The sequence below is a fragment of the Streptomyces roseus genome (genome assembly GCF_001044425.1).
GTDB lineage: Bacteria > Actinomycetota > Actinomycetes > Streptomycetales > Streptomycetaceae > Streptomyces > Streptomyces roseus.
The window spans coordinates 57,672-112,576 of sequence record NZ_LFML01000008.1; the positions used below are offsets into that span (position 1 = coordinate 57,672).

A 54,905-nucleotide genomic window follows, 5' to 3' on the forward strand; every position below is an offset into this window, starting at 1 on the left:
CCCAGCGCCAGCGCCGGCAGCGCCGAGACCCCCCACACCAGCACCAGCCGCCCCGCCGAAGCCCCTTCGGGCTGGAGCAGCAGCGCGGCGACGACGCACACGAGCCGCAGCGCGTCCGCGGCCAGCGCCCGCTCGGGGGTCCGCAGCGCCGAGAAGCAGTACCGCAGCCCGTCCTGGACGAGCACCAGCGGCAGTACGAGGCCCAGCGCGAGGAAGGCCCGGCCCCCGGTCCCGGGTACGACGAGGCCGACGGCGGCCAGCAGCACCCCGGCGGCTGCCGAGGCGGCCGCCGTGAAGGCCAGGCCCGAACGGCACACCGCGCCCAGCCGGTCCTCGTCCTTCTCCAGCACCACCGTCTGGCCGACGTAGGCCATGTTCAGCCCGAGGAGCACGCTGAACGTCACGTACACCATCGAGAAGTCGGCGAACCCGGACGCCGAGGACAGCCGGGCCGCCAGCACCAGCACCAGGATGTTGGTGGCGCTGGACGCGGCCTGGTCGAGGACCGAGGAGACGGCGGCGAGGCCGCGCCGGCTCATCTGCGGCCCATGCGCACCGTGCGCAGGGCCACCGTGTCCGTCCCGTCACCCGGAATGTGCTGCTCGGCCTCGGCCTGCCGGTGCGCCTGCTGCCCCTGCTGCCCCTGGCCCTGGTTCGGCTGCCGCGTGAGCGGCTGGGCCTGCGGCGCGGACGGCCGCGAGGCCGGCGCCGGGGCGGGGGACGAGGCCTTCGCCTTGCCGCCGCGCCCGCGCTTCTCACCCGGCAGCGGTGCGTGCAGCACCGCGCCGAGCACCGTGCCGCCGGCGCCGCTGATCAGCTCGCGGATCCGGGACAGGTCGCTGCGGTGGACGGCGCGCGGGTCGCAGACGACCAGGACGCCGTCGACGCGGTCGACGAGCGCGAGGGCGTCGGCGTACGAGAGGACGGGCGGCGCGAGCACGACGACCGTGGAGTTGGGGGAGTCGGCCTCGGAGATCAGGCGGGTGGCGCGCGGGGAGGTCAGCGCGCGGGCCACGTTGCGCACCGGCTCGCCCGGGATCAGGTGGAAGTCGCCCGACTCACCGGCGTCGACGACGAGCTGGCGCCCGTCGGGCCAGTCGGTGTCCCCGTGGGCCGCGCCGTCGCCGGAGGCGCCGCCCGGAGCCTGGCTCCAGCGCGGCCGTCCCACGCCGGTCGGCAGCTGGCTGGCCAGCACCGGCGTACGCAGGTCGGCCTCGATGAGCAGGACGTCCTTGCCGGTCTCCGCGAAGGACGCGGCGAGGTTCACGGCCGCCGCGGCGGCCGTCTCGCTGCTGCCGCGCGGGGCGACGACCAGCAGCCGGCGCCGGTCGGCGAAGCGGGAGTCGTAGGCGAGGCGGAAGGCCACCGAGCGGAACTCCTCGGCGAGCCGTGGGTCCTCCTCGCCGGCCGCGAGCAGCGGGCCGCCGCCGGTCTTGGGCCGCGGCAGGTAGCCGAGCACGGGGGCGCGCAGGGCCCGGGCGACATCGCCCTCGGAGCGCGGCGCGGGGTCGAAGACGAGCCGGACCCAGGCGGCGAGCAGCCCCAGGGCGAGGCCTACGGCCGCGCCGAGCGCCAGCGACATCACGAGGCCCGGACCGTCGGTGTCGGACGGCGGGGTCGCGGCGCTGGTGACCCGGCCCGGGCTCATGTCGAGGGCCTGGAGCTTGGCGATGTTGCCGTTGAGGGTGTTGACCTTGCTCTGCAGGTCGGTCTTCGAGGCGTACGCGGCGTCGCGGCCCGTGCCGGCCGGCATGGAGTTGATCTGCCTGACGAGCTCGTCCAGGTTCTTGGCGACCGGGTCGCGCTGGTCCTGGTAGCCCTTGACCATCTTGTCGCGGGTGACGTCGAGGGACTCCTGCCGCTTGAGCAGGTACGCCTCGGTCATCGCGTTGGCGCGGGTGGCGGCCTCCTTGGGGGAGGACGCGGTGTAGGTGAAGCGCAGCACCATCGTCTGCGGCGGGTTGGTCACCTGGAGGCCGCTGCGCAGGCCGGCGAAGTCCTTCGCGGTCACGCCGAGCTTCTTGGCGGCCTCGTTGGCTATGGAGGAGCTGAGCGCGACCTGCCGCTCCGAGCCGATGTTGATCGCCTTGTCGGGCGCCAGGCTCGGGTTGAACGGGTCGTCGGTGGGTGCGCGCAGCACGATGTCCGCGGTCGCGACGTACGTGTCGGACGTGGAGATGCCGAGGTAGACGCCGCCCAGCAGGCCGATGCCGACACCCGCCCCGAGGAGGCGGCGGTAGCGCAGGAGCTGTTTGAACTGGTCCCTGAGGAGGTCCGGTTCGTCCTCCGCCGGGACCGACGCAGGGCGGTTCGTCTCGATCACGGCTGCGGACCCCCAAGTGCTTCGTCTATCAGTGCGTCGATGCGGGCCAGGCCCGCGTCACGGCTCAGGTGGGCCGCCACGTGCCGGGGCCCGGCCGCCCCGAGCGCATCCGCGCCCTCGGGGTCCTCGGCGAGGGCCCGTACGGCCTTCAGCAGGGCGTGCGGGTCCTCCGGCGGTACGAGTACCCCCGCGCCCGAGCGTTCCACTTCCTGGGCCGTGCCGCCCTCCGCCGCGACGGACGCGATGACGGGCCGGCCGGCCTGGAAGTAGGAGGTCAGTTTGGACGGCACGCTCATGTCGAGCACGGCCGCGTGCTGTGTCACGGCGAGTACGTCCGCCGCCGCGAGGATATCCGGGAACTCTCCGTCGGCGGCAGGGGGGATGATGTCCAGATTCGGCACGTCTGCCGCGAGGTCGGCGAGGGCGGCGCGCTGACTGCCGTCGCCCATGAGGACGAAACGGACACCCGGATCCAGGCGGGCGGCGCCCACGAGCACTTCGAGGCCCTGCTTGAGGCCCATGTTCCCGGAGTGCAGGACGACCGGCTCGCCCGGCGCCCAGCCGAGGTGGCGCCGGGTCTGGCCGCGCGGCCGGGTGGGCTGCGGCACGTGGGACCAGTTGGGTACCAGGCGGATCCTGCTCGGGTCCACGCCCATGCCCACGACCCGGTCCACGAAGGTCTCGTGGATGACGCCGACCAGCGTGGCCCGCTTGAGGGCGTACGCCTCCGCGCGCCCGGCGACGGCGGCCGCCTTGTCGCCGCCGCTGATGCCGCTCTGCGCGGCGGCGGCGCCCATCAGGTCCTGGACGACCGGGATGAAGGGGACCTTCCAGCGCGCGGCGAGCCGGGCGGCGAGCACCCCGCCGGCCAGGCTGGGCATCTGGGCCATGACCGCGTCGGGGCGCGGCATCCGGGGCGGGGCCACGGCGCCGTGCAGCAGAATCGATCCTTCAAAAAGGGCCCGTTTGACGGCGGTCTGGCGGGGCGGCACGGTGTGCGCACGCCGGTGCACGGTCACACCCGCGCGCCGTTCCGTGCGCCGGAGCGCCCCCTTGTACTCCGGCTCCAGCGACCACGACGGGTAGTGCGGCATGCCGGCGAGCACATGCGTGTCGTGGCCGAGATCCGCCCAGTGCTCCGCGATCTGGGTGGCGTACGGCCCAATCCCCGCGTGCTCGGGAGCGTAGTTGGTGGAAACCAGCAGCAGGCGCCGGTGACCGGATCTCGACACTGAACGTCCCCTTCTCCCCAGGATGATGCGCACGTCACCCTATTCGTTCACCGACAGAGTGGGGAACGTGCACGCTATTGTCTGCTAATCCGCCACACCGGGGGGTGTGGTCGCTGGGGGGTAACTCATGACGGAGCGCGACATGTCCGACCTTGGCGCACCTGCGCACAGTCCGTACCGAGTCGGGTATGCCCCGGGTGCGTACGATCTGTTCCATATCGGACATCTCAATATCCTTCGGCACGCCCGGAGTCAGTGCGATTACCTGGTCGCCGGGGTGGTCTCCGACGAGATGGCGGAACTGGCCAAGGGCCGCCGCCCGATGATCCCGCTCGTCGAACGCCTGGAAATCGTCCGCAGCGTCCGGTACGTGGACGCGGCGTTCGTCGAGACGGTCCCGGACAAGGTGGAGACCTGGAGGCAGGTCCGCTTCGACGTGATCTTCAAGGGCGACGATTGGAGGGGCACGCCCAAGGGCGACAGGCTGGAGAAGGACTTCGCCGCCGTCGGCGTCGACGTCGTCTACTTCCCCTACACGGTGCACACCTCCAGCACCCAGCTGCGCCGGGCCCTCGACGCCTTGTCCGAGCCCCTGGACGCGCGAGCCGAAGCGCTCAGCGCGGAACGGCGCTGAGCTCGCGGAACCACTTGGCGAGGAACGCGACCAGGAACAGCGCGGCGACCGCGCCGAGCCCCGCGTACGCCCAGCGGAACAGTCCCCCGCCCCCGAGGACGAGGAAGACCAGGCAGAACACGCCGTAGTCGACGGGCAGCAGCGCCACCGCGCGTACGGTCGACGGCGCGGCGGCGGGGCTCCCCGGCGCCGGCTTGGCCTTGAGCTTCTCGGTCAGCAGCCCGCCGAAGAAGGTCACGACCGAGGCGAACTGGAAGCCCAGCGGCACCAGCAACCAGCCGTGCCCGCCCGTCCCGTACGCCTCGGGGAAGCGGTAGAACGCGATCAGCACGCAGGTGTGCAGGGCGGTCAGCTTGGCGCAGTCCACCACGTGGTCCAGCCACTCGCCCGCCGCGCTGCCGCCCCCGCGCAGCCGGGCCAGCTGCCCGTCGGCCGAGTCGAAGGCGAAGCCGACGGCGAGCGCGGCCCACACCGCCACGCCCAGCCCCCACGAGGGGGCCGCCAGCGCCACGGCGGCCACGGCGGCGAAGCTGAAGGCGGCGCTGACCAGTGTCACCTGGTTCGGGGTCAGCCCGAGCGCGTACGACACGGCGGCCAGGTACCGCCCCGCGGGCCGGTTGACGAACCGCGAATAGAGCGACACCCCCTTCGCCGACTTCTGCGCCCCGCGCAGCTCCCGCAGCGCGGTCCCGACCTTCGCCATGCGTACCCCTGATTCCTGCTGCGGCGGCACACGTGTACGGGTGCACGTGTGTACGAGGGCACATCATCGCAGGGCGGGCCAGGCTTCCCGCTCCGGTTGCCCGCGGACGTCCGGGAGCAGCGCGGCGGACAGGTTCGCGGCCGCCGCGCCGCCCGGGCTCTCCTCGGCGATCGGCGGCCTCGGGGCGAGCGCCTCAGCCGGCCACCCGCAGCAGCAGCACCGAGCGGGCCGGCACCGTCAGCCTCTCCCCGCCCCGGTGCCTGGTGCCGGGGGGCGCCGCCTGGTCCTCCCGCGCGGTGTCCAGTACCAGCTCGTACCCCGCCGCCCACGGCGCGCCCGGCAGCACCCACTCCACCGGCCGGTCCCCGGCGTGCAGCAGCGCCAGGAAGCTGTCGTCGTCGACCTGCCGCCCGCGCTCGTCCCGGCCCGGAATGTCCCGCCCCGACAGGTACATGCCGAGCGCGGCGGCGGGGGCGTACCAGTCCCGCTCCGTCATCTCCTTGCCCGCCGGGGTGAACCAGGCCAGGTCCCGCAGCCCGTCCGCGCCCCGCGGGCGCCCGGAGAAGAAGGCCCGCCGGCGCAGCACCGGATGCGCCTGGCGCAGTGCCACCAGCCGCGCGGCCAGCGCGAACAGCTCCTGCCAGACCGGATCCTCCAGCAGCGACCAGTCCACCCAGCCCGTCTCGTTGTCCTGGCAGTACGCGTTGTTGTTGCCGCCCTGCGTGCGCCCGAACTCGTCCCCGGCCACCAGCATCGGCACCCCGGTCGACAGCAGCAGCGTGGTCAGCAGATTGCGCAGCTGCCGCCGCCTCAGCGCCCCGACCCGGGCGTCCGCGCCCTCCGGCGGATCCCCCTCCACCCCGCAGTTCCACGAGCGGTTGTCGTTGGTCCCGTCGCGGCCCGCCTCCCCGTTGGCCTCGTTGTGCTTGCGCTCGTACGACACCAGGTCGCGCAGGGTGAACCCGTCGTGCGCCGTCACGAAGTTCACCGAGGCGTACGGCCGCCGCCCGCCCCACGCGTACAGGTCGCTGGAGCCCGAGAGCCGGTACCCGAGATCCCGCACGTCCGGCAGCGCGCCCCGCCAGAAGTCCCGCACGGCATCGCGGTAGCGGTCGTTCCACTCCGTCCACAGCGGCGGGAACGCCCCCACCTGGTAGCCGCCCGAGCCCACGTCCCAGGGCTCGGCGATCAGCTTGACCCGCCGCAGCACCGGGTCCTGGGCGATCACCGCGAGGAACGGCGACAGCATGTCCACGTCGTGCATCGAGCGGGCCAGGGCCGCCGCCAGGTCGAAGCGGAAGCCGTCCACCCCCATCTCGGTCACCCAGTACCGCAGCGAGTCCGTGATCAGCCGCAGCACGTGCGGGCGCCCGGCGTGCAGGGTGTTCCCGCAGCCCGTGTAGTCGGCGTAGCGGCGCTGGTCGGACTGGAGCCGGTAGTAGCCCCGGTTGTCGATCCCGCGCAGCGACAGCGTCGGGCCCAGCTCGCCCGCCTCCGCCGTGTGGTTGTAGACCACGTCGAGGATGACCTCGATCCCGGCCGCGTGCAGCGCCCGCACCATCCGCTTGAACTCGCCGACCTGCTGCCCGCCCGTACCGCTGGAGGAGTACCCGGCGTGCGGGGCGAAGTAGCCGACCGAGTTGTACCCCCAGTAGTTGCGCAGGCCCCGGCGCAGCAGGTGGTCCTCGTGCGCGAACTGGTGCACCGGCAGCAGTTCGACCGCCGTCACGCCCAGCTTCACCAGGTGCTCCACCGCGGCCGGGTGGGCCAGCCCCGCGTACGTGCCGCGCAACTCCTCGGGAACCCCCGGATGGCGCATCGTGAACCCGCGCACGTGCAGCTCGTAGATCACCGAATCGGCCCACGGGGTCTTGGGCCGGACGTCGTCCGCCCAGTCGTCGTCATCGTGGACGACGACCCCCTTCGGCACGTGCGGCGCCGAGTCGCGGTCGTCGCGCACGGTGTCCGCGATGTACTGCTGCGGCCAGTCGCGGACGTGCCCGTACACCTCCGGCGGCAGGGTGAAGTCCCCGTCGACGGCCCGCGCGTACGGGTCCAGCAGCAGCTTGGCCGGATTGAACCGGGCCCCGGTCCAGGGGTCCCAGCGGCCGTGCACCCGGAACCCGTACCGCTGCCCGGGCCGCACCCCGGGCAGGAATCCGTGCCAGATCTCGTGCGTCAGTTCGGTCAGCGCGCACCGGGTCTCGGCGCCCTCCGCGTCGAACAGGCAGACCTCCACGGCCTCCGCGCCCTGCGCCCACAGCGCGAAGTTGGTACCGGCCCTCCCGTCCGGCCCGGTGCGGTACCGGGCCCCCAGCGGGTGCGAGGACCCCGGCCACACCGGCGGCCCCGGGCGCGTGACGCTCCGCAAGGCCGGTTCCCGGCCCAGGATCACCGGCCCGGACCACTGCCCTTTGACGTGCGGGGCGGGCGTCTCCACTGAGGTCACTGACTCCATGGCGGCGGTATCCACCGCCTCTTGCTCGGCTGCGCTCGACACTGCCCGCCTCCACGGCTCCTGGGTACCGTCGGGGGAAGGCAGTGCGGCCCCGGCGTCCCTGCTGGGGCCCGCCCCCGTGTGGTCCTTCCCACTGTTCTGCCCGAAGAGATCTGCCCGGAACGTGGCCCGCGCTCACGTTTCCCCCGGAGGGGGCCGGTCGTTGGAGGGATCGTGACACTTCTGACGAGGCGGGCGGCGGTCGGCTTGGCCGCCGTGGCGGCATGGGCGGGCCTGCTGGGCGGCCTGACCGGATGCACCGCGAGCGGCGGTTCCCCCGTCGAGATCCAGCTCCCCGGCAAGCCCCGGTCGCCCGACGAGGCCATCCGCATCACCCCCGAGGACAACGCCAAGGGGGTGCCGGCCGAGGGCCCGCTGAGCGTCAGAGTGCCCGAGGGCCGGCTCGAACGGGTCGTGGTCACCAAGGTCGAGGACGCCCAGGAGGAGCGCGTGCCGGGCTCCATCGCCCCCGACGGGCTCAGCTGGAGCCCCGGCACCGAGGGCGGCAAGCTCGCGCTCGCCGCCAAGTACACCGTGGACGCCGTCGCGCTCGACGGCCACAACCGGCGCCAGGCCCGGCACACCACCTTCACCACCTACGTCCCCGAGGAGCGGTTCATCGGCTACTTCAAGCCCGAGAACCGCTCCACCGTGGGCACCGGCATGATCATCTCGTTCAACTTCAACCGGTCGATCGCCAACCGCGCCGACGTGGAGCGGGCCATCACCATCACCTCCAAGCCCCCGGTCCAGGTCGTCGGCCACTGGTTCGGCAAGGAGCGCCTCGACTTCCGGCCCAGGGCGTACTGGAAGCCGGGCACCGAGGTCACCGTCACCATGAACCTGCGGGACGTGCAGGGCGCACCCGGCTCGTACGGCATCCAGGACAAGTCCGTCACCTTCACGGTCGGCCGCTCCCAGATCTCCCTCGTGGACGCCGAGGCGCACACGATGGAGGTCCGCCGCGACGGCAAGCTGGTCCAGACCCTCCCGATCACCGCCGGAGCCCCCAAGAACACCACCTACAACGGGAAGATGGTGGTGCTGGAGATGTTCGACGTGACCCGGATGAACGGCCAGACCGTCGGGTTCGGCGGCGAGTACGACATCCCCGACGTCCCGCACGCCATGCGGCTCACCACTTCGGGGACCTTCCTGCACGGGAACTACTGGGCCAGCCCCGACACCTTCGGATCCTCCAACACCAGCCACGGCTGCGTGGGGCTGCGCGACGACAAGGGCGGGGGCTCGGACACCCCGGCCGGCTGGTTCTTCGACCGGACCCTGGTGGGGGACGTGATCGAGGTCGTGAACTCGCAGGACAAGACGGTCGCCCCGAACAACGGGCTCGGCGGCTGGAACATGTCCTGGGCGGACTGGGTCGCGGGCTCGTCCCTCACCTGACGCGGCCCCCGTGCACCCGGACGACGCACCAGTCGAGTGATCGTCACACCGGAATGCCGTAGTCCGAGTGTGTCCCTCCGTCCGCCGGGCCGCACCCTGCGCTCAGCTTGCTCCAGCCGAGCGGCGCGGCAGCGCAGCAGCGCCAGGAGACGGACGGAGCGTCATGTCAGCAAGGAACTGGACCCTCGGGCTCGCGGTCGGGGCCGTACTGGCCGCAGGGGCCGCCCCGGCCGCCGCGGCTGCCCCCGGCGGGCAGGGGCCCGCCCGGGAACACGTGTCGGCACGGGCCGCCCTGCGCGCCCCGCTGCCTGACGGCCTCGGTCCCTGCGTCCCGGGCCGGTGCCCCGACCCCTTCCCGCAGGTCGACGTCGGCACCGTACCCAAGGGCTACGACGACGGGGTCAACATCTTCGTCGGCGGGGACTTCCGGGTCCGGGAACGCGCCGCCGAGGCGGAGGGCAAGGTCGTGGTCCTCGGCAGCTTCGACCAGGACAAGGACCCCCAGGCCGGCCAGGCCTACAACATCGGCATCGTCGGCGCCGGCTCCCTCGTGCCGCCCCCGCCCGGCTCGGACTTCCTCGCCACCGGAGGCGACGTCCACATCGCCGCCGGCGAGCGGCTCATCTCCGACGGCGGCGTGGTCCGGTACGCCGGCACCGCACCCGGCCCCGGCCGGGTCACCGGACCACTGGCGCACGACACGGCCGCCGTGGCCAAGTACGCGGGCCTGCGCGACCGGCTGACCGCCGCCAGCAAGTGCTACGCACGCGTCGACGGACAGCCCCGCAGGGCCACCGGGACGGCCGTCAACGCCGGCGGGACCACGGTCTTCACCGGCGACAACGTCTCCGCGCTCCAGGTCTTCAACGTCGACTTCGACCTCGTGTCCGGCGGCGGGGGCGGGGGCGCGGGCGGGGCGGTCGGCATCCGCTTCGACCGGATCCCGGCGAACGCCACCGTGCTCGTCAACGTCCTCGGCACCGACCGCACCATCAGCACCTACAGCGGCACCATCGTGGACGCGCAGAGCCCCTGGAACGCCCTGCGGACCCGGCTGCTGTGGAACTTCCCGGACGCCACGGCCCTGAACCTCCGGGGCAGCGGCCAGTTCCAGGGCTCCGTCCTCGTCGGCGAGCAGGCCTCGCGGACCACGGTCACCCTGCCCGGCATGAACGGCCGCTTCTTCACCACCGGCACGCTCACCCACACCAGCGTCGAAGGCCTCGGCGGCGGGCAGGAGTTCCACTCCTACCCCTTCGTCGGCGATCTGCCCGACTGCTCGGTGACCCCGCCCGTCCCCGTCACCGGATCGGTCTCCGTCCTCAAGCGGGACGAGGCGGGCCGGCCGCTGGCCGGGGCGCGCTTCGAGCTGTGGCGCGAGACCAACGGCCGCAGGGGCGCCCAGTTCACGGGCGAGGACGCCGACACCAAGGTCGCCGACTGCGTCACCCCCGACACGGGGATCTGCGCCCGGGAGTCGGAGCTCGGCACGTACTACTGGCGTGAGACGGCCGCGCCCGACGGGTACGTGCTGCCCGAGCAGCGGGTCTTCACGCTGACGCTGACCGCCGAGAACGCCGCGGCCGGGGTCCGGTACGTGGTGGACAACGTGAGGGTGCCCCCGACGCCCACCGGCAGGGTCGCCGTCCGCAAGGTCGACGCCGCCGACCTGAGGACCCCCCTCGCCGGAGCCGTCTTCGAGCTGTGGCGCGAGAGCAACGGGGTCCCCGGCCTCCAGACGGACGGCAACGAACCGGACACCCTCGAAGAGGGCGGCTGCGTCACCGGGGCCGACGGTCGGTGCGAGCTGGTCGTGGAGGCCGGCACCTACCACTGGCGTGAGATCGCCGCCCCCGCCGGCTACGAGCTGCCCGCGCAGCCGGTGGCCACGGTCGTCCTCACGGCGGCGAACGCCGCGGCCGGGGTCACGGTCACCTTCGCCGACGCCAGGCAGGGCGAGGAGTTCAGCGGCTCGCTGGAGGTCCTGAAGAAGGACGCCAAGACCAAGCGGCCCCTGCGCGGCGCGGTGTTCGAGGTCTGGAAGGAGACCAACGGGACCCCGGGCCTGCAGACGGTCGGCATCAACGCCGACGTCATGGTCAAGCCGGGCTGCGCCACCGACGGCGCGGGCGTCTGCACCTTCGCGCCCCTGGAGGCCGGCTCCTACTACCTGAGGGAGACCGACGTCCCCGAGGGGTACGTGCTGCCGGAGAACCGGGTGACGGGCCCGCTGCGGCTCGACGAGCAGACCCCCGGCCACAGGCTGGTCGTGACGGTGGACAACCGGCGCGACGACCACGGCAAGGGCAAGGGCAAGGGCGGCAAGGAGGGCAAGGGCGGCGGTCGCGGCTGATCCCCCCCGCGGGTGCGCCGGTGGGGTGAGCCGCTCACCCCACCGGCGCACCCGCGCAGGCCGCCCGGGGCCGGGCCGGGTTAGCTGGGCTGCGGCGGCCCGGCCGGCGGGCCCGAGGAGGCCCGTATGACCGCAGGCGATCCCATCGGGCCGGTGCGCGCAGCCGCCGCGTACCGGGCCGCGGCCGTACTGGCCGCCGTACTCCTGCTCGCCGCCCCGGCCCACGCGGCCGCGGCCCCGGCGGCCCCCGAACCCGCCTGCACCGCCGGCACCGGGCCCTACCAGCGCGAGCTGGAGGCCCACCTCGGGCGCACCGTCGACGGGACGCAGTCGGCGGCCGACTGCGCCGCCGTCCGCGCCTTCCAGAGGGCCAACGGCATCACTCCCGCCGACGGTTACCCCGGCCTCGCCACCTACCGCACCATGGTGGCGGTGGCCGCCCGCGACCGCCCCAACGCCGCCGGCGGCTGCCCGGTCCGCAGCGAGCGGGTGACCTGCGTGGACCTCGACCGCCAGCTCCTGTGGGTGCAGCGCGGCAGCACCGTCGTCTTCCCGCCGGTGCCCGTCCGCACCGGCCGCGACGACCAGGAGACCCGCCCCGGCCGGCACGAGATCTACTGGCGCAGCAAGGACCACGTGTCCACGCTGTACGACGACGCCCCCATGCCGTACGCCCAGTTCTTCGACGGGGGCCAGGCCCTGCACGGCCGCCCCGGCGACCTCTACGCCCACGGCGGCTCGGCCGGCTGCGTCAACCTCTCCGTCCCGGACGCCGAACGGCTGTGGAACCTGCTGGACGAGGGCGACGCCGTCTACGTCTGGGGCACCAAACCGGGTACGGAGGACTGAGCCCGCCCCGCTCCGCGGGAGTTCCCCCCTCTTGGGACGGAACGGTGACAAGACCGTTTCTCTTCGTGATCCCCCCGTGTGATTACCTGTCGACATGCGCGCGACAGTCCGCGCGCGGGGGACATGGGGAGAAGAAGAGTGAACCTGCAGCCGATACGCGGCCGCGCCCGCCGCACCGGCCTGCCGGCCCTCCTGCTCGGAGCGGCGCTGCTGCTCACCAGCGCGTGCAGCGCGGGCGGCAACACGGGTGGGGGAGGCGGCGACAAGGGCGGCGGTGGCGGAGGCAAGAGCGGTACCGAGGCGTCCAAGGCCGTCGTCAGCGTCAAGCCGGACGACGGCGCCAAGGAGGTCGCCACGAGCGGCATCCTGAAGATATCCACCACCGGCGGCAAGCTCACCACGGTGACCGTCGCCGACACCAAGGGCAACGCCGTCGAGGGCAAGCTCGCCGCGGACGCCGCGAGCTGGGAGCCCGCCCGCAACCTGGCCGCCGCCACCGAGTACAAGGTGCACGCCGTCGCCAAGGACGAGGCCGGCCGGGAGTCCGCCAAGGACACCACGTTCACGACCCTGACCCCGACCAACACCTTCGTCGGCCACTACACGCCCGAGGACGGCGAGACCGTCGGCGTGGGCATGCCGGTGTCGTTCAACTTCACCCGCGGCATCACCAACACCGAGGCCGTCGAGAAGGCCATCACCGTGACGGCCGAGCCCTCCGTGCCGGTCGAGGGCCACTGGTTCGGCAACGACCGCCTCGACTTCCGCCCCGAGAAGTACTGGGCCGCGGGTACCAAGGTCACCGTGAAGATCGCCCTCGACGGGGTCGAAGGCCGCCCCGGCGTCTACGGAAAGCAGACCCGTACGGTCACGTTCACCATCGGCCGCTCGCAGGTCTCCACGGTCGACGCCAGTGAGCACACGATGCAGGTCGTCCGTGACGGCCAGGTGCTCAAGAACCTCCCGATCACCGCGGGCGCCCCGTCGACGACCACCTACAACGGACAGATGGTCATCAGCGAGAAGTACAAGGTGACCCGGATGAACGGCGCGACCGTCGGCTTCGGCGGCGAGTACGACATCTCGGACGTCCCGCACGCCATGCGCCTGTCGCAGTCGGGCACCTTCGTCCACGGCAACTACTGGGCCTCCTCCGACACGTTCGGCTCCGAGAACGTCAGCCACGGCTGCGTCGGCCTCAAGGACGTCCGCGGCGCGGGCGACGGCAACCAGCCCGCCGCGTGGTTCTTCGACGAGTCGCTGGTCGGCGACGTCGTCATCGTGAAGAACTCCAAGGACAAGCAGATCGCCCCGGACAACGGCCTCAACGGCTGGAACATGGACTGGGCGGAGTGGGTCAAGTAGTCCTCCGCCCTGCGTAGTCGAGTGGCCCGGTGCTGTGACCCACGGCACCGGGCCACTTCGCGTTAACCGCCGCTAACCTTTCGCGTATGACCCTCTCTCTCGAAGTCTCCGAAGGCGTCGGCACCCTCCGCCTGGACCGGCCGCCCATGAACGCCCTGGACATCGCCACCCAGGACCGGCTGCGCGAGCTCGCGGTGGAGGCCACCGACCGGGCCGACGTGCGCGCGGTGATCATCTACGGCGGCGAGAAGGTGTTCGCGGCGGGCGCGGACATCAAGGAGATGCAGACGATGGACCACGCGGCGATGATCGCCCGGTCCCGCGCCCTCCAGGACGCGTTCACCGCCGTGGCCCGGATCCCCAAGCCCGTCGTCGCAGCCGTCACCGGCTACGCCCTCGGTGGCGGCTGCGAGCTCGCGCTGTGCGCCGACTACCGGATCGCCGCCGACAACGCGAAGCTGGGCCAGCCCGAGATCCTGCTGGGCCTGATCCCGGGCGCCGGCGGCACCCAGCGGCTCTCCCGGCTGATCGGCCCCTCCAAGGCCAAGGACCTCATCTTCACCGGACGCATGGTCAAGGCGGACGAGGCGCTCACCCTCGGGCTGGTGGACCGGGTCGTGCCCGCCGCCGAGGTGTACGAGCAGGCGCACGCCTGGGCCGCCAAGCTGGCCCAGGGCCCGGCGATCGCGCTGCGCGCCGCCAAGGAGTGCGTGGACGCGGGCCTGGAGGCGGACATCGACACCGGCCTGACCATCGAACGCAACTGGTTCGCGGGCCTGTTCGCCACCGAAGATCGCGAGCGCGGCATGCGCAGCTTCGTCGAGGAGGGCCCGGGCAAGGCGAAGTTCGTCTAGGCGGGCGGTGGTTGGTCCTCCATAGGGGTGGATTAGCCAGGCCTTAAGGCAACCTTAAGAACCGGTGGAGATCCACTCCTGGTGATCTTCCGGAAGCGGTCGGTCACCGCAGATCAGGGTGGTCCCACGAGCGACCGCTTGCCTCGCGCATATGACGGAACACCCCTTGGAATCAACGACTCCGGGGGGTGTTTTCCCAAGGAACGCCCCGGAGGGGCACATCGGCCGTCCATGATGGGTTCATGGCGGGCCTGGAGGGTGTGGAACAGCCGCGGCAGCGCAGCAGCGCTTCCGCCGTACGGCTGACGGCGGCTCTTGAGGACGAACAGGGTCTCAAGGCGCTGGAGTTGTACGGCAATCCGGCTGAGGCGGAAGTGACCCTGCCGTCGCTGCCGGAGTCGGCGAGCAGTGCGCGCCGTCTCGCCCGCTACGTGGTGATCCGCTTCTGGGGGTTCTCCCCGCAGGTGTCCGAGCACACCGTCCTGCTGGTCTCCGAACTCGTCGGCAACGCGGTGCGCCATACCGGCGCCCGGTCGTTCGGCCTGCGGATGCACCGGCGGCGCGGCTGGATCCGGGTCGACGTGCGCGACCCCTCGCGCGGACTGCCCTGCCTGATGCCCGTCCACGAGATGGACACCACCGGGCGGGGACTCTTCCTCGTCGACAAGCTCTCCGACCGCTGGGGCGCCGACCTGCTGCCCCGCGGCAAGATCACCTGGTTCGAGATGAGGGTGGCCGACCGCTGACCGCACCCGCGCGGGGCCGTCCCTCCCGCCTCCCGCCTCCCGCCTCCCGCAAAAGCCTGAAGCCCCCGGTCGCCGTGGTGGGGCGTCGTGGGGGCTTCATGGGTGCGCCGAGGATCGAAGGGGGTGTGATCCTCGGCGTGGCGACTTCGCTCGGGTCAATGGGGAAGCCGTGATTCCGACTATGGCAGACGGGCGAGCAAACGCCAAAAGTCCCAACCTGGACATAAGTGTGCAAATACTCAGAGTTTCGGTCTAAATCCTAGGTGAGGTGGGCCACTCACCTCGTAATCGATGAATAACTATCCACCGCTCTGTGTGATTCGTTGATCGAATACCGGACGCCCCCTCATTCGGACGCACCCCCGCGAAGGTCCCGAAATGGGTCAATCGTTATCTTCTGCGGCCTCCGCCCCTTAAATGGGCAGGTGCTCTGCTACCCGGACCGCCGATCCGCCCTCCGCTCCGGGGCCGCGGCCGCCGTCGCCGCCCTCACCGCCGCCTGCGGCACGGGCGCCCGTACGCCCGCCGGCCCGCCCGCCGAGGCCGCCACGGCCACGCCCGCCCCGGTCCGGGCCGCGGCCACCCCGCGCCGGTTCCCCGGCCAGCCCGACGAGATCGCCCACGGCCCGCGCGACCGCTCCCGGGTCGCCCTCACCTTCCACGGCAACGGGGACCCCGCCATCGCCCGGGCCGTGCTGGCCGAGGCCGAAAGGGCGGGCGCGCGGGTCACCGTACTGGCGATCGGCAGCTGGCTCGACGCCCATCCGGACATGGCCCGCCGGGTCCTCGACGGCGGCCACGAACTCGGCAATCACACCCAGCGCCACCTCGCGATCAACGACATGCCCGAGGCGGAGGCCTACGCCGAGATCACCGGCTGCGCCCAGCGCCTCAAGCGGCTCACCGGCTCCATCGGCACCTGGTTCCGGCCCTCCCAGACCCAGTACGCCACCCCGCTCGTCAAGGAGCTGGCCCGTCGGGCGGGCTACCCGCACGTCCTCTCGTACGACGTGGACTCCCTCGACTTCACCTCGCCCGGCGCCGCGGCCGTCATCCGCACCGTCACCGGCACGATCCACAGCGGATCGGTGGTGAGCCTGCACTTCGGCTACGCGGACACGGTCGACGCGATGCCGCCCCTCCTCGAAGAACTCGCGCGCCGCAAGCTGCGCGCGGTGACCACCACGGAGCTGCTGACCTCATGACGACCACCCGCCTTCCCCGGAAGGCCACCGTGCTGCTGGCCGGTCTGGTCCTCGCCGCCCTGGCCGGCTGCGGAGCGGCCGACAAGAAGCCCGCCGAGGCGCTCGGCTCCGCGGCGGCCGCCCGGCAGCCGGTCAAGGCCGTCCCGGCCGTACCGCCCGGCCTGGCCGGGATGCCGCCGCTCCTCGATCCGAACGACGTCTACGCGGCCGACCGGCCGAACAACCTCTCCCCGCTGGTGAAGGACTTCCCGTCGCGCGTCTACGTGCCGAACACCACCTCCAACACGGTGTCCGTCATCGACCCCAAGACGTACAAGGTCATCGACACCATCCCGGTCGGGATCCAGCCCCAGCACGTCGTCCCGTCCTGGGACATGAAGACCCTGTGGGTCAACAACAACCGCGGCCACACCCTCACCCCCATCAACCCGGCCACCGGTCAGGCGGGCGAGCCGGTCGAGGTGCACGACCCGTACAACCTGTACTTCACGCCGAACGGCAAGTACGCGGTCGTGATGGCCTCCATGGACCGCGAGCTGGTCTTCCGCGACCCGCACACGATGAACCGGGTCAAGACGGTCCCGGTGACCTGCTTCGGGGTCAACCACGCGGACTTCTCCGCGGACGGCCGCTACTTCATCGTGAGCTGCGAGTTCTCCGGTGAACTCCTCAAGGTCGACACCGAGAAGATGGAGGTCGTCGGCCAGCAGAAGCTGCCGTTCGAGGGGGCGATGCCGCAGGACGTGAAGATCTCCCCGGACGGGAAGACCTTCTACGTCGCCGACATGATGGCGCACGGGATGTGGGTGCTCAGCGGGGACAAGTTCGACGTCCCCAAGCTGCTGCCCACCGGGAAGGGCACCCACGGCCTCTACGTGAGCCGCGACTCCCGGGAGATGTACATCTCCAACCGGGGCGAGGGCAGCATCTCCGTCTTCGACTTCAAGCAGAACAAGCTCACGAAGAAGTGGGCGCTGCCGGACGGCGGCAGCCCGGACATGGGCGGCGTCTCCGCGGACGGCAAGGTGCTGTGGCTGTCGGGCCGCTACAACTCGGAGGTGTACGCGATCGACACCACGACCGGCGAGCAGCTCGCCAAGATCCGGGTGGGCGGCGGCCCGCACGGCCTGGCCGTCTACCCCCAGCCGGGCCGCTACTCGCTCGGCCACACGGGGATCTTCCGCTAGAGGCGGTCCCGAGGATCCGACAGAGGCGGTCCCGAGGATCCTGTCCCCGGGAGCCGCCCGCCGCGGGCCGGGCGCCCCCGGGGTGGGGCGGGCCGGGACTGCCGCTACCCTTGGCCGGTCAACAAGCACCGAGAAGGGGTGGATCCCAGTGGCTGACATCGAGAGCGCGCGGGCGACGTTCGGCAAGTTCGACGCGGACGGTGACGGCTTCGTCACGGCGGACGAGTACAGCGCGGCCATGAAGGCGATGGGCGACGCGTTCGTCACCGGCGCCGTCGCGGACGCCGTGATCGCCGCCAAGGACGCGAACGGCGACGGCCGTATGAGCTTCGACGAGTTCTGGTCCGCCCTGAACAAGTAAGCAGCTTCGCGAAGCCCCCGACCGCCCCCTGCCGGGCGGTCGGGGGCTTCGCCGCGTTCCCGGGGCAGGTCAGGTCATGTCCTCGACCTCGGCCAGGGCCTCCTCCAGCCAGCGCAGCCAGAACGTCTCCAGGCCGACGCCGCCGTGCAGGACGAGCCGGCGCAGCCGGTCCTCGTCGGAGTCCCGCCCCGGCGGGAAGTCCTTCTCCTCGATGGCCTCGTAGACCGCGAGCTGGCGGCGGTGCAGATCCAGATGGCGGCGCAGCTCCGCGGCCAGCCCGTTCGGGCCCACGACGGCGGCGGCCCGGATCCGCAGCAGCAGCGGGTCCCGGATGGCCTTCGGGTCCTGGCTCTCGCCGACCCACCGCGCGAGCTCCGCGCTGCCGGCGTCCAGCACCTCGTACTGCTTCTTCTGCCCCCGTACGGGGACCTCGCTGGGCAGTTCCCGGATCAGCCCGGCCTCTTCCAGCCGGCCGAGCTCACGGTAGATCTGCTGGTGCGTCGCGGACCAGAAGTACCCGATCGACTTGTCGAACCGCCGCGTCAGCTCCAGCCCCGACGAGGGCTTCTCCAGCAGGGCGGTCAGGATGGCGTGCGGCAGCGACATGCGGCCATCCTAGGGACGCGCGATCCGCTCCGCGCCCGGCCGGCGGACCCTACTGCCAGGCTGCCAGGGCCTCCGGGGTCTTCGGGCCCGGCGCCAGCGGGTCCAGCAGGGCGTGGGCGCGCAGCAGGGACGTCACCGCCGGGGACCAGGCCTGGCGCAGACCCGCCGCGGACAGCAGCCGGGGGTCCGACAGCAGGGCGTGCGCCGGGCCGGTGCGGATGCCCGAGGGCGTCAGGACCGCCGCCTCGTCGGCCCAGCGGACCGCCAGGTCCACGTCGTGCGTGGCCATCACCACCGTGGTGCCGGCCGCGCGCAGGCCCGCGAGGACGTCCAGCAGCCGCTCCTGCCCGTCCGGGTCCAGACCCGCCGTCGGCTCGTCCAGGATCAGCACCCGCGGGGCCATCGCCACCGCCCCGGCGATCGCGGCGCGCTTGCGCTGCCCGTACGAGAGCAGGTGCGTCGGGCGGTCCCGCAGCGCGGTGATGTCCAGCGCGGCGAGCGCCGAGTCCACCCGGGCGCGCACCTCGCCCGCCGGCAGGCCGAGGTTCATCGGGCCGAACGACACGTCCTGCTCCACCGAGGCCGCGAACAGCTGGTCGTCCGGGTCCTGGACCACCAGCTGCACCGCCGTGCGCAGGCGGGTCAGCCCCGCCCGGTCGTACGAGACCGCCGTCCCGTCCAGGCGCAGCGAGCCCGAGCCGGGCCGCAGGCCCCCGCTCAGCAGCCGCATCAGCGTGGTCTTGCCGCTGCCGTTGCGGCCCAGCAGGACCAGCGCCCGGCCCTCGGCGATGGCGAAGTCCACGCCGGCCAGGACCGACGGGCCGTCCTCGTACGCGTAGCCGGCGCCGGCCAGTTCCACCAACGGGTTCACAGGTAGAGCCCCTTCAGGGTGAGGGTCAGGGTGATCAGGACCGCGAGCAGGGCACCCGACGCCGCCAGGAACCGCCACGACAGGGCCGTCTCGGGTACGAGCACCCGCAGCGCGCCGTCGTACCCGCGCCCGGCCAGCCCGTCCTGGAGCCGCGCCGCGCGGTCGAAGGCCCGCACGAAGGAGGTCGCGGCGAGCCCGGCCAGCGAACGCCACACCGCGGCCCGGCCGGCGTGGCCCAGCCGGGCCGCCTGGGCGCGCCGCACCTGGGTCATCGAGTCCAGCAGCAGGAAGCCGATGCGGTACATGACGAGGGCCACGTCCACCACCGGCGCCGGGACCCCGGCCCGGACCAGCCGGGGCAGGACGTCCGACACGGGCGTGGTGAAGGCGAACAGCAGCACGCCCAGGGAGGCAGCCGAGGTCCGCAGCAGCAGCTCGGCGGCGTGCCGGGGGCCCTCGGGCGCGAGCGAGACGAACCCGGTCGGGCCGCCGACGGCGACCAGCAGCGGCAGCGCGCCGGTGAAGCAGAAGCCCAGCGGTATGCGGAAGGCCCGCCACAGCTGCCGCCCGGCCACGCCGGCCGGGCCGAGCAGCACGGCGAGCGTGGCGGCGGCGACCAGCGGCCCGCCGGGCCAGGGCGGCAGGCACACGGCGGTGACCGTCAGCCCGAGCCCCAACAGGGCCTTCTCCAGCGGATGCCGGCGCCGCCACCGGCTCCCGTGCGCCGCCACGTCGATCGGCAGCACCGCCTACGACTCCGCGGCGGCGGTGTCCGCAGCGGCCGCGGCCTGCGCGGCCTCCGCGGCCGCGGCGCCCTGACGGCGGCCCTTGCGGACGCCGAAGTAGTAGGCCAGCACGCCCGCGCCCAGGGCTGCCTGGAGGGCGAACAGAGCCGACTCCACCTCCCCGGAGGGGGGTTCGTACAGCGGCGAGAACCAGGGCTCGTAGTCCGGCTTGAGCTCGGTGATCGCCGTCTCGGCCTGCGCGTCGGCGCCCGCGAACGGCTCCTCCTTGCCCTCGCCCATCCCCAGCGCGATCGGCAGTACGGCCAGCGCCGCCACCAGGAGCAGCAGCAGGCCGTTGATCTTCGTGTTCCGGCTCATGCTCATCACAGGGCCGCCTCCTGCCCGCTGCGGCCGGTGAGCTTCGCGACGCCCAGCCGGACCAGGTCGGACCTGCTCGACTGCATCAGCAGCCGCATCACGAGCACCGTCAGCAGCCCCTCGCTCACCGCGAGCGGGATCTGGGTCACCGCGAAGATGCCCCCGAACTTCACGAGCGCGCCCGCGAACCCGGTGCCCGGGTCCGGGAAGGCCAGCGCCAGCTGCACGGAGGTCACGCAGTACGTGACCAGGTCGGCGAAGAACGCGCCGAAGAAGACGGTCACCATGAGCGGCACGTCGAAGCGCTTCAGCAGCAGGTACACCCCGTACCCCGCCCACGGTCCGGCGATCGCCATCGAGAACACGTTCGCGCCGAGGGTGGTCAGCCCGCCGTGCGCCAGGAGCAGCGCCTGGAAGAGCAGGGTGATCGTGCCGAGCACGGCCATGATCGGCGGCCGGAAGAGGATCGCCCCGAGCCCGGTGCCCGTGGGGTGCGAACAACTGCCCGTCACCGACGGGATCTTCAGGGCGGACAGGACGAACGTGAACGCTCCGGACGCCCCGAGCAGCAGCGTGCTCTCCGGGTTCGCCTTCACCTCGCGGGTGAGGGCGCGTACACCGTGGACGACGAAGGGAGCGGACGCGGCGCCCCAGGCGACCGCGTGCAAAGGGGGCAGGAACCCCTCGGCTATATGCATGAGTGGGGAGACCTCTCCAGCACCTCGTGGATGGACAACGCGCCCCGGCCGGTCTCCTGGCTCACGGGTGCTGGTGCCCCGGCTCCGCCTTCCCGGGCGGTGCGGAACCCTCCGCGCCGCCCAGTGGCTTCCCGAAGGAATGGAACCGGACTTCCCGTTCACAGTGGCGAGGGCCGCACCGGTTTTCCACCGGTTTCCCGTACACCAAGGCCCGTTGACCCTAGTCGCAGGGACGGACCTGCACCAACCCGGACCGAACGCGGCGCCGAACGGTACGCGCCGGCGCCCGCGCGGCCGTGCGCCGCGGCGGGATGCGGCCCGATCCGCAGACCGAGAGGTGACTCACCGGGGCAGCAGGGTGCTCAGCTCGGCGTCGAGGTCGTAGTACCGCCGCTCCTCGCTCCGGGGCACCAGGGCGACCAGGCGCCGGCACAGCGCCCGTACGTCCTTCGCCCGGGCGGACACCACGCAGCTCTCGGCGCCGTTGGTGAAGGCGAGGAAGACCCGCGGTTCCCCGCCCTGCCAGCGCGGCCACACCTGGATGTCCCCCTCGCCCGTCACGCAGGTCTGCCCGTCGAGCAGGAGGTCCCGGGAGAACACCCAGCGGGCCAGGTGCGTCCCGCCGCCCCGGAAGTCGACCGCCAGCTCGTAGGGCCGCTCGCGGCGGTACGTGAAGGCCCCGTCCACCCGTACGGGCTCGGAGGAGGCCTCCAGCCGGAGCGGGAGGACGCGGTATTCGATTCCGTCCATGCGCGGCGTCTCTCTGTCGTGTCGGCCGGGGGCCCTCTCGTGCAAGGTAGTCCACCTCCCGGCTACCCCCGCGGGCCGAAAGTCCTCACCCCGGGGGCCGCTGGACCTCTTGTGTCACAGGAAAGGGGGGTGGGCGCGGGGTCCGGAAAAGGGGGTGGAAACGCGGAGGGGCCCGTCCTCCGGGGGAGGGCAGGCCGCCGGGTCACCGGTCCGTCACGGGACGGGGCGGAGCAGGGACGAGACGTTGGACTGACATCGGCCCGCGAATTCACCACGTCGTGGAACGCCGGAGGGGCCCGGCGCACCGCGCCGGGCCCCTCCTTCGTCATGCGCGGCGGATCAGCACTCGATGACGTTGACCGCGAGGCCGCCGCGGGCGGTCTCCTTGTACTTGACCTTCATGTCGGCGCCGGTCTCCTTCATGGTCTTGATGACCTTGTCGAGGGAGACCTTGTGGGAGCCGTCGCCGCGCAGGGCCATCCTGGCCGCGGTGACGGCCTTGACCGCCGCCATGCCGTTGCGCTCGATGCACGGGATCTGGACCAGGCCGCCGACCGGGTCGCAGGTGAGCCCCAGGTTGTGCTCCATGCCGATCTCGGCCGCGTTCTCCACCTGCTCCGGGGTGCAGCCCAGGACCTCGGCGAGGGCGCCCGCCGCCATGGAGCAGGCCGAGCCGACCTCGCCCTGGCAGCCGACCTCGGCGCCGGAGATCGAGGCGTTCTCCTTGAAGAGCAGGCCGATCGCGCCGGCCGCCAGCAGGAAGCGGACCACGCCCTCCTCGTCGGCGCCGGGCACGAAGTTCATGTAGTAGTGCAGGACGGCGGGGATGATGCCCGCGGCGCCGTTCGTCGGAGCGGTGACCACCCGGCCGCCGGCCGCGTTCTCCTCGTTCACGGCCATCGCGTACAGGGTGATCCACTCCATCGACAGCGCCTGCGGGTCGCCCTCGGAGCGGAGCTTGCGGGCGGTGTTGGCGGCCCGGCGGCGGACCTTCAGGCCGCCCGGCAGGATGCCCTCGCGCGACATGCCGCGCGCGACGCACGCCTGCATGACCCGCCAGATCTCCAGCAGGCCCTCGCGGATCTCCTCCTCCGTGCGCCAGGCCTTCTCGTTCTCCAGCATCATCGCGGAGATCGACAGGCCGCTCTCGCGGGCCATCCGCAGCATCTCGTCGCCGCTGCGGAAGGGGTACTTCAGCACCGTGTCGTCGAGCTTGATCCGGTCCTCGCCGACCGCGTCCTCGTCGACGACGAAGCCGCCGCCGACCGAGTAGTACGTCTTCTCCAGCAGCGGGGCGCCGGCGGCGTCGTACGCGAAGAGCGTCATGCCGTTCGCGTGGTACGGCAGGGAGCGGCGGCGGTGCAGGATCAGCTGGCTCGGCTCGTCGAAGGCGATCTCGTGAGCGCTCCCTATCTCGGTGCCGAGCAGGCGCAGGCGGCCGCTCGTGCGGATGCGCTCCACCTCGTCGTCGGCGCTCTCGACGTTCACCGAGCGCGGGGAGTGGCCCTCCAGGCCCAGCAGGACCGCCTTGGGCGTGCCGTGGCCGTGGCCGGTCGCGCCGAGGGAGCCGTACAGCTCCGCCCGGACCGCCGCCGTCTGGGCGAGTACGCCGTCCTTCTTCAGCCGGGTCACGAACATGCGGGCGGCCCGCATCGGGCCGACCGTGTGGGAGGAGGAGGGGCCGATGCCGATGGAGAAGAGGTCGAAGACGGAGATGGCCACGGTGGCGGACTCCCTTGTCTGCTCGTGGGGTGGGAGGGGGCAGGCGGGGTGATTGTTCGGATTTTGTCCGACAGACGAGCTTAACGCGGTGAAGTGAACGGCCGGTCTGCCGGAGCGGGTGCGCGAGGTTGCGGTGGGGCGTGGATCGGGTCACGTTCCCGCCGCGGGGCGGTGCGGAGGCGGTTTCCCCGGCGTTTTCCGGGCTCCGCCGTCTCCAGGATCGGGCCGGACCCCGGCAGCCCGGCGGAGCGGGCCTGGACGGACGAGAAGGGCCCGGCCCCCGTCTACGACAAGGGCCGGGCCCATCGGGTCGGCCGGGAACGCCCGGGACCCGTCCTAGAGCGTCGGGTACAGCGGGAACTTCGCGGCGAGCGCGGAGACGCGCGCCTTCAGGTCCTCGCTGTCGTACGCGGGCTTGAGCGCCTGCGCGATGATCTCGGCGACCTCGGTGAAGGCCTCGGCGTCGAAACCGCGGGTGGCCAGCGCCGGCGTGCCGATCCGCAGACCCGAGGTGACCATCGGCGGCCGCGGGTCGTTCGGGATCGCGTTGCGGTTGACCGTGATGCCGACCTCGTGGAGGCGGTCCTCGGCCTGCTGGCCGTCCAGCTCCGAGTTGCGCAGGTCGACCAGGACCAGGTGGACGTCGGTGCCACCGGTGAGGACGTCCACGCCCACGGCCTTGACGTCGTCCTGGACCAGGCGGGCGGCGAGGATCTTCGCACCCTCCAGGGTGCGCTCCTGGCGCTCCTTGAACTCGGGCGAGGCCGCCACCTTGAAGGAGACCGCCTTGGCCGCGATCACGTGCTCCAGCGGACCGCCCTGCTGGCCCGGGAAGACCGCGGAGTTGATCTTCTTGGCCAGCTCCTGTGTCGACAGGATGACACCGCCGCGCGGACCGCCGAGGGTCTTGTGCGTGGTGGTGGTGACGACGTGGGCGTGCGGAACCGGGTTCGGGTGCAGTCCCGCGGCCACCAGGCCGGCGAAGTGCGCCATGTCGACCATCAGGTACGCGCCGACCTCGTCCGCGATGCGGCGGAAGGCGGCGAAGTCCAGCTGGCGGGGGTAGGCGGACCAGCCGGCGACGATCAGCTGCGGCTTGGACTCCTTGGCGAGGCGCTCGACCTCGGCCATGTCCACCTGGCCGTCCTCGCCGACGTGGTACGGGACCACGTTGTAGAGCTTGCCGGAGAAGTTGATCTTCATGCCGTGGGTCAGGTGACCGCCGTGGGCCAGGTTCAGGCCCATGATCGTGTCGCCCGGCTTCAGCAGCGCGAACATCGCGGCGGCGTTCGCCTGCGCACCGGAGTGCGGCTGGACGTTCGCGGCCTCGGCGCCGAAGAGCTCCTTGATGCGGTCGATCGCGATCTGCTCGACCACGTCGACGTGCTCGCAACCGCCGTAGTAGCGGCGGCCCGGGTAGCCCTCGGCGTACTTGTTGGTCAGGACCGAGCCCTGGGCCTCCATGACGGCGACCGGAGCGAAGTTCTCCGACGCGATCATTTCCAGGGTGGACTGCTGGCGGGCGAGCTCGGCGTCGACGGCGGCGGCGACGTCGGGGTCGAGCTCGTGGAGGGGGGTGTTCAGAACGGACATCAGGATCCCCTGGGGTCAGTTGCCGGCGGTGAGAGCGGTGTACTCGTCGGAGGAGAGCGCGTCCTTCGGCTCCTCCGAGAGGCGCACCTTGAACAGCCAGCCGCCCTCGAACGGAGCGGTGTTCACGAGCGCCGGGTCGTCCACGACGTCCTGGTTGGCCTCGACGACCTCGCCGGAGACGGGGGAGTACAGGTCGCTGACCGACTTGGTCGACTCCAGCTCGCCACAGGTCTCGCCCTCGGTGACGGTGTCGCCGACCGCGGGGAGCTGGGCGTAGACGACGTCACCGAGCGCGTTGGCCGCGAACTCCGTGATGCCGACCGTCGCGACGCCGTCCACGGCGTCCGACAGCCACTCGTGCTCCTTGGTGTAACGCAGCTGCTGGGGGTTGCTCATGACCTGATTCTCCTGGATGCGGGGGAGTGGATACGAACAGTGGTCTTGCGGAGTGAGACGGCCGGTACGGCGTACGGGCGCTACTTCTGCCGCTTGTAGAACGGCAGGGCCACGACCTCGTACGGCTCATGCGTACCGCGAATGTCCACGCCGACGCCGGAGGTGCCGGGCGCGGCGTGCGCCGCGTCCACGTACGCCATCGCGATCGGCTTGCCCAGCGTCGGGGACGGGGCGCCGGAGGTGACCTCGCCGATGACCTGGCCGTCGGCCACGACCGGGAAGCCCGCGCGCGGGACGCGGCGGCCCTCGGCGATCAGGCCGACCAGCTTGCGCGGCGCCTTCGAGGCGGAGCGCTCGGCGGCGGCCTCCAGAGCGGCGCGGCCGACGAAGTCGCCCTCCTTCTCGAACTTCACGACCCGGCCCAGCCCCGCGTCGAACGGGGTGAGGGAGGTGGTCAGCTCGTGCCCGTACAGCGGCATGCCCGCCTCCAGGCGCAGCGTGTCGCGGCAGGACAGGCCGGCCGGGACCAGGCCGGCACCCTCGCCGGCCTTGGTCAGGGCCTCCCACAGCCGGACGGCGTGCTCGGGGGCGACGAACAGCTCGAAGCCGTCCTCGCCGGTGTAGCCCGTACGCGCGATCATGGCGGGCACGCCCGCGACGGTGCCCGGCAGGCCCGCGTAGTACTTCAGCCCGTCGAGGTCGGCGTCGGTGAGGGAGGCGAGGATGCCGGGGGACTCCGGGCCCTGGACGGCGATCAGCGCGTACGCGTCGCGGTCGTCGCGGACCACCGTGTCGAAACCGGCGGCGCGCTCGGTCAGGGCGTCCAGGACCACCTGGGCGTTGGAGGCGTTCGCGACGACCATGTACTCGCTCTCGCCGAGGCGGTAGACGATCAGGTCGTCGAGGATCCCGCCGTCCTCCCGGCAGATGTGCGTGTAGCGGGCGCGGCCGACGCCGACGGTGGAGATGTTGCCCACCAGCGCGTAGTCCAGGGCCTTGACGGCCTCCGGGCCGATCAGCGTGATCTCGCCCATGTGGGAGAGGTCGAAGAGGCCGGCCTTGGTGCGGACGGCGTTGTGCTCGTCGCGCTCACTGGCGTACCGCAGGGGCATGTCCCAGCCCGCGAAGTCGGTCATGGTCGCGCCGAGCCGGCGGTGCAGCGCGTCGAGGGCGGTCAGGCGGGGGGCAGTGCTCATGGGTGTGGCTCCCGGGTCCCAGGGCATGACATGACGAGGACGTTCCTCCCCATCTGTCATCGGAACCTGAGAGGTTCGCCGAGAGTTCCCGGTCGGACCCGGGGAACGTCGACTTGCACCTTGGGTGGAGCGCACGCGGGTGCCGTCGCGGGGGACGGCGGCGCGGCTCGCTTTTCAGATCTGCCTCATCCACGCGGTACGGGGCCTGAGAGATTCAAGGGAGGTACTTGCTCCTTCGGCGCCCGGGCACCGCCTCACGGCGTGCCGGGACTCTCCCGCGCGGATTCAAGCGGCCGGTATGCAGTTGGTCCAGATGGCGCACATCATTGCACGCCGTCCGGTCGATCGGGCGTGCGGGCCCGAAAGAACGTACGGAAGCGGCGGGCCGGTGGTACCGGACCGGGGGTGACGGACAGGAGTGCGGAACCGGGGGTGACGGACCGGTGACGCAGCCGGGACGAGGCCGGGACGCACGACCGGAACCGGGGGTCCCGTATTACCGTCTCTTTACACTCAGTGGGGATGGGGCCCCTGCGGGCCCGGATGGGGGAGGCGATCACCGTGCGGAGATTCGGAGTGCTGGCGTTGACCGGGACGGGATCCGTGGACGGGGTGCCGGCGGCCCGGCGGGCACGCGCCAAGGGCGCTCCCGTACGCGACCTGCGCGGCCGGGGCGCGCACGGACCGCGGTGGCTCGGCTTCGCGGAAGGGGACATCGTCGTCGTGTCCGGTCTGCCGGGCGGCGGCAAGAGCACGCTGATCAAGCGGGCCGCGCAGGGCGGCGGCATCGACTCCCAGGACGTGCGCGAGCGCTGGGAGCGGCGGATGCCGGGGGCGCTGCCGTACACGGTGTACCGGCCGCTGGTCCGCCTCGCCCATTACTGGGGGCTCTGGCGGGCCCTGCGCTCCGGCGCCTCGGCGGTGGTCCACGACTGCGGGACGCAGACCTGGGTGCGCGGCCTGCTGGCGGCGGCCGCGCGGCGGCGGGGCCGGGCGCTGCACCTGCTCCTGCTGGACACCACCCCGGAGGAGGCGCTGGCCGGGCAGGAGGCGCGCGGGCGCGGGGTCTCGGCGTACGCCTTCGCCCGGCACCGGGGCGCGGTGGCCCGCCTGCTGCGCGACGCGGAGTCGGGCCGCCTCCCGGCCGGCTGCACCTCGGCGGTCCTGCTGGACCGCGGCTCGGCCGCGTCGGTGACCCGCATAGCCTTCCGCCCCGACCCTGCCTGATCCGAAGGGCACCTCCCGCCCCCTCGGCTCCCGCGCCCCGGCCCCCCGGTGTCCGGCGCCGCCCGAGCCGTTAACCTCGGGCGACGGTACGGGAGACAACCACAGCGGAGGCGTAGATGCAGGGCGGCGGCTGGCCGGACAACGAGCTGGAGCAGGTGCTCGGGGCGGCGCTCGGACAGGCGGACGCCGGGGCCCGGATCGTCGAGGTGCTCGGGCGCAGCCGGCTCTGGGTGCCGCTGCCCGGCGGTGTCCCCGCGGACACGTCCGCCGGGCTCACCCTGCCCACCATGGAGATCGACGGGGCGGCGTACGTCCCCGTCTACAGCTCCGAGGCCCAGTTCCGCGCCTGCGTCGGCCCCGCCATGGACTTCACCGTGGCCCCCGCCGTCGAGTTCGCCCGCGGCCTGCCCCCGCAGCTCGGCATCGCCGTGAACCCCGAGGGGGCCGTCGGCGTCCCGCTGCCCCCGCCCGCCGTCGCCGCGCTCTGCCGCACCGGCCGGACCCCCCTCGACGGCCCCGCCACCGGCGGCCGGGTCCGGCTCTACGAGCCCGACTGGCAGGAGGACCCGGTGGACTTCCTGACCGCCGCGGCCGAGGAGTTCCGTGCCGCCGGCGTGGTCGCCGCCGCCCACCGCTGCCTGGCCAGCGTCGAGGGCGGGGCGCCGGAGCTCTACATCGGTGTCCGGCTGCTGGGATGGGAGCCCGAGACGCGCAACGCCCCGATGGACGCCCTGGGCCGGGCCCTGGCCCGCGTCGCACCGCCCTGGCCCGTGCAGTTGATCCTCCTCGACGCCGCGCAGGACCCGGTGGTCGACTTCATCGCCGAGCGCGTACGCCCCTTCTACCTCGCGTAGCGCCGCTTAAGCTGGGTGCCGATACGGGTGGACGGGCGGACGAAGAGGGGTACCGGGTGAGTGCGTCAGGCACGGCCGCGGCCGGGCAGGTCGAGCACATGATGCGCCAGGTGACGCCCGGGCGCTTCGAGAGCTACGAGTCGCTTCTGCACGCCCTCGCCGAGGGTCGGCTGTGGATGCTGCTGTGGCAGGGGCAGCCGGGCTCCCCGGACGCCCAGTACGGCGGCATGGAGGTCGAGGGCCTCGGATACGCGCCCTGCGTGACCTCCCCCCAGGAGCTCGCCGCCAGCGGCTGGAGCCGGGGCTACGAGGTGGTCACCGGCCGGGACATCGCCCGCGCCCTCTACCCGGACCGCTGGGGCCTGTGGCTCAACCCGCACGCCCAGGGCGGCGGCCTCGGCATCCCCTGGGCCGACCTGCGCCGTATCGCCACCGGCCTCGACCGGATGCCGGCGGGCCCGCTGCGGCTGTCCGAGCCCGCCCTGGAGCTCCCGCAGTTCTACGGCCTGCTGACCCAGCACGCCCACCGCACCCCCGCCGTGCGCTCGCTGCGCCGCGCCTGGGTACAGCCGTCGCTGGGCTCCCCGTACCTCGCGGTCGGGCTCGACCTGTACGACGCCTCCGCGCCCGCGCTGGAATCCGTACGGGAGATGATGCGCCAGTCGGTCGGCGCGGTCCCCGAGGGGGTGCCCGTGTGCACGGTGGCGCTGGCGGACGAACACGACCCCGTCGCGATGTGGCTGCGCGCCCAGACGCGCCCCTTCTACGACCGCGAGGGCCAGGCTCCGGCGTACTGAGCGGGCCCCGGTCCACGGACCGGGACGACCGTATCGAGCCAATCCGAGGCCGCGGGGAGCGAGCGTTCCCCGCGGCCTTCGGCTTGTCCGGATTTCGCCGCCCTTGTGGGCCCAAAACGCATGGTCCTACCGCGAGTTGGGCGCCATGTCCGATTGTGTACCGAACGGACGGGCTTGCTCCGCTCAGGCGACAGCGAAGTCCGGATAACGGGAACCCGACCCTCACATCACGGTTGCGCATCCATTCATCTGCGGGTCTGGCGGCTGATCGCAGCGCCGATGAAGACTCCCCACCCAAGAGCCGGTCAAGCCTCGAAGGCCCGGTTCGGCAAATGAATTTCTTCTTGTCGCTTTGCACGGCACTTCCTGCAATTCCTGCACCTCACACGCGTCCTGCGCAGCACCACGCACTCCGAGCGCCACTCCGCACCAACGCCGCCACAGCGGCGGGCATGGGCCGGCAACCCGTCGGCCGAGAGGGGTCCCCACCACGATGACGGCACCACTGCATGACACGAGCGCGGAATCACCCGCACCCGTGTCCGTAGCCGACGTCCCAGCCAAGGCCATCGAAGGCCGCTCGCCCGGCCGCATCGCCTGGATGCGGCTCAAGCGCGACAAGGTCGCGCTGACCGGCGGCGTGGTCGTGATCTTCCTGATCCTGGTGGCGGTCTTCGCACCGCAGATCGTGAGCCTGCTGGGCCACCCGCCCAACGAGTTCCACGAGGACCTGATCGACCCGGACCTCGGCACACCGCTCGGCTCCTTCGGCGGCATGAGCTCCGACTTCCTGTTCGGCGTCGAACCCACCAACGGGCGCGACGTGTTCAGCCGGATCGTCTACGGCGCCCGCATCTCGCTGGTCGTCGCCTTCCTGTCGGCCTTCGTGTCGGTCACCATCGGCAGCCTCCTCGGCGCCCTCGCCGGGTTCATAGGCGGCTGGGTCGACGGCGTCATCAGCCGCATCATGGACCTGCTGCTCGCCTTCCCGCAGCTGCTGTTCACCATCGCCCTGGTCTCCGTCGTCCCCAACTCCCTCTGGGGGTTCTCGGGTTCGGGCGTCCGCATGGGCGTGCTGATCGTCGTGATCGGCTTCTTCGGCTGGCCGTACATCGGCCGTATCGTCCGCGGCCAGACCATCTCCCTGCGGGAGCGCGAGTACGTCGAGGCCGCACGCAGCCTCGGCGCCGGGCGCGGCTACATCCTCATCAAGGAGCTGCTGCCCAACCTGGTCGCGCCGATCCTCGTCTACTCGACGCTGCTCATCCCGACCAACATCCTGACGGAGGCGGCCCTCAGCTTCCTCGGCGCCGGCGTCAAGCCGCCCACCGCCTCCTGGGGAAAGATGCTCTCCGACGCCATCCCCATCTACCAGGACGACCCCGCGTACATGGTGGTCCCCGGTATCACGATCTTCATCACCGTCCTGGCGTTCAACCTCTTCGGGGACGGGCTGCGCGACGCACTCGACCCCAAGGGCAGCTGAACCGCTTCAACGATTCACCCACCAATGGAGGTTGGACCAACGTGATCCGCAGAAAGCAGGCATTCGCGATCACCGCCGTGATCGCCGCCCTGTCCCTGACCGCCGCTTGCGGTGGCAGTGACGGCAAGACGAAGACCGAGGGCAAGGGCGGCGCCGCCTTCAACGCCGCCACCACCGGCATGGTGAACCCCTCGGACGCCAAGGGCGGGGAGCTCAAGCTCTGGTCGCCGCAGGACGTCGACTACCTCGACCCGGCGCGTGCCTACTACGGCTTCGTGTGGGACATCCAGCGCCTCTACGTGCGCCAGCTGCTCGCGTACGACAGCAAGCCGGGCAAGGACGGCAGCAAGCTCGTCCCGGACCTCGCCGAGGCCCTGCCGGTCCTGAGCAACGAGGGCAAGACGTACACCCTCAAGATCAAGGACGGCGTCAAGTTCGAGGACGGCACGCCGATCACCTCGAAGGACTTCAAGTACGGCATCGAGCGCGTCTTCGCGCAGGACGTGCTGTCCGGCGGTCCCACCTACCTGATCGACATCCTCGACCAGGGCCAGAAGTACCCCGGCCCCTACAAGGACACCGACGCCAACAAGATGGGCCTGAAGTCCGTCGAGACGCCGGACGACAAGACGATCGTCTTCAACCTGGCGAGCGCCAACTCCGACTTCAGCTACCTGCTGGCGATGCCGTCCTCCTCGCCGGTCCCGCAGGCCAAGGACACGGGCGCCACGTACACCAACAAGCCCGTCTCCACCGGTCCGTACAAGGTCGAGAGCTTCACCGCGAGCAAGGGCGCGACTTTCGTCCGCAACGAGAACTGGGACCCGAAGACCGACACGATCCGCAAGGGTCTGCCGGACAAGGTCTCCTTCACGGTGACCACCAACCCGGACGACATGGACGCGCGTCTGCTGTCGGGCGACATCGACCTCGCCATCGACGGCACGGGCATGCAGCAGGCCGGCAAGAACAAGGTCCTCAAGGACGAGAAGCTGAAGGCCAACGCGGACAACCCGTTCACGGGCTACATCCGCTACTTCGCCTTCCCGACCACGGTCGCGCCGTTCGACAACATCGAGTGCCGCAAGGCCGTCATCTACGCGGCCGACCCGAAGTCCCTGCAGACCGCCCGCGGCGGCCCGACCAGCGGTGACCTCGGCGCGAACATGCTGCCGCCCGGCATCCCCGGTGCCGACAAGAGCTACGACCCGTTCAACCTGACCAAGGGCGAGCCGCAGGAGGCCAAGGCCAAGGAGGCCCTCAAGGCCTGCGGCAAGCCGGACGGGTTCGAGACCACCATCGCGGTGCGCAACAACCGCGCCCCCGAGGTGAAGACGGCCGAGTCGCTCCAGGCCTCGCTCGCCAAGGTCGGCATCAAGGTCACCATCGACCAGTACGACGGCAAGCTCTCCTCCTCCGTGATCGGTTCGCCCGAGAACGTGAAGAAGAAGAACTACGGCATCATCGTGATGGGCTGGGGCGCCGACTACAACTCCGGCTCGGGCTTCCTGCAGCCGCTCGTCGACGGGTCGTTCATCCAGCCCAACGGCAACAACAACTACACGATGATCAACGACCCGGAGATCAACCAGCTGTTCAAGACGGCAGCCGCCGCCGCGACTCCGGAAGCCGCAGCCCCGTTCTACACGGACATCAACAAGAAGGTCATGGAGAAGGCGCTCTACCTTCCCATCAACTTCGACAAGGCCTTCGTCTACCACAACCCGCGTCTGACGAACGTCTACTTCAACGACTCCATGGGCAAGATCGACCTGGCCACGGTCGGCATCGCCGCCAAGTAACAGCAGGCAAGTGCCTTCACCGCACATGCGCTAGTCCGAAGGGCAGGTGAAGGCCGCAGGCGGCGGCTGCCGTCCCCAAAAGGGACGGCAGCCGCCCGCCCCGGGCGGCCGACTGCAGTGCTCGTCTACCTCATACGGCGGCTGTTCAACGTCGTCGCCACGCTGTTGGTGGTCTCCGTGGTCACCTTCGGCATCTTCTTCGCGGTCCCCAAGATCACAGGCAGCGATCCGGCCCTGATGTACGCCGGTCGCGAGACCAACGAGACCGCCCTGGCGGGCATCCGCGTGAAGATGGGCTTCGACAAGCCCATCTCCGAGCAGTACCTGACCTTCGTCAAGGGCATCTTCGTCGGCCGTGACTACGACGGCGGCACCGATGTCACCCACTGCGCCGCCCCCTGCTTCGGATACTCCTTCAAGACCGAGGCGCCCGTCTGGGAGACCATGGTCGACCGCATGCCGGTCACCCTCTCGCTCGCCCTCGGCGCGGCGGTCATCTGGGTGATCGCCGGTGTGGCGACCGGTGTGGTCTCGGCGCTCAAACGCCGCACCGCCATCGACCGCACGGTGATGGTCGGCGCGCTGGCCGGCGTCTCCCTGCCGATCTTCTTCACCGGCATGGTGGCCCCCGCGATCTTCGTCTACGGCCTCGGCTGGCTGGACGTGTCCAACTACCGACCACTCACCGAGGATCCGGTCGCCTGGCTCAACTCCATGCTCCTGCCCTGGGTGACCCTGGCCTTCCTCTTCGCCGCCACCTACGCCCGCATCACGCGCGCCACGATGCTGGACGTGCTCGGCGAGGACTACATCCGCACCGCCCGCGCCAAGGGACTCAAGGAGGGCGTGGTCATCCGCAAGCACGCCCTGCGCTCCACCCTCACCCCGATCGTCACGATGTTCGGCCTCGACCTCGGCGGACTCCTCGGCGGCGCGGTGCTCACCGAGACGACCTTCAACTTCCAGGGTCTGGGGACGGCGGCCGTCGCCGCCATCGGCCAGGGCGACCTGCCCGTGATCATGGGCGTCACCCTGCTCGCCGCGCTGTTCGTGGTGATGGCCAACCTGATCGTGGACCTGCTGTACGCCGTCATCGACCCGCGCGTGAGGCTGACGTGACCGAGAACCCCACCACCGGCAGCGGGCCCGCGTTCGTGCCCGAGCAGGCCGGGCCGCCGGCTCAGGGCACGGCCTTCCTGTCCGTACGCGACCTCAAGGTGCACTTCCCGACCGACGACGGCCTGGTCAAGTCCGTCGACGGGCTCTCCTTCGACCTGGAGCGCGGCAAGACGCTCGGCATCGTCGGCGAGTCCGGTTCCGGCAAGTCGGTGACCTCGCTGGCCATCATGGGCCTGCACCGCACCGGCAACGCCCGCAGCCGCCCGCACATCTCGGGCCAGGTCGTGCTCGACGGCGAGGACCTCGTACGGGCCGACGCCGACCACGTGCGCAAGCTGCGCGGGCACAAGATGGCGATGGTCTTCCAGGACCCGCTGTCCGCGATGCACCCGTACTACTCGGTCGGCAAGCAGATCATCGAGGCGTACCGGACCCACCACGACGTCGACAAGAAGACCGCCCGCACCCGGGCGGTCGAGATGCTCGACCGCGTCGGGATCCCGGAGCCCCACCGGCGCGTCGACGCGTACCCGCACGAGTTCTCCGGCGGTATGCGCCAGCGCGCGATGATCGCGATGGCCCTGGTCAACAACCCCGAACTGCTCATCGCGGACGAGCCGACCACCGCCCTCGACGTCACCGTCCAGGCGCAGATCCTCGACCTGATCCGCGACCTCCAGAAGGAGTTCGGCTCCGCGGTCATCATGATCACGCACGACCTCGGCGTGGTCGCCGAGATGGCCGACGACATCCTCGTGATGTACGGCGGCCGGTGCGTCGAGCGCGGCAGCGCCGAGAAGGTCTTCTACGAACCCCGCCACCCCTACACCTGGGGCCTGCTCGGCTCCATGCCGCGTATCGACCGCGAGCAGACCGAGCGCCTGATCCCGGTCAAGGGCTCGCCGCCCAGCCTCATCAACATCCCGAGCGGCTGCGCCTTCAACCCGCGCTGCCCGTACGCCGACGTCCCCAAGGGCGGCATCACCCGCACCCAGCGGCCCGAGCTGACCGAGGACGGCGGCCGGCACTGGTCCGCGTGCCACATGTCGCACGACGAGCGGACCCGGATCTGGACCGAAGAGATTGCGCCGAAGCTGTGACCGACATGAAGAAGACGGACGCGCCGCAGGCCTCCGAGGCGGAGCCGCTGCTCAAGGTGACCGGCCTGGTCAAGCACTTCCCCATCAACAAGGGGCTGCTGCGCCGGCAGGTCGGGGCCGTCAAGGCCGTGGACGGCATCGACTTCGACGTCCGGCGCGGTGAGACGCTCGGTGTCGTCGGCGAGTCCGGCTGCGGCAAGTCGACGATGGGCCGGCTGATCACGCGCCTGCTGGAGCCGACGGGCGGCACGGTCGAGTTCGAGGGGCGCGACATCACGCACCTGTCGGTCTCCGGGATGCGCCCGCTGCGCCGCGACGTGCAGATGATCTTCCAGGACCCGTACGGCTCGCTGAACCCGCGCCACACGGTCGGCACGATCGTCGGCGCCCCCTTCAAGCTCCAGGGCGTCCAGCCCGAGGGCGGGCTGAAGGCGGAGGTGCAGCGCCTGCTGTCCCTGGTGGGGCTCAACCCGGAGCACTACAACCGCTACCCGCACGAGTTCTCGGGCGGCCAGCGCCAGCGCATCGGCATCGCCCGCGCGCTGGCCCTCAATCCGAAGCTGGTCGTCGCCGACGAGCCGGTCTCGGCGCTGGACGTGTCGATCCAGGCGCAGGTGGTGAACCTCCTGGACGACCTCCAGGAGGAGCTCGGCCTCACGTACGTGATCATCGCGCACGATCTGTCGGTCATCCGGCACGTGTCGGACCGCATCGCGGTGATGTACCTCGGCAAGATCGTGGAGCTGACCGACCGCAAGTCGCTCTACGAGAACCCGATGCACCCGTACACCAAGGCCCTGCTGTCGGCCGTGCCGGTGCCGGACCCGCGCCGCCGGGGCGCCAAGAGCGGCCGGATCCTGCTCAAGGGCGACGTCCCCTCGCCCATCTCGCCGCCCTCCGGCTGCCGCTTCCACACGCGGTGCTGGAAGGCCACGCAGGTCTGCACCACGCAGGAGCCGCCGATGCTGACGCTGGCCACGGGCCACCAGGTGGCCTGCCACCACCCGGAGAACGCCGCCGACCAGGCACCGGGCGACCCGGCGCTGCCGGGCGCCGCGGAGGCCCTGGCCGTGGTCTCGGAGTAGCCCGCCTTCCCGCCGGCCCTTCCCCGCCACGCCGCCGTCCCGGGCCCCTGAAACGGAGCCCGGGACGGCGGCGTTCGGGCGCCCGGGCCGCGCGCGTCGGAGCGCCGGCCGGGCGCGCTGCACAATGGGGCGGTGCTCCACGATCTCTTCCCGCCCGGGATCCAGCATGCCCTGGACCTCGCCGGCATCTTCGTCTTCGCCACCGCGGGCGCGCTGCTCGCCGTACGCAAGAACTTCGACGTCTTCGGCATCTGCGTGCTGGCGCTCGTCACCGCCCTCGGCGGCGGCCTCTTCCGCGACCTCGTGATCGGCGCCGTCCCGCCGGCCGCCTTCGGCGAGCTCAGCTTCTTCGTGACCCCGTTGGTCGCGGCGGTCATCGTCTACTTCCTCCACCCCGAGGTGCAGCGGATCAACCGCGCGATCAACGTGTTCGACGCCGCCGGCCTCGGCCTGTTCTGCGTCACCGGCACGACCAAGGCCTACGAGTTCGGCCTCGGGCTCACCGCCTCCGCGGCGCTCGGCGTGGCCACGGCCGTCGGCGGGGGCGTCCTGCGCGACGTCCTGGCCAACGAGGTCCCGTCGCTGCTGCGCGACCGCGAGATGTACGCCGTCCCCGCCGTCGTCGGCGCCGCGATGGTGGCCCTGTCCATCGCCTTCGACGCCCTCAACGCCGCCACGACCGCCGCGGCGATCGTCACCACCTTCGTGCTCCGGCTCCTCGCCATGCGCTACCACTGGCGGGCGCCGCTGGCCTGGAACCGCCGCTCCTCGGTGGCCGAGGAGCCGTAACCTGCACGTAGCAAAGGAAAGCTACCGCTTAGTAGCTACCGGCGGTAGGCTGAATCCATGGCATACGCAGCGGCCCAGGCCTCCATCGGCGACAGCGAATTCGACCGGGACACCACCGTCACCGCCCGCGCGGACGAGCCCGGCGTGTACGACGCGGAGCTCTCCGCCGGATGGACGATCATCACCGCCGTGAACGGCGGCTACCTGCTGGCCCTGGTCGGCCGGGCCCTTTCTGCGGCCCTGCCGCACCCGGACCCCTTCACCGTCTCCGCCCACTACCTGACCTCCTCGGTGCCCGGCCCCGCCGTGATCCGCACCGAGGTCGTCCGGATCGGGCGCACCCTCTCCACCGGCCAGGCCTCCCTCTTCCAGTACGACGAGAGCGGCGCCGAGATCGAGCGGATCCGCGTCGTCGCCTCGTACGGCGACCTCGCCTCCCTCCCGGACGACGTCCGCACCACCGCCGTCCCGCCGGTGTTCCCGGCGTACGAGGACTGCCTCGGCCCCGAGGCCGGCCCGGCCCCGATCCCCGGCAGCAACGCGATCGTGGACCGCCTCCGGCTGCGGCTGGATCCGGCCACCGCGGGCTGGGCGGTCGGCGCGCCCTCCGGCAAGGGCGAGATGCGGGCCTGGTTCGAGCTGGCCGACGGCCGCGACGCCGATCCGCTGTCGATGCTGCTCGCGGTGGACGCGCTGCCGCCGACCTGCTTCGACCTGGGCCTGATGGGCTGGAGCCCCACCATCGAGCTCACCGCGCACGTCCGCCGGCGCCCGGCCCCCGGCCCGCTGCGGATCTCCATCACCACCCGCAACCTGGCCGGCGGCTTCCTGGAGGAGGACGCCGAGGTCTGGGACTCCGCGGACCACCTGGTGGCCCAGTCCCGCCAACTGGCCCGCGCCCCGCGCTGACCCGGGGCCCCCGCCGCCGCGGCCCCCGTTCCGGGCCGCGCCCGGGCCCCCGTTCCGGGCCGAGCCGGGTCCCGTTCCGGGCCGGCGCGAGTCCCCCCTCCCGGCTGCGCCGGGTCCTCGCCGCACCGGGGGTCCGGGGCCGGGGAGGGGACTCGTAGAATCAGGGGATCATGGCCTACCTCGACCACGCCGCCACCACCCCGATGCTCCCGGAGGCCGCTGCGGCGATGACCGCGCAGTTCGCCACCACGGGCAACGCGTCCTCCCTCCACGCCGCCGGCCGCCGTGCCCGCCGTACCGTCGAGGAGGCCCGCGAGGCCCTCGCCGAGGCACTCGGCGCCCGCCCGAGCGAGGTGGTCTTCACCGCGGGCGGCACGGAGGCCGACAACCTCGCCGTCAAGGGCCTCTACTGGGCCCGCCGCGACGCCGACCCCGCCCGGACGAGGGTGCTCGCCAGCCCCGTCGAGCACCACGCCGTCCTCGACGCCGTCCACTGGCTCGGCGAGCACGAGGGCGCCCGGATCGAGTACCTCCCCGTCGACCGCCACGGCCGCGTGCACCCCGACGACCTGCGCGAGGCCATCGCGCGCAACCCCGACGACGTGGCCCTGGCCACCGTCATGTGGGCCAACAACGAGATCGGCACCGTCATGCCGGTCCGCGAACTGGCCGCGGTCGCCCGCGAGTCCGGCATCCCCCTGCACTCCGACGCCGTCCAGGCCTTCGGACAGCTCGACGTCCGCTTCGGCGACAGCGGCCTCGTCGCCATGACCGTCAGCGGCCACAAGATCGGCGGCCCGTACGGCATCGGCGCGCTGCTGCTCGGCCGCGACCAGAGCCCCGTACCCGTCCTGCACGGCGGCGGCCAGGAGCGGCACGTGCGCTCCGGGACCCTCGACGTGCCCGCCATCGCCGCCTTCGCGGTGGCCGCCGTGATCGCCGCGCAGCGGCGCGAGAGGTTCGCCGCCGAGATCGGCGCGCTGCGCGACGAACTCGTCGCCGCCGTGCTGCGCCAGGTGCCCGACGCCGTCCTCGGCGGGGACCCCGACGACCGGCTCCCGGCCAACGCGCACTTCAGCTTCCCCGGCTGCGAGGGCGACTCGCTGCTGCTCCTGCTGGACGCCCAGGGCATCGAGTGCTCCACCGGCTCCGCCTGCACCGCCGGCGTGGCCCAGCCCAGCCACGTCCTGCTGGCCACCGGCACCGATCCGCAGCTGGCCCGCGGCACCCTGCGCTTCTCCCTCGGCCACACCTCCACCAAGGAGGACGTCGAGGCCGTGGCCGCGGCGATCGGCCCGGCCGTCGAGCGCGCCCGCACGGCAGGCCTGAGCTAGCGGGGGCTCCCGGTCAGGCCGGGGTGGCCGCGAGCTCCGAGCGGACCAGGCCCAGGTAGCGGTCCCAGTCCCAGTGGGGGCCCGGGTCCGTGTGATCGGTGCCCCGGACCTCGGAGTGGGCCAGTACGTGCGAACGGTCCACGGGTATGCCGTAGCGGCGGCACACATCGGCGGCGAGACGGGCCGAAGCCGCGTACAACGCCTGCGTGAAGTCCTGCGGCCGGTCCACGAAGCCCTCGTGCTCGATGCCCACGCTGCGCTCGTTCATCGAGCGGTTCCCCGAGTGGAAGGCGACGTCCATCTCGCGCACCATCTGCTCTATGCGCCCGTCCTGGCCGACGATGTAGTGCGCGGACGCCTGGTGGAACGGACTCCTGAAGGCGTCCACCGAGGACGCGAAGCTGCCCTGCGTGACATGCACCACGATCCGGTCCACACGGTAGTCCCCGGGCCGGTCCGCCATCCGCCAGTTCGCCGGCGAGGCCGAGGTCCACTCCGCGCCCACGTGGTCCACCTCGCCCTCCTTGCGGGGCCTGCCCGCGCCCGGCAGCAGCCACCAGGCACGCCGCAGCTCGTCATGCCCCGCGATCGCCGCCACCGTGAAGACCCCCAGGCCCCCGAACAGCAGCGCACGGCGCGTCCTGCGCGGACCCGCCTCCGGCGTGGCCCCGGCTTTGCTCCCCATGTGATCCACCCCCCGCAGGTGATAACGCGCTGTGACCCCGGCCGGTTCCCCCGTACTCTGGACGGTGCTATGACTGAGAACCTGCCGCGCACCTCACGCCTGCCCCTCGCTGCGCCGGAGGGCCCCCGCCTTCGCGTCCTGGCCGCCATGTCCGGCGGCGTGGACTCCGCCGTCGCCGCCGCCCGCGCCGTCGAAGCCGGGCACGACGTGACCGGCGTCCACCTCGCGCTCTCCGCGAACCCGCAGTCCTTCCGGACCGGCGCCCGCGGCTGCTGCACCATCGAGGACTCCCGCGACGCCCGCCGCGCGGCCGACGTCATCGGCATCCCGTTCTACGTGTGGGACCTCGCCGAGCGCTTCCGCGAGGACGTCGTGGAGGACTTCATCTCCGAGTACGAGGCCGGGCGCACCCCCAACCCCTGCCTGCGCTGCAACGAGAAGATCAAGTTCGCTGCCCTGCTCGACAAGGCCCTCGCCCTCGGCTTCGACGCCGTGTGCACCGGCCACTACGCGACCGTCGTCCTGAACGAGGACGGCACGCGCGAGCTGCACCGCGCCAGCGACATGGCCAAGGACCAGTCCTACGTCCTCGGCGTCCTCGACGAGAAGCAGCTGGCCCACGCCCTCTTCCCGCTCGGCGACACCCTGACCACCAAGGAAGAGATCCGCGCCGAGGCCGAGGAGCGCGGCCTGGCCGTCGCGAAGAAGCCCGACAGCCACGACATCTGCTTCATCGCCGACGGCGACACCCAGGGCTTCCTCGCGAGCCGCCTCGGCAAGGCCGAGGGCGACATCGTGGACGAGGCGAGCGGCGAGAAGGTCGGCACCCACGACGGCGCCTTCGGCTTCACCATCGGCCAGCGCAAGGGCCTGCGGATCGGCCACCCGGCCCCCGACGGCAAGCCGCGCTACGTCCTCGACATCTCCCCGGTGAACAACACCGTCACCGTCGGCCCCGTCGAGGCCCTCGACGTCAGCGCCCTGACCGCGATCCGGCCCCGCTGGTGCGGCTCCGCCGCCGCCGCGCCGGGCACGTACACCGCACAGCTGCGCGCCCACGGCGGCGAGAGCGAGGTCTTCGCCGAGCTCGTGGACGACGAGCTGCGGGTGCGCTTCACGGAGCCGGTCCGCGGCGTGGCCCCCGGCCAGGCGATCGTCCTCTACGACGGCACGCGCGTGGTCGGCTCCGCCACCATCGCGACGACCACCCGGGCCGCGGCCGCCGCCGTCTGAGCCCCGCCCCCGCGGGCGGGAGCGGGGCGGCCCTCAGGCGACGGTCAGGACGATCTTGCCGGTGGTGCGGCCCTGCTCGCCGATCTCGTGGGCCTTCGCGGCCTGCTCCAGCGGCAGCACCGTGTCGATCAGGGGCTTGACCAGGCCTTGGTCGGCCAGGGCCGCGATCTCCTGGAGGCCCCTCAGGTCCGGCTCCACCAGGACCCAGGAGGCGTGGACGCCCTGCGGGTCGGCCGGGAGCCCGTCCGGGCCCGGCAGCGTCACCAGGTGGCCGCCCGGCTTCAGCACCTTCAGCGAGCGCTGTCCGTAGTCGCCGCCGACCGCGTCGATCACGACGTCCACGTCGGAGACGGCGTCCTCGAAGTCCGTGGTGCGGTAGTCGAGCACCTCGTCGGCGCCCAGCGCGCGCAGCAGCTCGTGCTTGGCCGCGCTGGCCGTGCCGATCACGTACGCGCCGCGGGCCTTGGCGATCTGCACCGCCAGGTGGCCCACCCCGCCGGCCGCGGCGTGGACCAGCACCCGCTGCCCGGCCGTGACCCCGGCGGTGTCCACCAGCGCCTGCCAGGCGGTCAGCGCGGCCAGCGGCAGGGCGGCCGCCTGGACGTGGTCCAGGGAGGCCGGCTTGCGGGCGAAGTGCCGGGCCGGCGCGGCCACGTACTCGGCGTAGCCGCCCGCCTGGCGCGGGAAGTTCGGCATCCCGTACACCTCGTCGCCCGCGCGGTACAGCGTCACGCCCGGTCCGACCGCCTCCACGGTGCCCGAGACGTCCCAGCCGACCATCGGGACCTCGCCCCAGCCGATGAGGCCGCCGCTGGCCCGGGTCTTCCAGTCCACCGGGTTCACGCCGGCCGCGCGGACGCGGACGAGGATCTCGTTCAGGCCCGGCTCGGGGCGCTCCGCCTCGACCTCGGTGAGAACCTCCGGTCCGCCCCACTGGCTCACGACGACGGCACGCATAACTGTCTCCTTCATGGTTCTTCCACGGCTTCCCGTACCGGTTCTCCCGGTCGGTGCGTCCAGCTTGGCCGCTGCCCGGGACGTCTGGTGTTGGCCGGACGGCCACCATGTGACAGGATCTGGCCATGACCGTTGTGCACCGTATCGCCGTCCTCGCCCTGGAAGGCGTGGCCCCGTTCGAGCTCGGCATGCCCTCGCGGGTCTTCGGCAACGCCCACGGCGAGGACGGCCGCGCCCTGTACGAGGTCACCGTCTGCACCGCCGACGGCCGGCCCGTGAACAGCGACGCGGGCTTCTCCGTCGGCGTCACGGCAGGCCCCGAGGCCCTCGCCGCGGCCGACACCGTGATCGTCCCGCCCACCCACGCCATGCCGGGCCTGCTGCGCGGCGAACCCCTGCCGCAGCCCCTCGTCGCGGCGCTCGCCGCCATCCGGCCCGGCACCCGGATCGTGTCGATCTGCACCGGCTCCGAGGTCCTCGCCGCCGCCGGGATGCTCGACGGCCGGGCGGCCACCACCCACTGGGAGCACGCGCCGGAGTTCCAGCGCGCCTTCCCGCGCGTCAAGCTCGACGAGGACGTGCTCTTCGTCGACGACGGGGACGTCCTCACCTCGGCCGGCGTGGCCGCCGGCATCGACCTGTGCCTCTACCTGATCCGCGCCGACCACGGCACCGTCGTCGCCAACCGCGCCGCGCGGCTGTGCGTCGTACCGCCCTGGCGCGACGGCGGGCAGGCGCAGTACATCGACCGGCCCGTTCCCGAGCCCACCGTGGCCACCACCACCGCCACCCGCGCCTGGGCCCTGGAGCGGCTCGCGGAGCCGGTCACCCTGGCCGAGCTGGCCGCCCACGCCCGGATGAGCCTGCGCACCTTCACCCGGCGCTTCCGTGACGAGGTGGGCATGACCCCGGTGCAGTGGCTCACCGTCCAGCGCCTCGAAGTCGCCCGCCAGCTGCTGGAGTCCAGTGACCTGCCGGTGGACCTGGTCGCGCACCGGTCGGGCTTCGGCTCCGCCAACTCGCTGCGCCAGCACATGCGGGCCGCCCTCGGCATCTCGCCGATCGCCTACCGCAGGACCTTCCGGCCCGGCAGCCCGGTGCCCGTGGGGGCATGACCCCGCAGGTAATGGCCGTCGCCTCGCCGCCTTGGCAGGATCGGGGCAACACACCGATCCCGCGCCACACTTGAGACTGCGGAGGCCATGACCATGACCGCGTACGCCATCGCCACCATGCGCCCCGGGACCATGAACGAGGACGTCCTGCGCTACATCGAGGAGATCCAGTCGACGATGGACCCCTTCGAGGGCCGCTTCCTCGTCCACGGAGCCCAGGTCGAGGTCGTGGAAGGGCCCTTCCCCGGCACCGTCGTGGTCCTCGCCTTCCCGGACATGGAACGCGCCCGCGCCTGGTACGCCTCCCCGGCCTACCAGGCCCTGATCCCGCTGCGCACCCGCCACATCCCGGGCGAGGTCATCCTCGTCGACGGAGTCCCGCCCGGCTACGACGCCACGAAGACGGCGGCCCGCCTGCGCGCCGAAGCGGGACTCTGACCGCACGGCCGCGCCGGGCGACCGGGCGGGCGGGGCCGGTCCCCGCGGCGCCGTACGAGGAGCGGCGGCGGGTGGGGCGGCCCCGCCCGCTGAACCGGGGGCGGGCAGGGGGTCGGCCGGGCCCCTGGGAGCATGCGCGACCTGCGAGCATGGGCGGTATGGCTACTCACCTGATCACCGGTGCCGGCGCGGGCATCGGCGCCGCCGTCGCCGCGCGTCTGCACGCCCGCGGCGACGACCTCGTCCTGCTCGCCCGAGACGCCGCCCGCGGCAAGCAGCTCGTCGAGCGCTACCCCGGCTCCCGCGCGCTCGTCGGCGACCTCTCCGACCCCGACCGGCTGTCGTGGGCCTTCTCCAAGCAGCCCGTGCCCGAGCGGATCGACTCGCTCCTGCACATCGCCGGGATCGTCGACCTCGGCCCCGTCGGCGAGCTGCGCCCCAAGACCTGGCACGAGCAGCTCAACGTGAACCTGATCGCCCCCGCCGAGGTCACCCGCCTGCTGCTGCCCACCCTGCGCGCCTCCCGCGCCACCGTGGTCTTCGTGAACTCCGGCGCCGGCCTGACCGCCCACGCCGAGTGGGGCGCGTACGCCGCCTCCAAGCACGGCCTCAAGGCCCTCGCCGACTCGCTGCGCGCCGAGGAGAAGCCGAACGGCATCCGCGTCACCTCCGTCTACCCCGGCCGGACCGCGACCGCGATGCAGGCCAAGGTGCACTCGCAGGAGGGCAGGGAGTACGACCCCGCCGCCTGGATCGACCCCGAGTCCGTGGCCACCACGATCGTCATGGCCGTCGACCTGCCCCGCGACGCCGAGGTCAACGACCTGAGCGTCAGGCCCGGCCGATGACCGCGGGTGCCACCGGAGTCGGCTCGCTCCCCGGCGGCGACGCCCGCGAGGCCGCCCGGACCGCCACCGGCTCCTTCGAGGACTTCCCGTACCTGCCCGAGCTCCCCGCCCGCGGCCCCGGCGCGGACATGATCGGCCGCTCCCTCGGGCTGCTCGTCGACATGTACGCCCACGTCGAGCCCAGCGGCTGGCGCATCAGCGACCGCCCGGGCCGGGACTCCAAGCGGGCCCGGTCCTGGCTCGGCGAGGACCTCGACGCCCTGGAGGAGTTCACCCAGGGGTACCAGGGGAAGCTCAAGGTCCAGGCCGTCGGCCCGTGGACGCTGGCCACCGCTCTGGAACTGCACGGCGGCGAGGCCGTGCTCCAGGACGCCGGCGCCTGCCGCGACCTGGCCGGATCCCTCGCGGAGGGGCTGCGCGACCACCTGGCGGACGTGAGGAAGCGCGTCCCCGGCGCCGAGATCGTCCTCCAGCTCGACGAGCCCTCCCTGACCGCCGTGCTGCTCGGCCGCGTGCGGTCCGCGAGCAAGTACCGCACGTACCGGGCCGTGGACCGGCAGGTCGTCGAGGGCACGCTGCGCGAGCTGTTCGCCGTCCACGACGGAGAGGTCGTCGTCCACTCGTGCGCGCCCGAGGTGCCCTTCGGACTGCTCCGGCGGGCCGGCGCAACGGGGGTGTCGTTCGATTTCTCCCTGCTCACCGAGCGCGAGGACGACGCCATCGGTGAGGCCGTCGAAAGCGGCACGAAACTCTTCGCCGGAGTGGTGCCGGGCACCGACGCCCCGTTGTCGGACCCGGGCGGTAGCGTCATGGGTGTCAGGAAGCTCTGGCGCAGGCTGGGGCTGGCCCCGGGGACTCTGGCGGAGTCCGTCGTGGTCACCCCGGCGTGCGGTCTGGCGGGCGCTTCGCCCGCCTACGCGCGCGCCGCGCAGGCGCACTGCGCCAGAGCGGCGAGGTCGCTCGCCGACAACCCTGAGTGACGGAAACAGACGGGCCACGGGAGGACACGGCATGGCAGCCGAACAGAAGCAGTCCGGCGACGGCACGGCCGCGCCGGCGGCGGTGCGCGAGCAGCACGCGCTGCTGGCCGAGCAGGTCGAGGAGCACCGCTTCCGGTACTACGTGAACGACCAGCCGGTCGTCAGCGACGCCGAGTTCGACAAGCTGCTGCGCTCCCTGGAGGCGCTGGAGGACCAGTACCCGGAGCTGCGCACCCCCGACTCGCCCACCCAGAAGGTGGCCGGGGCGTACGAGACGGACTTCGCCTCCGTCGTGCACCGGGAGCGCATGCTCTCCCTCGACAACGCCTTCGACGAGGAGGAGTTGGCGGCCTGGGCCGAGCGGGTGGCCCGGGACGTCAACACCCCCGACTTCCACTACCTGTGCGAGCTCAAGGTGGACGGCCTCGCCGTCAACCTCACGTACGAGAAGGGCCGCCTGACCCGGGCCGCCACCCGCGGCGACGGCCGCACCGGCGAGGACATCACGCCCAACGTGCGCACCATCGCGGACATCCCGGACCGCCTCAAGGGCGACCGGATCCCCGAGCTCGTCGAGATCCGCGGCGAGGTCTTCTTCCCGATGGAGAAGTTCGAGGAGCTCAACGCCCGGCTCGTCGAGGCCGGGGACAAGCCCTTCGCCAACCCGCGCAACGCGGCGGCCGGTTCGCTGCGCCAGAAGGACCCGAAGGTCACCGCCACCCGCCCGCTGCACATGGTGGTGCACGGCATCGGCGCGCGCGAGGGCTTCGAGATCGACAAGCTCAGCCACGCGTACGAGCTGCTCGGCGAGTGGGGTCTGCCCACGGCCCGGCACAACAAGGCGGTGGCCTCGCTCGCCGAGGTCCGCGAGTTCATCGCCTACTTCGGCGAGAACCGGCACTCCGTCGAGCACGAGATCGACGGCGTCGTCGTCAAGCTCGACGAGATCCCGCTCCAGGGCCGCCTGGGCTCCACCGCCCGCGCCCCGCGCTGGGCGATCGCCTGGAAGTACGCCCCCGAAGAGGTCAACACCAAGCTGATCGACATCAAGGTCGGCGTCGGCCGCACCGGCCGGGTGACCCCGTACGCGCAGGTGGAGCCGGTGACGGTGGCGGGCTCCGAGGTCGAGTTCGCGACCCTGCACAACCAGGAGGTCGTCAAGGCCAAGGGCGTCCTCATCGGGGACACGGTCGTGCTCCGCAAGGCCGGCGACGTCATCCCCGAGATCCTCGGCCCCGTGGTGGACCTGCGCGACGGCACCGAGCGGGAGTTCGCCATGCCGGCCGAATGCCCCGAGTGCGGGACGGCGCTGCGGCCGATGAAGGAGGGGGACATCGACCTCCGGTGTCCCAACGGGCAGACCTGCCCCGCCCAGTTGCGCGAGCGGCTGTACTACCTGGCGGGCCGCCAGTGCCTGGACATCGAGAACTTCGGGGCGGTGGCCGCGGCCGCGCTCACCAACCCGCTGGAGCCGGCCGAGCCGCCCATGCTCGACGAGGGCGACCTGTTCGGCCTCACCATCGAGCAGCTGCTGCCCATCAAGGCGTACGTCCTCGACGCCGACAGCGGGCTGCCCAAGCGCGATCCGAAGACCGGCGAGGAGAAGATCGTCACGGTCTTCGCCAACCAGAAGGGCGAGCCGAAGAAGAACGCCCTGTCCATGCTGGAGAACATCGCGGCCGCCAAGGAGCGGCCCCTGGCCCGCTTCATCAACGGCCTCTCCATCCGCCACGTGGGCCCCGTCGCTGCGGAGACCCTGGCCCGCGAGTTCCGTTCGATCGAGCGGATCGAGCAGGCCACCGAGGAGGAGCTCGCCGCCACCGAGGGGGTCGGCCCAATCATCGCGGCGGCGGTCAAGGAGTGGTTCGCCGTCGACTGGCACCAGGAGATCCTGCGCAAGTGGCGCGAGGCCGGGGTGCGGCTGGAGGAGGAGGGTTCCGGCGAGGACCAGGGGCCGCGCCCGCTGGAGGGCCTGACCGTCGTCGTCACCGGCACTTTGCAGAGCCACACGCGCGACGGGGCCAAGGATGCCCTGCAGAGCCGTGGCGCCAAGGTGACGGGATCCGTCTCCAAGAAGACCTCGTTCGTCGTGGTCGGCGAGAACCCGGGCTCCAAGTACGACAAGGCGATGCAGCTGAAGCTGGCCGTCCTCGACGACGCGGGCTTCGCGGTCCTCCTCGAACAGGGTCCGGACGCGGCGCGCGAGGCGGCGCTCCCGGTGGACGACGGCACCGCGGCGCAGTAGGGGCCCCCGGCCGACACGCGGGTCCGCTGGGCGGGGGAGTAGCGAAGGCGAACGGATGCGTGGCGTGCGGCCGTACGGGCGGGCGCACGCCAGGCGCAACTCCCGGTGGTAAAAGGCCGGTAGAGGGCTGTTCGCAGGGCAGTGACCTGTCGGATCATCGGATGGGTGACCCGGGAGTCCTGGTCCGAACTCACCCGTTCGGCGGATACCGTACTGATGACGATGGCTGGGCCGCATTCGGGCAACCGCCGCCGACCGCTGCCCCTGGGGGCCTCCCGCGTCCTACTGTTGAGGGGGGCGCCTGTCGTGCACGGCTGCGTGATGCGCTTCCAGCCGTGGTGGCATGACATCGGGGCCATCGCGTGCATCGGCATTGCCGGCTGTGAGAGGGACGGGCATGAAACCCACCGAAAGCGCCGACCCGTCACCTGATGTCGGCGGGGAGATCCCGTCCATGCGGACGGGCCGGCTCGGTGTCCTGGGCGCCAGGACACCGGACACCCACCCGCTCGACTCCGGCACGGGCGCGGGCAGAGCGGCGGCGCAGCGCACCGTGCTGCCGTTCGTCGTCGTGGGCCTGTCCGCCGTCGTCCTCGCGATCGGCATCGTCTCCGCGCTGAGCCAGCGTCACGCCCTGTTCCCCGGCGGCCCGGTCGGCTGGGCACTGGCCCTGCTGACCGGCATCATCGTCGGCCACCTCGTCGCGCTCGGCCGCGACCGCTGGTGGGGCGGCACCGGTTCGGGCGCGGCGCTCACCCTCGGCGTGCTGGTCCTCTACGGGTGGGTGCCCGCGGGACTGGTCTCCCTCGCGGTGGTCTCCCTGGTCGGGGCCGCGCGCCGGCACCGCTGGCGCCAGGGGCTGCTGCACGGCGCCACCGACATCCTCGGCATCGGGGCCGGGGCCCTCGTACTCGCGGCGTTCGGCCAGGAGCCGACCGTCGAGTCCCCCTGGCGGCCCACCACCTGGGGGCTGGAGGCGGTCCCGGAGATCGTCCTGGTGGCCCTCGCCTACCTGCTCGTCACCAAGGCCCTGCTGTGGCTCGCGCAGACCCCGCGCGGAGGCTCCCTGCCCACCGTCGCCCGCACGGCCCTGCTCCGCCAGGTCTTAGTCGCGGTCGCCCTGCTCGGCATCGCGCCGCTGATCTGCGTGGTCGCCGTGGCGCAGCCGGTGCTGCTGCCGCTGTTCGCCGTACCCCTGATCGCCCTGGACTCCACCTTGTGGATCGCCCGGGCGCGCGCCGAGGAGCAGCTGCGCGACCCCCTGACCGGGCTGCCGAACCGGCAGTGGCTGCTGGAGCGGGCCTGGTCCGCGCTGGACGAGGCTGAACGTTTGGGCACCCGGTCGGCTCTTGTGCTCATCGACCTGGACCGCTTCCGCGCCGTCAACGACACGCTGGGCCACCTCGCCGGCGACCGGCTGCTGCTCCAGATCGCCGACCGGCTCCGCCAGGCCCTGCCCGAGGACGCCGAGGCCGCACGCCTGGGCGGCGACGAGTTCGCCGTACTGCTGCCCGTCGCCGACTCCACCACCAGTGCCCAGCGGGTCGCCCGCCACCTCGTCGCCGAGCTCAGCTCACCCCTCGACCTGGACGGCCTGACCCTCGTCCTGGAGGCCAGCGCCGGCCTCGCCGTCTTCCCCGACCACGCGCTCGACGCGGAGGGGCTGCTGCGCCGCGCCGACGTCGCCATGTACCAGGCGAAGCGGGACCGCACCGGCGTGGAGGTGTACGAGTCCAAGCGCGACAGCAACACGCCCGACCGCCTCGGCCTCCTCGGAGACCTGCGCCGCGCCCTCGACGCCGGCGAGGTGGAACTGCACTACCAGCCCAAGGTCCGCTTCGACGGCCAGGTGGCCGGGCTCGAAGCCCTGGTGCGCTGGGTGCACCCGGAGCGCGGCCGGGTCTCGCCGGACGAGTTCATCGCGATCGCCGAGACCTCGGGGCTGATGCCCCACCTCACCGAGTACGTGCTGGAGACCGCCCTCGCCCAGGTGGCGCGCTGGAGGGCGCAGGGCCTGAAGGTCCCGGTCGCCGTCAACGTCTCCCCGCGCGACGTCCACACCCCCGGCTTCGCGGGCGCCGTCGCGGCCCGGCTGGCCCGGCACGGGGTCCCGGCCAGCGGCCTCCAGCTGGAGATAACGGAACACGTCCTGCTGGAGGACCCGCAGCGGGCCGCCGACACCATGGCGGGCCTGACCGGCCACGGGGTCAAGATGTCGCTCGACGACTTCGGCACCGGCTACTCCTCCCTCGTGCACCTGCGGCGGCTGCCGGTCAGCGAGCTGAAGATCGACCGCTCGTTCGTGGCGCGGCTCGCGGTCGACGCGCAGGACGCGGAGATCGTCCGCTGCACCGTCGACCTCGCGCACTCGCTGGGGCTGCTCGTCGTCGCCGAGGGCGTCGAGGACGACGAGACCTGGGAGCGCCTGCGCGACCTGGGCTGCGACGCCGTCCAGGGCTGGCTCGTCGCGGCCGCGATGCCCCCGCAGGAGGCCACGGCCTGGCTGCTGGCCCGCGGCGAGCGCGGCTGGCGCCGGCCCGCGGACATCACGGCGGAACTGTCGGCCTCCCCGGCCGCGGCACCGGCGGAAACCCCGGCCCCGTAGCCGCCGGGGGCGCGTACCGAGGGGTTCGGGGGGCCGGAGCGGCCCCCCGGTGGCAAACGGTTTCGTGGGTCCGGGGCCCCGCCCCATAGGATTGGGCACGAAACTACACACTCACCACCCCCAGAGGATCGCTGCATGCCTGGCATCACGCGCGAGGAGGTCGCCCACCTCGCTCGGCTGGCACGTCTGGAACTGAAGAGCGAAGAGCTCGACCACTTCGCCGGACAGCTCGACGACATCATCGGCGCGGTCGCCCGCGTTTCCGAGGTCGCCGACCAAGACGTCCCGCCGACCTCCCACCCGCTGCCGCTGACGAACGTCATGCGCGCGGACGAGGTCCGTCCGTCGCTCACCCCCGAGCAGGCGCTTTCCGGCGCTCCCGCCCAGGAGCAGCAGCGTTTCAAGGTGCCGCAGATCCTGGGGGAGGACTAACAACCATGACCGACCAGATCATCAAGCTCACGGCCGCCCAGACCGCCGAGAAGATCGCCTCCGGCGAGCTCACGGCCGTCGAGGTCACCGAGGCCCACCTGGCCCGCATCGACGCGACCGACGAGAAGGTCCACGCCTTCCTGCACGTCGACCGCGAGGGTGCCCTCGCCCAGGCGCGCGCCGTCGACGCCAAGCGCGAGCGCGGCGAGAAGCTGGGCTCGCTGGCCGGCGTCCCGCTCGCCCTCAAGGACATCTTCACCACCGTCGGGGTCCCGACCACCGTCGGCTCGAAGATCCTCGAAGGCTGGATCCCGCCGTACGACGCCACCCTGACGCGCAAGCTCAAGGAAGCCGACGTCGTCATCCTCGGCAAGACCAACATGGACGAGTTCGCCATGGGGTCCTCCACCGAGAACAGCGCCTACGGGCCCACCGGCAACCCCTGGGACCTGACCCGCATCCCCGGCGGCTCCGGCGGCGGCTCCGCGGCCGCGCTGGCCGCCTTCCAGGCCCCCCTCGCGATCGGCACGGACACCGGCGGCTCCATCCGCCAGCCTGCCTCCGTCACCGGCACGGTAGGCGTGAAGCCCACGTACGGCGGCGTCTCCCGCTACGGCATGGTCGCCTTCTCCTCCTCCCTCGACCAGGGCGGGCCCTGCGCCCGCACGGTCCTGGACGCGGCGCTCCTGCACGAGGTCATCGCCGGCCACGACCCGATGGACTCCACCTCCATCGACGCCCCGGTCCCGCCGGTCGTCGAGGCCGCCCGCAACGGCTCGGTCGCCGGCATGCGCGTCGGCGTCGTCAAGCAGTTCGCCGGCGAGGGCTACCAGGCCGGCGTCGTCCAGCGCTTCAACGAGTCCGTCGAGCTCCTCAAGGAGCTGGGCGCCGAGATCGTCGAGCTGGACTGCCCCTCCTTCGACCTCGCGATGGCCGCGTACTACCTGATCGCGCCGTCCGAGTGCTCCTCGAACCTGGCCCGCTTCGACGCCATGCGCTACGGCCTGCGCGTCGGCGACGACGGCACCCGGTCCGCCGAGGACGTCACCGCGCTCACCCGCGAAGCCGGCTTCGGCGACGAGGTCAAGCGCCGCATCATCCTGGGTACGTACGCGCTGAGCTCCGGCTACTACGACGCGTACTACGGCTCCGCCCAGAAGGTCCGCACGCTCATCACGCGGGACTTCGAGAAGTCCTTCGAGCAGGTCGACGTGATCGTCTCCCCGACGACCCCGACCACCGCATTCGCCATCGGTGAGCGCACCGACGACCCGCTGGCGATGTACCTCGCGGACCTGTGCACCATCCCGACCAACCTGGCCGGCAACGCCGCCATGTCGCTCCCGTGCGGCCTGGCGCCGGAGGACGGCCTGCCGGTCGGGCTGCAGATCATCGCCCCGGCGATGAAGGACGACCGGCTGTACAAGGTCGGCGCCGCCGTTGAGGCAGCCTTCGTCGAGCGCTGGGGACACCCGCTGCTTGAGGAGGCTCCGTCGCTGTGAGTGGTAGCGCACTGTCCAAGGCCAAGGGCTTCAAGAAGTCCAAGTCCGGTACGTACCTGTCGATCGGCACCACCGCCTTCGGTGCCATCAGCGTGATCAAGCAGGCCAGGAAGGCCCGCACCGACCACGACACGCTGAAGCTGGTCGACGCCGTTGTGTCCGCCGCCGCCATCGTCACCGGTCTCGCGATCCTGTACCGCGAGCTGAAGCGCCTCGGCGACGACGACGTTCTGCTGGGCTGAGAGGGAAGTTTCACTGTGACCGTCACCGAACTGCTGTCGTACGAGGACGCCCTCGCGTCGTACGACCCCGTCATGGGCCTGGAGGTCCATGTCGAGCTCGGCACCAGGACCAAGATGTTCTGCGGCTGCTCGACCGAGCTGGGCGCCGAGCCCAACTCGCAGACCTGCCCGGTCTGCCTCGGCCTGCCCGGCGCGCTGCCCGTCGTCAACGCCATCGGCATCGAGTCCGCCGTCAAGATCGGCCTCGCGCTGAACTGCGAGATCGCCGAGTGGTGCCGCTTCGCCCGGAAGAACTACTTCTACCCGGACATGCCGAAGAACTTCCAGACCTCCCAGTACGACGAGCCGATCGCCTTCAACGGCTACCTCGACGTGCAGCTGGAGGACGGCGAGATCTTCCGCGTGGAGATCGAGCGCGCCCACATGGAGGAGGACACCGGCAAGTCGCTGCACGTCGGCGGCGCCACCGGCCGTATCCACGGCGCGTCCCACTCCCTGCTGGACTACAACCGCGCCGGCATCCCGCTCATCGAGATCGTCACCAAGCCGATCGAGGGCGCGGGCGAGCGGGCCCCCGAGGTCGCCAAGGCGTACGTCGCCGAGCTGCGCGAGGTCATCAAGGCCCTCGGCGTCTCCGAGGCCCGCATGGACAAGGGCCAGATGCGCTGCGACGTGAACCTGTCGCTGCGACCCACCCCCGAGTCCGAGTTCGGCACCCGCAGCGAGACGAAGAACGTCAACTCGCTGCGCTCCGTCGAGCGCGCGGCGCGCTTCGAGATCCAGCGCCACGCGGCCGTGCTGTCGTCCGGCGGCACGATCGTGCAGGAGACCCGGCACTTCCACGAGGAGGACGGCTCCACCACCGCCGGCCGCATCAAGGACAACGCCGAGGACTACCGGTACTTCCCTGAGCCCGACCTGGTCCCCGTCGCCCCGGCCCGCGACTGGGTCGAGGAGCTGCGCGCCGGGCTGCCCGAGATGCCGCGCGTACGCCGCAACCGGCTCCGCGAGGAGTGGGGCGTGAGCGAGCACGACATGCAGTCGATCCTCAACGCGGGCGCGGTGGACTCCATCGTCGCCACGATCGAGGCGGGCGCCGATGCGGCGGCCGCGCGCAAGTGGTGGATGGGCGAGCTGGCCCGCAACGCCAACGAGCGGGGCGTCGTCGTCGACGAGCTGCCCATCACCCCGGCCGAGGTCGCGCGCGTCGCGGCCCTGGTCGCGGCCGGTGAGCTCAACGACAAGCTGGCCCGCCAGGTCCTGGAGGGCGTCCTCGCCGGCGAGGGCACCCCGGACGAGGTCGTCGAGAAGCGCGGCCTGAAGGTCGTCTCGGACGAGGGCGCGCTCGGCGCGGCCGTGGACGAGGCCATCGCGGGCAACGCGGCCATCGCGGACAAGATCCGCGGCGGCAAGATCGCTGCCGTCGGCGCCCTGGTCGGCGCGGTCATGAAGACCACGCGCGGCCAGGCCGACGCGGCCCGCGTCAAGGAGCTCATCCTGGAACGCCTGGGCGTCTCCGAGTAGTTCCGCGCCACGCGAGGGCCCCGCACCGCTCCCGGTGCGGGGCCCTCGCCGTCTCAGCGCTTGAGCTGGGGCGCGGCGATGACGACCGTGCCGTTGTCGCAGCCCTTGTCCACCCTGATGCGCAGCCGCAGGGCGCCGCTCACGTCCACGCTGTGGCTGATCGGCTTGCCCAGTTCCACGAGCTCGGAGAAGGCGGCGGGCTGGCCGTCGAGCGAGATGCTGACCCGGCCCTTCTCGTTCTGCGAACCGTCGTCGATCCCCGCGGTGAACTCCAGTGTCTTCCACTCGCGGTTCAGGTCGAACTCCGTGTAGGCGTCGAAATCGCAGTTGCGTGCCTGGATGAACGCGGCCCCGTACTGCTTGGTGTTGATCTTGGCGGGGCCCACCTCGAAGCCGCCCAGGTCCTTCACCGGAGCCATGACGGTCAGGTCGGCCGCCTTCACGCCGGGCGCCACGCCCGAAGGGGGTTGGGAGCCGGTCGCGGTGGGCTGGACCGCCGGGTCCTCGGACGCCGACCCGGACGGGGACGATCCGGGCGGCGGGGTGGGGGTCGGGCTCTCGACGGCCGGCGGGGACGCGGCCGCCTTGTTCCCGCCGTTCGCCGTGTTCGAGCCCTTCGCCTCCTCCGTGTCTCCGAACAGCTTGACTCCGATCACCGCGCCGGCGGCCACCATCAGCACCGCCAGCGCCGCCCCGAGCACCACCGCGGTCGGCCGGCGCCTGCGCGGGGGCGGACCGGGAGGAGGTTCGGCACGGGAGGCGGCCGCGGGCGCGGGACCGTATCCCTCGGGGACGCTCGCCTGCACCGGCGGGGGTGCGTACACCGGCTCGGCGGGGGTGGGCGGCGGGGCGGAGACCGGCTGGGGCTGCGGCCGCGGTGGAGGTGACGCCGGCATCACCGGCGCCGCCGCCGGCTGCTGCCGAGGCGCGGCCGTCGGGTGCGGCGGGG

Annotated in this window: 50 protein-coding genes and 2 riboswitches (1 of these 52 only partly in view); of the genes, 32 read left to right on the forward strand and 18 right to left on the reverse strand. The window is 72.2% G+C overall.

Translation table 11 applies throughout. From position 1 onward, the window contains the following. The 3 genes in view from ACS04_RS02060 to ACS04_RS02070 are tightly spaced (each overlapping or abutting the next) and all read right to left on the reverse strand, a layout consistent with a single transcriptional unit that may run on beyond the window. On the reverse strand, positions 1-539 hold the start of the coding sequence (locus ACS04_RS02060) for an MATE family efflux transporter (RefSeq protein WP_048474717.1). It extends 688 nt beyond the left edge of the window; 539 of the gene's 1,227 nt are visible here — the first part of the coding sequence; its start codon is at positions 537-539; its stop codon lies beyond the left edge, outside the window. Next, complete coding sequence (locus tag ACS04_RS02065; RefSeq protein ID WP_048474718.1) at positions 536-2,323, reverse strand: lipopolysaccharide biosynthesis protein; 1,788 nt, start codon at positions 2,321-2,323, stop codon at positions 536-538. The genes ACS04_RS02060 and ACS04_RS02065 overlap by 4 nt, the downstream gene beginning before the upstream one ends. Next, entirely contained in the window at positions 2,320-3,525 is a 1,206-nt protein-coding gene (locus ACS04_RS02070; protein ID WP_048474764.1) for a glycosyltransferase family 4 protein, read from the reverse strand. Before ACS04_RS02070 ends, ACS04_RS02065 begins: the two co-directional genes overlap by 4 nt. Positions 3,526-3,697: 172 nt before the next feature. Between ACS04_RS02070 and ACS04_RS02075 the strand changes: the two genes are divergently transcribed. Then, positions 3,698-4,189 carry an FAD synthase family protein gene (locus tag ACS04_RS02075; RefSeq protein WP_048474765.1) on the forward strand — a complete coding sequence of 164 codons (492 nt, stop codon included), beginning with the start codon at positions 3,698-3,700 and terminating at the stop codon, positions 4,187-4,189. Here the strand turns inward: ACS04_RS02075 and ACS04_RS02080 are convergent. Beyond that, a complete protein-coding gene (locus tag ACS04_RS02080) occupies positions 4,170-4,892 on the reverse strand; it encodes a CDP-alcohol phosphatidyltransferase family protein (protein ID WP_048474719.1) in 723 nt (240 codons plus the stop codon). The two genes, ACS04_RS02075 and ACS04_RS02080, sit on opposite strands and share 20 nt — an antisense overlap. A 193-nt stretch (positions 4,893-5,085) precedes the next feature. After that, entirely contained in the window at positions 5,086-7,392 is a 2,307-nt protein-coding gene (gene glgX, locus ACS04_RS02085) for a glycogen debranching protein GlgX (RefSeq protein ID WP_078864357.1), read from the reverse strand. Positions 7,393-7,572: 180 nt separating this feature from the next. Here glgX and ACS04_RS02090 point away from each other — a divergent pair, with 180 nt between their 5' ends. The 9 genes from ACS04_RS02090 to ACS04_RS02135 all read left to right on the forward strand — a co-directional run bounded on the left by ACS04_RS02090 (position 7,573) and on the right by ACS04_RS02135 (position 17,713). Next, positions 7,573-8,793, forward strand: a complete 1,221-nt coding sequence (locus ACS04_RS02090) for a L,D-transpeptidase (RefSeq protein WP_048474767.1) — start codon at positions 7,573-7,575, stop codon at positions 8,791-8,793. Between the two features lie 163 nt (positions 8,794-8,956). Continuing rightward, entirely contained in the window at positions 8,957-11,146 is a 2,190-nt protein-coding gene (locus ACS04_RS38050) for a choice-of-anchor A family protein (RefSeq protein ID WP_053080671.1), read from the forward strand. Positions 11,147-11,272: 126 nt separating this feature from the next. Next, positions 11,273-11,995, forward strand: a complete 723-nt coding sequence (locus ACS04_RS02105; RefSeq protein WP_048474721.1) for a L,D-transpeptidase family protein — start codon at positions 11,273-11,275, stop codon at positions 11,993-11,995. A 123-nt stretch (positions 11,996-12,118) separates the two neighbouring features. Continuing rightward, complete coding sequence (locus tag ACS04_RS02110; RefSeq protein ID WP_048474722.1) at positions 12,119-13,360, forward strand: L,D-transpeptidase; 1,242 nt, start codon at positions 12,119-12,121, stop codon at positions 13,358-13,360. 86 nt (positions 13,361-13,446) lie between these two features. Beyond that, the gene (locus tag ACS04_RS02115) at positions 13,447-14,214 is read left to right on the forward strand and encodes an enoyl-CoA hydratase/isomerase family protein (protein WP_048474723.1); all 768 of its coding nucleotides are present in this window, start codon (positions 13,447-13,449) and stop codon (positions 14,212-14,214) included. A 242-nt stretch (positions 14,215-14,456) separates the two neighbouring features. Then, positions 14,457-14,960, forward strand: coding sequence for an ATP-binding protein (locus ACS04_RS02120; RefSeq protein WP_048474724.1), 504 nt, complete (start codon positions 14,457-14,459; stop codon positions 14,958-14,960). Positions 14,961-15,385: 425 nt separating this feature from the next. Further along, a complete protein-coding gene (locus ACS04_RS02125) occupies positions 15,386-16,165 on the forward strand; it encodes a polysaccharide deacetylase family protein (RefSeq protein WP_048474725.1) in 780 nt (259 codons plus the stop codon). After that, the gene (locus ACS04_RS02130) at positions 16,162-17,352 is read left to right on the forward strand and encodes a YncE family protein (RefSeq protein WP_048474726.1); all 1,191 of its coding nucleotides are present in this window, start codon (positions 16,162-16,164) and stop codon (positions 17,350-17,352) included. Before ACS04_RS02125 ends, ACS04_RS02130 begins: the two co-directional genes overlap by 4 nt. Before the next feature lie 148 nt (positions 17,353-17,500). After that, on the forward strand, positions 17,501-17,713 hold the full coding sequence (locus ACS04_RS02135; RefSeq protein WP_048474727.1) for an EF-hand domain-containing protein: 213 nt from the start codon (positions 17,501-17,503) through the stop codon (positions 17,711-17,713). 69 nt (positions 17,714-17,782) lie between these two features. Here ACS04_RS02135 and ACS04_RS02140 read toward each other — a convergent pair whose 3' ends face one another. From ACS04_RS02140 to gcvT, 10 genes are all read right to left on the reverse strand, one after another. Then, complete coding sequence (locus tag ACS04_RS02140; protein ID WP_048474728.1) at positions 17,783-18,319, reverse strand: PadR family transcriptional regulator; 537 nt, start codon at positions 18,317-18,319, stop codon at positions 17,783-17,785. A 49-nt stretch (positions 18,320-18,368) separates the two neighbouring features. Further along, positions 18,369-19,190, reverse strand: coding sequence for an ATP-binding cassette domain-containing protein (locus ACS04_RS02145; RefSeq protein ID WP_048474729.1), 822 nt, complete (start codon positions 19,188-19,190; stop codon positions 18,369-18,371). Beyond that, positions 19,187-19,936, reverse strand: a complete 750-nt coding sequence (gene cbiQ / locus ACS04_RS02150) for a cobalt ECF transporter T component CbiQ (protein ID WP_048474730.1) — start codon at positions 19,934-19,936, stop codon at positions 19,187-19,189. The genes ACS04_RS02145 and cbiQ overlap by 4 nt, the downstream gene beginning before the upstream one ends. A gap of 3 nt (positions 19,937-19,939) precedes the next feature. Continuing rightward, on the reverse strand, positions 19,940-20,293 hold the full coding sequence (locus ACS04_RS02155; RefSeq protein WP_048474768.1) for an energy-coupling factor ABC transporter substrate-binding protein: 354 nt from the start codon (positions 20,291-20,293) through the stop codon (positions 19,940-19,942). 5 nt (positions 20,294-20,298) lie between these two features. Then, positions 20,299-20,991 (reverse strand): energy-coupling factor ABC transporter permease, encoded by a 693-nt coding sequence (locus tag ACS04_RS02160; RefSeq protein ID WP_048474731.1) that lies wholly within the window; start codon positions 20,989-20,991, stop codon positions 20,299-20,301. A 29-nt stretch (positions 20,992-21,020) separates the two neighbouring features. Further along, a riboswitch (cobalamin riboswitch) is annotated at positions 21,021-21,215 on the reverse strand. A 118-nt stretch (positions 21,216-21,333) separates the two neighbouring features. Further along, entirely contained in the window at positions 21,334-21,741 is a 408-nt protein-coding gene (locus ACS04_RS02165; RefSeq protein WP_053080672.1) for an SsgA family sporulation/cell division regulator, read from the reverse strand. A gap of 339 nt (positions 21,742-22,080) precedes the next feature. Then, positions 22,081-23,463 (reverse strand): L-serine ammonia-lyase, encoded by a 1,383-nt coding sequence (locus ACS04_RS02170; RefSeq protein ID WP_048474732.1) that lies wholly within the window; start codon positions 23,461-23,463, stop codon positions 22,081-22,083. Positions 23,464-23,799: 336 nt separating this feature from the next. After that, positions 23,800-25,056, reverse strand: coding sequence for a serine hydroxymethyltransferase (gene glyA, locus ACS04_RS02175; RefSeq protein ID WP_048474733.1), 1,257 nt, complete (start codon positions 25,054-25,056; stop codon positions 23,800-23,802). Positions 25,057-25,071: 15 nt separating this feature from the next. Next, positions 25,072-25,452: a glycine cleavage system protein GcvH gene (gcvH, locus tag ACS04_RS02180; protein WP_048474734.1), complete on the reverse strand. Its 381-nt coding sequence runs from the start codon at positions 25,450-25,452 to the stop codon at positions 25,072-25,074. A gap of 80 nt (positions 25,453-25,532) precedes the next feature. Then, positions 25,533-26,648, reverse strand: coding sequence for a glycine cleavage system aminomethyltransferase GcvT (gcvT, locus tag ACS04_RS02185; RefSeq protein WP_048474735.1), 1,116 nt, complete (start codon positions 26,646-26,648; stop codon positions 25,533-25,535). Between the two features lie 184 nt (positions 26,649-26,832). Next, a riboswitch (glycine riboswitch) is annotated at positions 26,833-26,936 on the reverse strand. 267 nt (positions 26,937-27,203) lie between these two features. Between gcvT and ACS04_RS02190 the strand changes: the two genes are divergently transcribed. From ACS04_RS02190 to ACS04_RS02240, 11 genes are all read left to right on the forward strand, one after another. Then, entirely contained in the window at positions 27,204-27,875 is a 672-nt protein-coding gene (locus ACS04_RS02190) for an AAA family ATPase (RefSeq protein WP_078864362.1), read from the forward strand. A gap of 116 nt (positions 27,876-27,991) precedes the next feature. After that, the gene (locus tag ACS04_RS02195; protein ID WP_048474736.1) at positions 27,992-28,729 is read left to right on the forward strand and encodes an enhanced serine sensitivity protein SseB; all 738 of its coding nucleotides are present in this window, start codon (positions 27,992-27,994) and stop codon (positions 28,727-28,729) included. A 56-nt stretch (positions 28,730-28,785) separates the two neighbouring features. After that, positions 28,786-29,526 (forward strand): enhanced serine sensitivity protein SseB C-terminal domain-containing protein, encoded by a 741-nt coding sequence (locus ACS04_RS02200; RefSeq protein ID WP_048474737.1) that lies wholly within the window; start codon positions 28,786-28,788, stop codon positions 29,524-29,526. Between the two features lie 493 nt (positions 29,527-30,019). Further along, complete coding sequence (locus ACS04_RS02205) at positions 30,020-31,012, forward strand: ABC transporter permease (protein WP_048474738.1); 993 nt, start codon at positions 30,020-30,022, stop codon at positions 31,010-31,012. Between the two features lie 41 nt (positions 31,013-31,053). After that, positions 31,054-32,814, forward strand: a complete 1,761-nt coding sequence (locus tag ACS04_RS02210; RefSeq protein WP_048474739.1) for an ABC transporter substrate-binding protein — start codon at positions 31,054-31,056, stop codon at positions 32,812-32,814. Positions 32,815-32,931: 117 nt separating this feature from the next. Then, the gene (locus ACS04_RS02215) at positions 32,932-33,933 is read left to right on the forward strand and encodes an ABC transporter permease (protein ID WP_030159166.1); all 1,002 of its coding nucleotides are present in this window, start codon (positions 32,932-32,934) and stop codon (positions 33,931-33,933) included. After that, complete coding sequence (locus ACS04_RS02220; RefSeq protein WP_107438506.1) at positions 33,930-35,033, forward strand: ABC transporter ATP-binding protein; 1,104 nt, start codon at positions 33,930-33,932, stop codon at positions 35,031-35,033. Before ACS04_RS02215 ends, ACS04_RS02220 begins: the two co-directional genes overlap by 4 nt. Before the next feature lie 5 nt (positions 35,034-35,038). Next, positions 35,039-36,118 (forward strand): ABC transporter ATP-binding protein, encoded by a 1,080-nt coding sequence (locus tag ACS04_RS02225; RefSeq protein ID WP_245236247.1) that lies wholly within the window; start codon positions 35,039-35,041, stop codon positions 36,116-36,118. 132 nt (positions 36,119-36,250) lie between these two features. Further along, positions 36,251-36,907, forward strand: a complete 657-nt coding sequence (locus tag ACS04_RS02230) for a trimeric intracellular cation channel family protein (RefSeq protein WP_048474741.1) — start codon at positions 36,251-36,253, stop codon at positions 36,905-36,907. 57 nt (positions 36,908-36,964) lie between these two features. Beyond that, entirely contained in the window at positions 36,965-37,816 is an 852-nt protein-coding gene (locus ACS04_RS02235) for a thioesterase family protein (protein WP_048474742.1), read from the forward strand. A 170-nt stretch (positions 37,817-37,986) separates the two neighbouring features. Then, complete coding sequence (locus tag ACS04_RS02240) at positions 37,987-39,150, forward strand: cysteine desulfurase family protein (protein WP_048474743.1); 1,164 nt, start codon at positions 37,987-37,989, stop codon at positions 39,148-39,150. A gap of 13 nt (positions 39,151-39,163) precedes the next feature. On the opposite strand, the gene ACS04_RS02245 is transcribed toward ACS04_RS02240, so the two are convergent. Further along, complete coding sequence (locus ACS04_RS02245; RefSeq protein ID WP_048474744.1) at positions 39,164-39,835, reverse strand: N-acetylmuramoyl-L-alanine amidase; 672 nt, start codon at positions 39,833-39,835, stop codon at positions 39,164-39,166. Between the two features lie 69 nt (positions 39,836-39,904). Here ACS04_RS02245 and mnmA point away from each other — a divergent pair, with 69 nt between their 5' ends. Beyond that, complete coding sequence (gene mnmA / locus ACS04_RS02250; protein WP_048474745.1) at positions 39,905-41,068, forward strand: tRNA 2-thiouridine(34) synthase MnmA; 1,164 nt, start codon at positions 39,905-39,907, stop codon at positions 41,066-41,068. A gap of 33 nt (positions 41,069-41,101) precedes the next feature. Here the strand turns inward: mnmA and ACS04_RS02255 are convergent, their stop codons facing one another. Further along, entirely contained in the window at positions 41,102-42,040 is a 939-nt protein-coding gene (locus tag ACS04_RS02255) for an NADP-dependent oxidoreductase (RefSeq protein ID WP_048474746.1), read from the reverse strand. Between the two features lie 110 nt (positions 42,041-42,150). Between ACS04_RS02255 and ACS04_RS02260 the strand changes: the two genes are divergently transcribed. The 10 genes from ACS04_RS02260 (at position 42,151) to gatB (ending at position 53,956) form a co-directional block, all read left to right on the forward strand. Beyond that, positions 42,151-43,140, forward strand: a complete 990-nt coding sequence (locus ACS04_RS02260) for a GlxA family transcriptional regulator (RefSeq protein WP_048474747.1) — start codon at positions 42,151-42,153, stop codon at positions 43,138-43,140. 93 nt (positions 43,141-43,233) lie between these two features. After that, positions 43,234-43,578, forward strand: a complete 345-nt coding sequence (locus tag ACS04_RS02265; protein WP_048474772.1) for a DUF1330 domain-containing protein — start codon at positions 43,234-43,236, stop codon at positions 43,576-43,578. A 158-nt stretch (positions 43,579-43,736) separates the two neighbouring features. Beyond that, the gene (locus ACS04_RS02270; RefSeq protein ID WP_048474748.1) at positions 43,737-44,426 is read left to right on the forward strand and encodes an SDR family oxidoreductase; all 690 of its coding nucleotides are present in this window, start codon (positions 43,737-43,739) and stop codon (positions 44,424-44,426) included. Further along, the gene (locus ACS04_RS02275) at positions 44,423-45,406 is read left to right on the forward strand and encodes a methionine synthase (protein WP_048474749.1); all 984 of its coding nucleotides are present in this window, start codon (positions 44,423-44,425) and stop codon (positions 45,404-45,406) included. The genes ACS04_RS02270 and ACS04_RS02275 overlap by 4 nt, the downstream gene beginning before the upstream one ends. Before the next feature lie 31 nt (positions 45,407-45,437). After that, entirely contained in the window at positions 45,438-47,651 is a 2,214-nt protein-coding gene (gene ligA, locus ACS04_RS02280) for an NAD-dependent DNA ligase LigA (RefSeq protein ID WP_048474750.1), read from the forward strand. Between the two features lie 454 nt (positions 47,652-48,105). Further along, positions 48,106-50,256: a putative bifunctional diguanylate cyclase/phosphodiesterase gene (locus tag ACS04_RS02285; RefSeq protein ID WP_398023080.1), complete on the forward strand. Its 2,151-nt coding sequence runs from the start codon at positions 48,106-48,108 to the stop codon at positions 50,254-50,256. A gap of 135 nt (positions 50,257-50,391) precedes the next feature. Then, positions 50,392-50,688 (forward strand): Asp-tRNA(Asn)/Glu-tRNA(Gln) amidotransferase subunit GatC, encoded by a 297-nt coding sequence (gatC, locus tag ACS04_RS02290; RefSeq protein ID WP_007266718.1) that lies wholly within the window; start codon positions 50,392-50,394, stop codon positions 50,686-50,688. Positions 50,689-50,693: 5 nt separating this feature from the next. Beyond that, positions 50,694-52,190, forward strand: coding sequence for an Asp-tRNA(Asn)/Glu-tRNA(Gln) amidotransferase subunit GatA (gatA, locus tag ACS04_RS02295; RefSeq protein WP_048474752.1), 1,497 nt, complete (start codon positions 50,694-50,696; stop codon positions 52,188-52,190). Then, positions 52,187-52,432 carry a hypothetical protein gene (locus tag ACS04_RS02300; RefSeq protein ID WP_048474753.1) on the forward strand — a complete coding sequence of 82 codons (246 nt, stop codon included), beginning with the start codon at positions 52,187-52,189 and terminating at the stop codon, positions 52,430-52,432. Before gatA ends, ACS04_RS02300 begins: the two co-directional genes overlap by 4 nt. Positions 52,433-52,447: 15 nt before the next feature. Continuing rightward, positions 52,448-53,956 carry an Asp-tRNA(Asn)/Glu-tRNA(Gln) amidotransferase subunit GatB gene (gene gatB, locus ACS04_RS02305; RefSeq protein WP_048474754.1) on the forward strand — a complete coding sequence of 503 codons (1,509 nt, stop codon included), beginning with the start codon at positions 52,448-52,450 and terminating at the stop codon, positions 53,954-53,956. A 53-nt stretch (positions 53,957-54,009) separates the two neighbouring features. Here the strand turns inward: gatB and ACS04_RS39980 are convergent. Further along, positions 54,010-54,905: NPCBM/NEW2 domain-containing protein (locus tag ACS04_RS39980; protein WP_209441595.1), on the reverse strand; the 896-nt coding region annotated here is incomplete at its 5' end.

Coding starts and splice junctions, on each gene's coding strand:
- ACS04_RS02075 (WP_048474765.1), top strand. CDS start 3,698: ATGTCCGACCTTGGCGCACCTGCGCACAGTCCGTACCGAGTCGGGTAT.
- ACS04_RS02080 (WP_048474719.1), bottom strand. CDS start 4,892: ATGGCGAAGGTCGGGACCGCGCTGCGGGAGCTGCGCGGGGCGCAGAAG.
- ACS04_RS38050 (WP_053080671.1), top strand. CDS start 8,957: ATGTCAGCAAGGAACTGGACCCTCGGGCTCGCGGTCGGGGCCGTACTG.
- ACS04_RS02105 (WP_048474721.1), top strand. CDS start 11,273: ATGACCGCAGGCGATCCCATCGGGCCGGTGCGCGCAGCCGCCGCGTAC.
- ACS04_RS02110 (WP_048474722.1), top strand. CDS start 12,119: ATGGGGAGAAGAAGAGTGAACCTGCAGCCGATACGCGGCCGCGCCCGC.
- ACS04_RS02115 (WP_048474723.1), top strand. CDS start 13,447: ATGACCCTCTCTCTCGAAGTCTCCGAAGGCGTCGGCACCCTCCGCCTG.
- ACS04_RS02120 (WP_048474724.1), top strand. CDS start 14,457: ATGGCGGGCCTGGAGGGTGTGGAACAGCCGCGGCAGCGCAGCAGCGCT.
- ACS04_RS02130 (WP_048474726.1), top strand. CDS start 16,162: ATGACGACCACCCGCCTTCCCCGGAAGGCCACCGTGCTGCTGGCCGGT.
- ACS04_RS02140 (WP_048474728.1), bottom strand. CDS start 18,319: ATGTCGCTGCCGCACGCCATCCTGACCGCCCTGCTGGAGAAGCCCTCG.
- ACS04_RS02155 (WP_048474768.1), bottom strand. CDS start 20,293: ATGAGCCGGAACACGAAGATCAACGGCCTGCTGCTGCTCCTGGTGGCG.
- ACS04_RS02160 (WP_048474731.1), bottom strand. CDS start 20,991: ATGCATATAGCCGAGGGGTTCCTGCCCCCTTTGCACGCGGTCGCCTGG.
- ACS04_RS02165 (WP_053080672.1), bottom strand. CDS start 21,741: ATGGACGGAATCGAATACCGCGTCCTCCCGCTCCGGCTGGAGGCCTCC.
- glyA (WP_048474733.1), bottom strand. CDS start 25,056: ATGTCCGTTCTGAACACCCCCCTCCACGAGCTCGACCCCGACGTCGCC.
- gcvH (WP_048474734.1), bottom strand. CDS start 25,452: ATGAGCAACCCCCAGCAGCTGCGTTACACCAAGGAGCACGAGTGGCTG.
- gcvT (WP_048474735.1), bottom strand. CDS start 26,648: ATGAGCACTGCCCCCCGCCTGACCGCCCTCGACGCGCTGCACCGCCGG.
- ACS04_RS02195 (WP_048474736.1), top strand. CDS start 27,992: ATGCAGGGCGGCGGCTGGCCGGACAACGAGCTGGAGCAGGTGCTCGGG.
- ACS04_RS02205 (WP_048474738.1), top strand. CDS start 30,020: ATGACGGCACCACTGCATGACACGAGCGCGGAATCACCCGCACCCGTG.
- ACS04_RS02225 (WP_245236247.1), top strand. CDS start 35,039: ATGAAGAAGACGGACGCGCCGCAGGCCTCCGAGGCGGAGCCGCTGCTC.
- ACS04_RS02235 (WP_048474742.1), top strand. CDS start 36,965: ATGGCATACGCAGCGGCCCAGGCCTCCATCGGCGACAGCGAATTCGAC.
- ACS04_RS02240 (WP_048474743.1), top strand. CDS start 37,987: ATGGCCTACCTCGACCACGCCGCCACCACCCCGATGCTCCCGGAGGCC.
- ACS04_RS02245 (WP_048474744.1), bottom strand. CDS start 39,835: ATGGGGAGCAAAGCCGGGGCCACGCCGGAGGCGGGTCCGCGCAGGACG.
- mnmA (WP_048474745.1), top strand. CDS start 39,905: ATGACTGAGAACCTGCCGCGCACCTCACGCCTGCCCCTCGCTGCGCCG.
- ACS04_RS02255 (WP_048474746.1), bottom strand. CDS start 42,040: ATGAAGGAGACAGTTATGCGTGCCGTCGTCGTGAGCCAGTGGGGCGGA.
- ACS04_RS02260 (WP_048474747.1), top strand. CDS start 42,151: ATGACCGTTGTGCACCGTATCGCCGTCCTCGCCCTGGAAGGCGTGGCC.
- ACS04_RS02265 (WP_048474772.1), top strand. CDS start 43,234: ATGACCGCGTACGCCATCGCCACCATGCGCCCCGGGACCATGAACGAG.
- ACS04_RS02270 (WP_048474748.1), top strand. CDS start 43,737: ATGGCTACTCACCTGATCACCGGTGCCGGCGCGGGCATCGGCGCCGCC.
- ACS04_RS02275 (WP_048474749.1), top strand. CDS start 44,423: ATGACCGCGGGTGCCACCGGAGTCGGCTCGCTCCCCGGCGGCGACGCC.
- ligA (WP_048474750.1), top strand. CDS start 45,438: ATGGCAGCCGAACAGAAGCAGTCCGGCGACGGCACGGCCGCGCCGGCG.
- ACS04_RS02285 (WP_398023080.1), top strand. CDS start 48,106: ATGCGGACGGGCCGGCTCGGTGTCCTGGGCGCCAGGACACCGGACACC.
- gatC (WP_007266718.1), top strand. CDS start 50,392: ATGCCTGGCATCACGCGCGAGGAGGTCGCCCACCTCGCTCGGCTGGCA.
- gatA (WP_048474752.1), top strand. CDS start 50,694: ATGACCGACCAGATCATCAAGCTCACGGCCGCCCAGACCGCCGAGAAG.